Source organism: Salarchaeum japonicum (genome assembly GCF_049705945.1).
Classification (GTDB): Archaea; Halobacteriota; Halobacteria; order Halobacteriales; family Halobacteriaceae; genus Salarchaeum; species Salarchaeum japonicum_A.
In genome coordinates this window covers 1,834,230-1,886,403 of sequence record NZ_JBNAMV010000004.1, presented here as the reverse complement: position 1 = coordinate 1,886,403, position 52,174 = coordinate 1,834,230, and the positions used below count along the sequence as shown (strand labels likewise).

Annotated in this window: 58 protein-coding genes and 1 tRNA gene (2 of these 59 only partly in view); 22 read left to right on the top strand and 37 right to left on the bottom strand. The window is 67.7% G+C overall.

The window, feature by feature from the left end; genetic code table 11:
• Positions 1-717: the 3' portion of a DUF63 family protein gene (locus ACOZ4O_RS12000; RefSeq protein WP_424525544.1), read on the top strand. 405 nt of this gene lie to the left of the window's left edge; only the last 717 of its 1,122 coding nucleotides appear in the window; the start codon falls outside the window, past its left edge; its stop codon occupies positions 715-717.
• Here the strand turns inward: ACOZ4O_RS12000 and ACOZ4O_RS11995 are convergent.
• The 3 genes from ACOZ4O_RS11995 to purD all read right to left on the bottom strand — a co-directional run bounded on the left by ACOZ4O_RS11995 (position 714) and on the right by purD (position 2,752).
• Complete coding sequence (locus ACOZ4O_RS11995) at positions 714-908, bottom strand: XapX domain-containing protein (protein WP_424525543.1); 195 nt, start codon at positions 906-908, stop codon at positions 714-716. The genes ACOZ4O_RS12000 and ACOZ4O_RS11995 overlap by 4 nt on opposite strands.
• A gap of 25 nt (positions 909-933) precedes the next feature.
• Positions 934-1,389: a ferritin-like domain-containing protein gene (locus tag ACOZ4O_RS11990; RefSeq protein WP_424525542.1), complete on the bottom strand. Its 456-nt coding sequence runs from the start codon at positions 1,387-1,389 to the stop codon at positions 934-936.
• A 76-nt stretch (positions 1,390-1,465) separates the two neighbouring features.
• Positions 1,466-2,752: a phosphoribosylamine--glycine ligase gene (purD, locus tag ACOZ4O_RS11985; RefSeq protein ID WP_424525541.1), complete on the bottom strand. Its 1,287-nt coding sequence runs from the start codon at positions 2,750-2,752 to the stop codon at positions 1,466-1,468.
• Positions 2,753-2,868: 116 nt separating this feature from the next.
• Here purD and ACOZ4O_RS11980 point away from each other — a divergent pair, with 116 nt between their 5' ends.
• Complete coding sequence (locus tag ACOZ4O_RS11980) at positions 2,869-4,956, top strand: thioredoxin domain-containing protein (protein WP_424525540.1); 2,088 nt, start codon at positions 2,869-2,871, stop codon at positions 4,954-4,956.
• Here ACOZ4O_RS11980 and ACOZ4O_RS11975 read toward each other — a convergent pair.
• Positions 4,946-5,329: a thioredoxin family protein gene (locus ACOZ4O_RS11975; protein WP_424525539.1), complete on the bottom strand. Its 384-nt coding sequence runs from the start codon at positions 5,327-5,329 to the stop codon at positions 4,946-4,948. The genes ACOZ4O_RS11980 and ACOZ4O_RS11975 overlap by 11 nt on opposite strands.
• A 97-nt stretch (positions 5,330-5,426) precedes the next feature.
• Between ACOZ4O_RS11975 and ACOZ4O_RS11970 the strand changes: the two genes are divergently transcribed.
• On the top strand, positions 5,427-6,416 hold the full coding sequence (locus ACOZ4O_RS11970; RefSeq protein WP_424525538.1) for a PLP-dependent cysteine synthase family protein: 990 nt from the start codon (positions 5,427-5,429) through the stop codon (positions 6,414-6,416).
• 334 nt (positions 6,417-6,750) lie between these two features.
• Here the strand turns inward: ACOZ4O_RS11970 and ACOZ4O_RS11965 are convergent, their stop codons facing one another.
• The 5 genes from ACOZ4O_RS11965 to panB form a co-directional block, all read right to left on the bottom strand.
• Entirely contained in the window at positions 6,751-7,200 is a 450-nt protein-coding gene (locus ACOZ4O_RS11965) for a DUF5804 family protein (RefSeq protein ID WP_424525537.1), read from the bottom strand.
• Positions 7,197-8,369, bottom strand: a complete 1,173-nt coding sequence (locus tag ACOZ4O_RS11960) for a tRNA sulfurtransferase (protein WP_424525536.1) — start codon at positions 8,367-8,369, stop codon at positions 7,197-7,199. The genes ACOZ4O_RS11965 and ACOZ4O_RS11960 overlap by 4 nt, the downstream gene beginning before the upstream one ends.
• A 54-nt stretch (positions 8,370-8,423) precedes the next feature.
• Complete coding sequence (locus ACOZ4O_RS11955; protein WP_424525535.1) at positions 8,424-10,694, bottom strand: CDC48 family AAA ATPase; 2,271 nt, start codon at positions 10,692-10,694, stop codon at positions 8,424-8,426.
• Positions 10,691-10,936: a DUF7127 family protein gene (locus ACOZ4O_RS11950; protein ID WP_424525534.1), complete on the bottom strand. Its 246-nt coding sequence runs from the start codon at positions 10,934-10,936 to the stop codon at positions 10,691-10,693. The genes ACOZ4O_RS11955 and ACOZ4O_RS11950 overlap by 4 nt, the downstream gene beginning before the upstream one ends.
• Before the next feature lie 482 nt (positions 10,937-11,418).
• Positions 11,419-12,231 (bottom strand): 3-methyl-2-oxobutanoate hydroxymethyltransferase, encoded by an 813-nt coding sequence (gene panB / locus ACOZ4O_RS11945; protein WP_424525533.1) that lies wholly within the window; start codon positions 12,229-12,231, stop codon positions 11,419-11,421.
• A gap of 83 nt (positions 12,232-12,314) precedes the next feature.
• Here panB and ACOZ4O_RS11940 point away from each other — a divergent pair, with 83 nt between their 5' ends.
• Positions 12,315-12,560, top strand: a complete 246-nt coding sequence (locus ACOZ4O_RS11940) for a DUF5822 domain-containing protein (protein WP_424525532.1) — start codon at positions 12,315-12,317, stop codon at positions 12,558-12,560.
• Here the strand turns inward: ACOZ4O_RS11940 and ACOZ4O_RS11935 are convergent.
• The 4 genes from ACOZ4O_RS11935 to ACOZ4O_RS11920 all read right to left on the bottom strand — a co-directional run bounded on the left by ACOZ4O_RS11935 (position 12,545) and on the right by ACOZ4O_RS11920 (position 15,266).
• Entirely contained in the window at positions 12,545-13,060 is a 516-nt protein-coding gene (locus tag ACOZ4O_RS11935; protein ID WP_424525531.1) for an HAD family hydrolase, read from the bottom strand. The two genes, ACOZ4O_RS11940 and ACOZ4O_RS11935, sit on opposite strands and share 16 nt — an antisense overlap.
• Positions 13,060-14,187, bottom strand: coding sequence for an acyl-CoA dehydrogenase family protein (locus ACOZ4O_RS11930; RefSeq protein ID WP_424525530.1), 1,128 nt, complete (start codon positions 14,185-14,187; stop codon positions 13,060-13,062). Before ACOZ4O_RS11930 ends, ACOZ4O_RS11935 begins: the two co-directional genes overlap by 1 nt.
• Positions 14,188-14,273: 86 nt before the next feature.
• Entirely contained in the window at positions 14,274-14,771 is a 498-nt protein-coding gene (locus ACOZ4O_RS11925) for a helix-turn-helix domain-containing protein (protein ID WP_424525529.1), read from the bottom strand.
• Positions 14,772-15,181: 410 nt separating this feature from the next.
• Positions 15,182-15,266: transfer RNA gene (locus tag ACOZ4O_RS11920), tRNA-Leu, on the bottom strand.
• A gap of 120 nt (positions 15,267-15,386) precedes the next feature.
• Here ACOZ4O_RS11920 and ACOZ4O_RS11915 point away from each other — a divergent pair.
• The gene (locus tag ACOZ4O_RS11915; protein ID WP_424525528.1) at positions 15,387-15,944 is read left to right on the top strand and encodes a DUF420 domain-containing protein; all 558 of its coding nucleotides are present in this window, start codon (positions 15,387-15,389) and stop codon (positions 15,942-15,944) included.
• Here the strand turns inward: ACOZ4O_RS11915 and ACOZ4O_RS11910 are convergent.
• The 5 genes from ACOZ4O_RS11910 to ACOZ4O_RS11890 form a co-directional block, all read right to left on the bottom strand.
• Positions 15,938-16,813: a hypothetical protein gene (locus ACOZ4O_RS11910; protein ID WP_424525527.1), complete on the bottom strand. Its 876-nt coding sequence runs from the start codon at positions 16,811-16,813 to the stop codon at positions 15,938-15,940. The genes ACOZ4O_RS11915 and ACOZ4O_RS11910 overlap by 7 nt on opposite strands.
• Before the next feature lie 45 nt (positions 16,814-16,858).
• A complete protein-coding gene (gene purF / locus ACOZ4O_RS11905) occupies positions 16,859-18,328 on the bottom strand; it encodes an amidophosphoribosyltransferase (RefSeq protein ID WP_424525526.1) in 1,470 nt (489 codons plus the stop codon).
• A 334-nt stretch (positions 18,329-18,662) separates the two neighbouring features.
• A complete protein-coding gene (locus ACOZ4O_RS11900; protein ID WP_424525525.1) occupies positions 18,663-18,839 on the bottom strand; it encodes a 50S ribosomal protein L37e in 177 nt (58 codons plus the stop codon).
• Positions 18,836-19,021: an LSM domain-containing protein gene (locus ACOZ4O_RS11895; protein WP_145848348.1), complete on the bottom strand. Its 186-nt coding sequence runs from the start codon at positions 19,019-19,021 to the stop codon at positions 18,836-18,838. Before ACOZ4O_RS11895 ends, ACOZ4O_RS11900 begins: the two co-directional genes overlap by 4 nt.
• A 40-nt stretch (positions 19,022-19,061) precedes the next feature.
• Positions 19,062-20,123: a M20/M25/M40 family metallo-hydrolase gene (locus ACOZ4O_RS11890; protein WP_424525524.1), complete on the bottom strand. Its 1,062-nt coding sequence runs from the start codon at positions 20,121-20,123 to the stop codon at positions 19,062-19,064.
• 98 nt (positions 20,124-20,221) lie between these two features.
• Between ACOZ4O_RS11890 and ACOZ4O_RS11885 the strand changes: the two genes are divergently transcribed.
• Genes ACOZ4O_RS11885 through ACOZ4O_RS11875 form a run of 3 tightly spaced genes read left to right on the top strand, consistent with a single transcriptional unit; the run spans position 20,222 to position 21,867 of the window.
• Positions 20,222-20,446 (top strand): hypothetical protein, encoded by a 225-nt coding sequence (locus ACOZ4O_RS11885; protein WP_424525523.1) that lies wholly within the window; start codon positions 20,222-20,224, stop codon positions 20,444-20,446.
• 53 nt (positions 20,447-20,499) lie between these two features.
• Positions 20,500-21,450 carry a zinc-dependent metalloprotease gene (locus ACOZ4O_RS11880; protein WP_424525522.1) on the top strand — a complete coding sequence of 317 codons (951 nt, stop codon included), beginning with the start codon at positions 20,500-20,502 and terminating at the stop codon, positions 21,448-21,450.
• Positions 21,451-21,489: 39 nt separating this feature from the next.
• A complete protein-coding gene (locus ACOZ4O_RS11875; protein WP_424525521.1) occupies positions 21,490-21,867 on the top strand; it encodes a hypothetical protein in 378 nt (125 codons plus the stop codon).
• Here the strand turns inward: ACOZ4O_RS11875 and ACOZ4O_RS11870 are convergent, their stop codons facing one another.
• Entirely contained in the window at positions 21,868-22,416 is a 549-nt protein-coding gene (locus ACOZ4O_RS11870; protein ID WP_424525520.1) for a hypothetical protein, read from the bottom strand.
• Between the two features lie 286 nt (positions 22,417-22,702).
• On the opposite strand from ACOZ4O_RS11870, the gene ACOZ4O_RS11865 reads away from it, so the two are divergent.
• From ACOZ4O_RS11865 to ACOZ4O_RS11855, 3 genes are read left to right on the top strand one after another with little or no spacing between them, the layout of a single operon-like run.
• Complete coding sequence (locus ACOZ4O_RS11865; protein WP_424525519.1) at positions 22,703-25,333, top strand: AAA domain-containing protein; 2,631 nt, start codon at positions 22,703-22,705, stop codon at positions 25,331-25,333.
• Between the two features lie 39 nt (positions 25,334-25,372).
• Positions 25,373-25,768 carry a DUF6789 family protein gene (locus tag ACOZ4O_RS11860; RefSeq protein ID WP_424525518.1) on the top strand — a complete coding sequence of 132 codons (396 nt, stop codon included), beginning with the start codon at positions 25,373-25,375 and terminating at the stop codon, positions 25,766-25,768.
• 33 nt (positions 25,769-25,801) lie between these two features.
• Positions 25,802-26,527, top strand: a complete 726-nt coding sequence (locus tag ACOZ4O_RS11855) for an MBL fold metallo-hydrolase (protein ID WP_424525517.1) — start codon at positions 25,802-25,804, stop codon at positions 26,525-26,527.
• On the opposite strand, the gene ACOZ4O_RS11850 is transcribed toward ACOZ4O_RS11855, so the two are convergent.
• The 4 genes from ACOZ4O_RS11850 to rqcH are packed head-to-tail and all read right to left on the bottom strand — an operon-like array spanning position 26,524 to position 30,354.
• Complete coding sequence (locus ACOZ4O_RS11850) at positions 26,524-26,721, bottom strand: hypothetical protein (RefSeq protein ID WP_424525516.1); 198 nt, start codon at positions 26,719-26,721, stop codon at positions 26,524-26,526. The genes ACOZ4O_RS11855 and ACOZ4O_RS11850 overlap by 4 nt on opposite strands.
• A gap of 55 nt (positions 26,722-26,776) precedes the next feature.
• A complete protein-coding gene (locus tag ACOZ4O_RS11845) occupies positions 26,777-27,844 on the bottom strand; it encodes an mRNA surveillance protein pelota (protein ID WP_424525515.1) in 1,068 nt (355 codons plus the stop codon).
• Positions 27,845-27,879: 35 nt separating this feature from the next.
• Positions 27,880-28,266, bottom strand: a complete 387-nt coding sequence (locus tag ACOZ4O_RS11840; RefSeq protein WP_424525514.1) for a hypothetical protein — start codon at positions 28,264-28,266, stop codon at positions 27,880-27,882.
• Positions 28,267-30,354 (bottom strand): ribosome rescue protein RqcH, encoded by a 2,088-nt coding sequence (rqcH, locus tag ACOZ4O_RS11835; RefSeq protein WP_424525513.1) that lies wholly within the window; start codon positions 30,352-30,354, stop codon positions 28,267-28,269.
• A gap of 109 nt (positions 30,355-30,463) precedes the next feature.
• Here rqcH and ACOZ4O_RS11830 point away from each other — a divergent pair, with 109 nt between their 5' ends.
• Positions 30,464-31,279, top strand: coding sequence for a ZIP family metal transporter (locus ACOZ4O_RS11830; protein WP_424525512.1), 816 nt, complete (start codon positions 30,464-30,466; stop codon positions 31,277-31,279).
• A gap of 39 nt (positions 31,280-31,318) precedes the next feature.
• Complete coding sequence (gene surE / locus ACOZ4O_RS11825) at positions 31,319-32,098, top strand: 5'/3'-nucleotidase SurE (protein WP_424525511.1); 780 nt, start codon at positions 31,319-31,321, stop codon at positions 32,096-32,098.
• On the opposite strand, the gene ACOZ4O_RS11820 is transcribed toward surE, so the two are convergent.
• From ACOZ4O_RS11820 to ACOZ4O_RS11800, 5 genes are read right to left on the bottom strand one after another with little or no spacing between them, the layout of a single operon-like run.
• On the bottom strand, positions 32,093-32,647 hold the full coding sequence (locus ACOZ4O_RS11820; protein ID WP_424525510.1) for a carboxymuconolactone decarboxylase family protein: 555 nt from the start codon (positions 32,645-32,647) through the stop codon (positions 32,093-32,095). The two genes, surE and ACOZ4O_RS11820, sit on opposite strands and share 6 nt — an antisense overlap.
• A 50-nt stretch (positions 32,648-32,697) precedes the next feature.
• Positions 32,698-34,344, bottom strand: a complete 1,647-nt coding sequence (locus ACOZ4O_RS11815; protein ID WP_424525509.1) for a tRNA uridine(34) 5-carboxymethylaminomethyl modification radical SAM/GNAT enzyme Elp3 — start codon at positions 34,342-34,344, stop codon at positions 32,698-32,700.
• A gap of 38 nt (positions 34,345-34,382) precedes the next feature.
• On the bottom strand, positions 34,383-36,485 hold the full coding sequence (locus ACOZ4O_RS11810) for an OB-fold nucleic acid binding domain-containing protein (RefSeq protein WP_424525508.1): 2,103 nt from the start codon (positions 36,483-36,485) through the stop codon (positions 34,383-34,385).
• 44 nt (positions 36,486-36,529) lie between these two features.
• Positions 36,530-36,793, bottom strand: coding sequence for a hypothetical protein (locus ACOZ4O_RS11805; RefSeq protein ID WP_424525507.1), 264 nt, complete (start codon positions 36,791-36,793; stop codon positions 36,530-36,532).
• Between the two features lie 24 nt (positions 36,794-36,817).
• On the bottom strand, positions 36,818-37,405 hold the full coding sequence (locus tag ACOZ4O_RS11800) for a thymidine kinase (protein WP_424525506.1): 588 nt from the start codon (positions 37,403-37,405) through the stop codon (positions 36,818-36,820).
• A gap of 103 nt (positions 37,406-37,508) precedes the next feature.
• On the opposite strand from ACOZ4O_RS11800, the gene ACOZ4O_RS11795 reads away from it, so the two are divergent.
• Complete coding sequence (locus ACOZ4O_RS11795; protein WP_424525505.1) at positions 37,509-37,919, top strand: hypothetical protein; 411 nt, start codon at positions 37,509-37,511, stop codon at positions 37,917-37,919.
• Here ACOZ4O_RS11795 and ACOZ4O_RS11790 read toward each other — a convergent pair.
• Positions 37,910-38,827, bottom strand: coding sequence for an A/G-specific adenine glycosylase (locus ACOZ4O_RS11790; protein ID WP_424525504.1), 918 nt, complete (start codon positions 38,825-38,827; stop codon positions 37,910-37,912). The genes ACOZ4O_RS11795 and ACOZ4O_RS11790 overlap by 10 nt on opposite strands.
• A 107-nt stretch (positions 38,828-38,934) precedes the next feature.
• On the opposite strand from ACOZ4O_RS11790, the gene ACOZ4O_RS11785 reads away from it, so the two are divergent.
• Together ACOZ4O_RS11785 and ACOZ4O_RS11780 are read left to right on the top strand one after the other, a co-directional pair.
• Positions 38,935-39,258, top strand: coding sequence for a hypothetical protein (locus tag ACOZ4O_RS11785; protein ID WP_424525503.1), 324 nt, complete (start codon positions 38,935-38,937; stop codon positions 39,256-39,258).
• Between the two features lie 39 nt (positions 39,259-39,297).
• Positions 39,298-39,687: a CBS domain-containing protein gene (locus tag ACOZ4O_RS11780; RefSeq protein WP_424525502.1), complete on the top strand. Its 390-nt coding sequence runs from the start codon at positions 39,298-39,300 to the stop codon at positions 39,685-39,687.
• Between the two features lie 27 nt (positions 39,688-39,714).
• On the opposite strand, the gene ACOZ4O_RS11775 is transcribed toward ACOZ4O_RS11780, so the two are convergent.
• Positions 39,715-41,091 (bottom strand): aspartate aminotransferase family protein, encoded by a 1,377-nt coding sequence (locus ACOZ4O_RS11775; RefSeq protein ID WP_424525501.1) that lies wholly within the window; start codon positions 41,089-41,091, stop codon positions 39,715-39,717.
• Between the two features lie 56 nt (positions 41,092-41,147).
• Positions 41,148-42,476 carry an MgtC/SapB family protein gene (locus ACOZ4O_RS11770; RefSeq protein ID WP_424525500.1) on the bottom strand — a complete coding sequence of 443 codons (1,329 nt, stop codon included), beginning with the start codon at positions 42,474-42,476 and terminating at the stop codon, positions 41,148-41,150.
• Positions 42,477-42,527: 51 nt separating this feature from the next.
• Here ACOZ4O_RS11770 and ACOZ4O_RS11765 point away from each other — a divergent pair, with 51 nt between their 5' ends.
• Positions 42,528-43,778, top strand: coding sequence for an AI-2E family transporter (locus tag ACOZ4O_RS11765; RefSeq protein ID WP_424525499.1), 1,251 nt, complete (start codon positions 42,528-42,530; stop codon positions 43,776-43,778).
• On the opposite strand, the gene ACOZ4O_RS11760 is transcribed toward ACOZ4O_RS11765, so the two are convergent.
• Positions 43,779-44,018, bottom strand: a complete 240-nt coding sequence (locus ACOZ4O_RS11760) for a hypothetical protein (protein ID WP_424525498.1) — start codon at positions 44,016-44,018, stop codon at positions 43,779-43,781.
• Between the two features lie 76 nt (positions 44,019-44,094).
• Here ACOZ4O_RS11760 and ACOZ4O_RS11755 point away from each other — a divergent pair, with 76 nt between their 5' ends.
• Genes ACOZ4O_RS11755 through ACOZ4O_RS11745 form a run of 3 tightly spaced genes read left to right on the top strand, consistent with a single transcriptional unit; the run spans position 44,095 to position 46,289 of the window.
• On the top strand, positions 44,095-44,355 hold the full coding sequence (locus tag ACOZ4O_RS11755; protein WP_424525497.1) for an amphi-Trp domain-containing protein: 261 nt from the start codon (positions 44,095-44,097) through the stop codon (positions 44,353-44,355).
• Between the two features lie 57 nt (positions 44,356-44,412).
• Positions 44,413-44,649, top strand: coding sequence for a hypothetical protein (locus ACOZ4O_RS11750; protein ID WP_424525496.1), 237 nt, complete (start codon positions 44,413-44,415; stop codon positions 44,647-44,649).
• Positions 44,650-44,699: 50 nt separating this feature from the next.
• Positions 44,700-46,289, top strand: a complete 1,590-nt coding sequence (locus ACOZ4O_RS11745) for an SLC13 family permease (protein ID WP_424525495.1) — start codon at positions 44,700-44,702, stop codon at positions 46,287-46,289.
• Between the two features lie 223 nt (positions 46,290-46,512).
• On the opposite strand, the gene ACOZ4O_RS11740 is transcribed toward ACOZ4O_RS11745, so the two are convergent.
• Positions 46,513-46,659, bottom strand: a complete 147-nt coding sequence (locus ACOZ4O_RS11740; protein WP_424525494.1) for a hypothetical protein — start codon at positions 46,657-46,659, stop codon at positions 46,513-46,515.
• A gap of 96 nt (positions 46,660-46,755) precedes the next feature.
• Positions 46,756-47,199, bottom strand: coding sequence for a DUF7528 family protein (locus ACOZ4O_RS11735; protein WP_424526174.1), 444 nt, complete (start codon positions 47,197-47,199; stop codon positions 46,756-46,758).
• Between the two features lie 262 nt (positions 47,200-47,461).
• Between ACOZ4O_RS11735 and ACOZ4O_RS11730 the strand changes: the two genes are divergently transcribed.
• Entirely contained in the window at positions 47,462-48,178 is a 717-nt protein-coding gene (locus ACOZ4O_RS11730; protein WP_424525493.1) for a DUF7117 family protein, read from the top strand.
• On the opposite strand, the gene ACOZ4O_RS11725 is transcribed toward ACOZ4O_RS11730, so the two are convergent.
• The 3 genes from ACOZ4O_RS11725 to glyA all read right to left on the bottom strand — a co-directional run bounded on the left by ACOZ4O_RS11725 (position 48,173) and on the right by glyA (position 51,420).
• Positions 48,173-49,150, bottom strand: a complete 978-nt coding sequence (locus tag ACOZ4O_RS11725; RefSeq protein WP_424525492.1) for an alpha/beta hydrolase — start codon at positions 49,148-49,150, stop codon at positions 48,173-48,175. The genes ACOZ4O_RS11730 and ACOZ4O_RS11725 overlap by 6 nt on opposite strands.
• A 41-nt stretch (positions 49,151-49,191) precedes the next feature.
• Positions 49,192-50,085 carry a tetrahydrofolate dehydrogenase/cyclohydrolase catalytic domain-containing protein gene (locus tag ACOZ4O_RS11720; protein WP_424525491.1) on the bottom strand — a complete coding sequence of 298 codons (894 nt, stop codon included), beginning with the start codon at positions 50,083-50,085 and terminating at the stop codon, positions 49,192-49,194.
• An 87-nt stretch (positions 50,086-50,172) separates the two neighbouring features.
• The gene (glyA, locus tag ACOZ4O_RS11715; RefSeq protein WP_424525490.1) at positions 50,173-51,420 is read right to left on the bottom strand and encodes a serine hydroxymethyltransferase; all 1,248 of its coding nucleotides are present in this window, start codon (positions 51,418-51,420) and stop codon (positions 50,173-50,175) included.
• Positions 51,421-51,531: 111 nt separating this feature from the next.
• On the opposite strand from glyA, the gene ACOZ4O_RS11710 reads away from it, so the two are divergent.
• On the top strand, positions 51,532-52,174 hold the start of the coding sequence (locus ACOZ4O_RS11710) for a hypothetical protein (protein ID WP_424525489.1). The gene runs 1,319 nt beyond the window's last position; 643 of the gene's 1,962 nt are visible here — the first part of the coding sequence; the start codon lies at positions 51,532-51,534; the stop codon falls past the right edge of the window.

The window sequence follows — 52,174 nt, the reverse complement described above, 5'->3', positions numbered from 1 at the left end:
GTCGAGGACGCGAACGACGCGCTCGGCGGCAGCGCCATCCCCTACCCCTGGAACTCGTTCATCATCAGCCCGCTCATCTACTTCACCGTCTTCTTCCTCGCGGTCGGCGCGCTCGTCCTCGCCGTCTGGCTCTCTCGTCGGGACTACACCGACGACTACTATCGGCCGCTCGCCGGCATCGGAACCGCCGTCCTCGCGGCGTCGCTCGCCTACCTCTGCTACCTCGCCGCCACCACGGACCGCGTCCACTTCCTCCCCGTGTTCACGGTTCTCACCATCGGCATCGCCACCGTGCTCGCGGCAGCCATCTACTGGGGTGCGACCCGGTACATGCCCGAAATCAACCGCGGCACCGGACTCGCGGGCGCCGTCGTCATCTGGGGGCACGCCGTCGACGGCGTGTCGAACGTCCTCGGCCTCGACTGGGGCGCGGAACTCGGCTACCCGAACGGCGACCTCGTCCCGAAACACCCCGTGAACAGCGCCGTCGTCGACCTCACCCAGCAGTACATTCCGCAGAGCATCACCGCCGTCATCGGCGACGCCTGGGGCTTCCTCCTCCTGAAACTGGTCGCGGCGACCCTCGTGGTCTGGCTGTTCAACGACGACCTCTACGAGGAGAACCCGCGGTTCGCCGTTCTCCTTCTCGTCGCGGTGCTCGCGGTCGGGCTCGGCCCCGGGACCCGCGACATGCTCCGCGCGACCTTCGGCATCTAGAGACCGAGCGCCTCCACGATATCGTACTCTACGCCCGCGTACTCCACGAGTTTGTATCCAAGGTAGATGCCGACGATACCGACGACGCCGGCGAGGCTCGGCGGCGCCGGAATCGGCACGTCGAGAAATCGGAACAGTGCGCCCGTCAGCGCGCCCGTGAGGAGCGCGAGGACGACGTAGGTGGTGTTCATATCGCCACCTGGGACGTTCTGCGTGTTAGTCGTTCTTGTACTCCTTCCGGTAGCCGCGGAACTCCGTGCGGTGGGCTTCCTCGTCCGCGAGCAACGTCACGGCGAGGTCTTCCGTCACGGGGTCGTTCGCGTCCTCCGCGGCGTCGATGAGGTCGCGGTAGGTGGAGATGGCGTCCTCCTCGGCCTCGATGACGCCCTCGATGACGGAGAGCACGTCCGTGGTGTCCGCGGGCGGCTGGAGGCTGTGCTGGTGCGCCTCGAACTCGCCGGAGCCGGGCGGTGACTCGTCGAGCTGTTTGAGGCGCTCGCCGAGCTGTTCGGCGTGCCCGAGCTCCTCCTGAATGTCCGTCTGGAGGGACTCCTTGATTTCCTCGGCGCGCACGCCGTCCAGCACGATGGAGTTCGACATGTAGTTCATCACGGTCTCGATCTCGTCCTGGTACGCCTGCTTCAGCAATCGGGTGACTTCGGTGCTCGCCATACAAGAAAAAGGACGCGCGCGACACACTTAGGGTTACTCGCTACCCCGCTCGGATGGCCGCGACGCCTGCTCGCGGTTAGTCGCGGAGGCTGTCGACGTGGTCGATGCGGCGCTGCACGAGGGCGGCGGTTCCAATGTCCTCGCGGATGCGGAAGCCGTCTCCCACGTCCGCGAGCGCGGCGCTCGCGCGGGCTTCCGCGTCGGCGATGGTGTCGCCCAGTCCGACGACGGCGAAACTCCGGGAGGTGGTCGTGTAGACGCCGTCGTCACGGGCGTCGACGCTCGCGTAGAAGAGGATTGCGTCCTCGCCGACGGAGTCATCGGTGACGGTGACGCGCGCGCCGGCCTCGGGGTCGGTCGGGTAGCCCGCGGGGACGGCGTACTTGCAGACGGTGGCGGTCGGCGCGAACGCGAGGTCGGGGAGGGGTTCGCCGTCTCGCGCGGCCGTGAGCACGTCGAGGAACGGCGTCTCCATCACCGGGAGCGTGTTCATCGCCTCGGGGTCGCCGAAGCGCGCGTTGAACTCCACGACCTTCACGCCCTCGGCGGTGAGCATGAACTGGCCGTAGAGCACGCCGCGGTACGTCGGGAGCGCGTCCACGACGGCCTCCAGAACCGCCACGGCGTCGTCGTAGTCCGCGGCGGTCATGAACGGGAGCGTCCGCCCGGCGTCCGAATAGCTCCCCATCCCGCCCGTGTTCGGACCCTCGTCGCCCTCGAACGCCCGCTTGTGGTCTTGGACGGCGGGCGTGGGGCGCACGTCGCCGTGCGCGACGAACGCCTGCACCGTGAACTCCTCGCCGACGAACCGCTCCTCGAGGACGACTTGCTCGTAGTCCTCCGCGCGCAGGTACTCCTTCGCTTCCGCCTTGGTGACCTGGTCGCCCGTGACTTTCACGCCCTTCCCGCCGGTGAGCCCCGCGGGCTTGACGGCGAGGTCGCCGTCGTACGCGTCGATGTAATCGCAGGCCGCCTCCGTGTCGGTGAACGTCTCGAAGTCGGGACAACCCGGGATGTCGTGGTCGCGCATGAACTCGCGCTGGAACGCCTTGTCCGTCTCGATGCGGGCGTCCGCCTCGCGGGGGCCGAACGCGTACACGTCCGCGGCTTCGAGCGCGTCCACGACGCCGGCGGCGAGCGGTGTCTCCGGCCCGACGACCGCGAGGTCGGCCTCCACGGACTCGGCGCGTGCGACGACCGCGTCCGGGTCGGTTTCGTCCAGCGTCTCGAACGACTCGGCGAGCGCGTCGATGCCGGGGTTGCGGTTGCTCGCGCACGCGTGGAGGTCGCAGTCCGGGGCGAGCGAGCGAGCGACGGCGTGTTCGCGGCCGCCGCCGCCGACGAGGAGTACGGTCTCAGTCATACCCGACGAGAGCCAACAAAGGAGTGTAAAGGTTGCTCTTAGTGAGAGCGAGAGTATGCGCGTTCGTGCCTATCCCCGAACTCCGAGTTTTTCCGGGCGGACGCGCAAGGAGTGGTATGAGCGACCCGCTCGCGCGGAACCGACTGGACGGCGAGGGGAGTCCGTACCTCCGCCAGCACGCGGACAACCCGGTGCACTGGCAGCCGTGGGACGACGCGGCCATCGAGGCCGCCCGAGAACGCGACCGCCCGCTGTTCGTCTCCATCGGCTACTCGGCCTGCCACTGGTGTCACGTGATGGAGGAGGAGTCCTTCTCGAACCCCGACATCGCCGCGACGCTGAACGAGGAGTTCGTGCCCGTGAAAGTCGACCGGGAGGAGCGCCCCGACCTGGACGACGTGTTCATGACGGTCTGCCAGCTCGTCCGGGGCGGCGGAGGCTGGCCGCTCTCCGTCTGGCTCACGCCGGACCTGCAGCCGTTCTACGTCGGGACGTACTTCCCGCCGGACGCGAGCCGGAACCAGCCCGGATTCCGCCAGCTTCTGGACGACATCGCGGAGTCGTGGCGGACGGAGCGCGAGGAGGTCGAGGCGCGCGCCGACCAGTGGACGGCGGCTGTGCGCGGCGAACTCGAAGACGTCCCCGACCCGCTCGAGTCCGCGCCCGGGAGCGACGCGCTCACCGCGGTGGCGGACGCGGCCCGCGAGCGCACGGACGACGACCACGGCGGCTGGGGCGGGAGTCAGAAGTTCCCCCAGCCGGGCCGGATTCACGCGCTCCTCCGCGCCGCCGACCGCACCGACGACCAGACCTATCTCGACACGGCGACGCACGCGCTCGACGCGATGGCGGACGGCGGCCTCCGCGACCACGTCGGCGGCGGGTTCCACCGGTACTGCGTCGACCGTGACTGGACGGTGCCGCACTTCGAGAAGATGCTGTACGACAACGCCGAACTCGCGCGCGCCTACACGGCCGCCCACCAAGTCACGGGCGACGACCGGTACGCGGACGTGGCGCGCGAGACGCTCGCGTTCGTCGACCGCGAACTGAGCGACGGACGAGGATTCTACGCGACCCTCGACGCGCGGAGCGGGGACGAGGAAGGGTCGTTCTACGTCTGGACGCCCGCCGAGGTGGACGCCGCGGTCGCGGACGACCGGGACGCAGCGCTGTTCCGGGAGCGCTACGGCGTCACCGAGACCGGGAACTTCGAAGGCGACACGGTTCTCACCGGCACCGCATCGCTTGGGGAACTCGCGGACGACCACGACCTCTCGGAGTCCGAGGTCGAGGAACGCCTCGAACGCGCCCGCGAACAGGCGTTCGAGGCGCGCGAGGAGCGGACGCGACCCGCGCGCGACGGGAAGGTGATCGCGGCGTGGAACGGTCTCGCGATACGCGCGTTCGCGGAGGCCGGTCTGGTGCTGGACGACTCGTACGGTGAGCGCGCGGCCGCGGCGCTCGACTTCGCGCGAGAGGAACTCTGGGACGCGGAAGATGGAGTGCTCGCGCGACGATGGCTCGACGGCGAACGCGCGGGGTCGGGCTACCTCGACGACTACGCGTTCCTCGCGCGCGGCGCGCTCACGACGTACGAGGCAACGGGCGACCACCGCCACCTCGCGTTCGCGCTGTCACTCGCCCGCGCGCTCGTCGAGCGGTTCTTCGACGCGGACTCCGGCGCGCTCTACTTCAGCACCCCGGACACGCCGCTCGCGCGCCCGCAGGAGACCGAGGACCGCTCCACGCCGTCGCCCGTCGGCGTCGCCTGCGAGACCCTGCTCGCGCTGGACGCGTTCGCCCCCGACGAAGAGTTCGGCGAGGTAGCGGAGCGCGCGCTGGAAACCCAGGGCGCGAAAATCCAGGAGTCGCCGCTCTCTCACGCGTCGCTCGCGCTCGCCGCGGACACCCACGAGACCGGGCACCTCGAACTCACCGTCGCCGCCGACCAGATACCCGAAGAGTGGCGTCAGGTGGTCGCGGACACCTACCTCCCGGACCGACTGCTCTCCCGGCGACCCCCAACGGACGACGCGCTCGGAGACTGGCTGGAGGACATCGGTGTCGCAGACGCGCCGTCGATTTGGGCGGGCCGGGCCGCCGCGGACGGACCGACGGCGTACGTGTGTCGGCGCGCGTGCTCGCCGCCGCTCACGACCGCGGGAGAAATCGGGGAGTGGATCGGGGAGTTCAGGCCGTAATCGCGCGGAGTTCGCTCGCGAGGAACTCGGCGATGGGCTGGTCTTCGTCCTCGACGAACCGCGCGAGTTCGTCGCCGTCCGCGTCCTCCACCAGCACGGTAGGGATGAGGGAGACTTCGTACTCGGTCATCTTCTCGCCGGTCTTCACGCCGTTCTCGCGCTCCACGGGATACGCGGAGACGCGGTCGTCGGACACGTCGGCGGCGGCGAGCGCCGCCGCGAAGTCGGGGAGTTGGCCGGTGCAGTCCGGACACCAGTCCGCGCCCCACACGCGAAAGTGCGTGGAGTCGTCGAGCGACGCGAGCGTCTTCACGGCGTCCTCGTGGGCGTCCTCGTCCCACTCGGGGTTCGGCGTCATGCAGTCGAGCGTCATGCCCCGATGTACGCGCTCGGGACGCTTAACGGGTGCGTCCCGGCACTCCCTGCCGGCGTCCAGTACGTGTTTAGGAATGGGCGCGTTAGAGAAGGTAGTGAAAGACAGCATCCTCGACACCATCGGCACGCCGCTGGTTCGCCTGTCGTCGCCCGAGGGTGCGACCGTCGCCGCGAAGGTCGAATCCTTCAACCCCGGCGGGTCCGCGAAGGACCGGCCCGCGCGCGAGATGGTTCGCGCCGCCGAGGAAACCGGCGACATCCGCCCGGGCGACCGCCTCGTCGAGGCGACCAGTGGGAACACCGGCATCGGCCTCGCAGTGGTGTGCGCCGCACGCGGCTACGACCTCACCATCGTCATGCCCGACTCGAAGTCCGAGGAACGCCGCCGACTCCTCCGCGCGTACGGCGTGGACCTCGAACTCGTCGCGGGCGAGATGACGGACGCGAACGACCGCGCCGCCGAGATGGCGCGCGAGAACCCCGACACCTACCTCGTCAGTCAGTTCGAGAACGAAGCCAACCCCCGCGCGCACTACCGCACCACCGCCGAGGAAATCATCGAGCAGGTCGACGGCCGCGAGGTCGACGCGCTCGTCGCCGCCATCGGCACCGGCGGGACGATAACCGGTACCGCCACGCGACTCCTCGAAGCGTACCCCGACATGGAGGTCGTCGGCGTCGAACCCGCGGAGAACCCCGTGCTCACCACGGGCGAACCCGGCCCCGACGACTACCAGGGCATGGGCCCGGGATTCGTCAGCGACCTTCTCGACACCGACCTTCTCGACACCGTCGAAACCGTCGCGTTGGAGGACGCCGAAGCCGAATGCCGCAGGCTCGCCCGCGAGGAAGGCATCCTCGTCGGACAGTCCAGCGGCGCGGCGTCCATCGCCGCCACCCGCGTCGCCGAACGCCTCGCCCAACCCGAACTCGACTGCCCCGAACCACCCGCCGCGCTCGCCGACGACACCCAAACACACCAAGCGGTGTCCGACGGCGGCCAGGACTACGACGACTGCCCGCTCGTCGTCACCATCCTCCCCGACTCCGGCGAACGCTACCTCTCGGCGGGAACCTTTGATTGAGGTTTTTTGCTCTACGGGTCGCCTTCGGCGACCGCTTGAGTAAAAACCTTCACTACTCGCGAGAAGCGTTGCTGCTCGCTATATAGCCAGAAACCAGTGGTTTCTGGTTGGTGAACGAGACGCTTTGCGTCTCGTTAACGCTCGGTTGCCGAACGCTTGTAGAGAACTGAGAAAACATAGTTAGAGCATTCTCAAGCGAGCGGCTCGGAGAGCCCGAGCGCAGAGATTCGCCGCGCGAAGCGCGGGCCGAGGAACCCCCGGAGGGGGTGACGACGGCTTTTGGTCCAGCTTTTGCCGAGCGCCGGCGATGCCGGCGCGCAGCGTAAAAGGTGGGTCAGAAGAACTCGTCCTGTGTCACGCGGACGACGACGGTGTCGTCGTATTCGCTTCGTTCGTAGTCGCCGTCGCCGCCGCTGCCGCGGAGGACGTAGGTGGGGTCGGTGAGGCGGCCGTTGTCGACGCCGTAGACGCGGAGGCGGTTGATGGGGTCGTCGGGGTCGTGGTTGCCGTCCCGGATTTCGCGGGCGAGGGGGCGGGAGAGCCATTCGTGGCGGCTGACGCTGGGGTCTTGGATGAAGGCGTCGCTGGTGAGGCGGGCGAGGTACCAGTTGAGGTCGTTGAGGAGGCTGACGGCCGCGCCGAGGCTGACGGTGTCGAGGACGATGGTGTTGTCCCAAGGTTCGGTGAGGTCGTAGGTTGCGAGCGCGCGGCGGGCGGTGTCGTAGCCGTAGAGGTCGAGGGGGAGGCTGGAGTCATCGTCTTCGACGAGGCAGACCCTGGTCATGCTACCTCCACGCGGTCGCGGTCGGCGACTGCTTCTTCGATGAGTTCGGTGAGGTCGTCGGGGACGGCGGCGCGCACGGCCGCGGGGTCGGCGTTCGTCTCGGGGTAGTCGGGGGCGATGCGGTTACAGCCGGTGTCGACGGTGGCGGTGTCGAACGTCCCGACCTTCCGGGCTTGCGAGACGATGTCCTGTTTGTCCCGCGTGAACAGCGGTCGGTGAATCGGGAGCGTGGTGGCGTCGTCCACGGCGGCGAAGTTCGCGGCGGTCTGACTCGACTTCTGGCCGAGCGCTTCCCCGGTGACGATGCCGACCGCGCTCTCTTCGTCCGCGACCGCTTCGGCGATGCGGTACATCAGTCGGCGGTAGACGAGCATTCGCTCCGCGCCCGTCGCGTCCACGACGCGCTTGACGGCGGGACCGGCGGGGACCTTGTGGACGGTGAGGTCGCGGCCGGACGCGTACGTGGCGAGCCGTCGAACGGTCTCGACGGCGCGCGCCTCGTGGTCGGGGCCGCCGTACGGGCCGAGGTCGAGATATAGCGGAACGATGGGCGACCCACGTTTCATCACTTCGTACGCCGCGACCGGCGAGTCGATGCCGCCCGATACCAACGCAACGAGCGGGCGTTGCGTCCCCAGTGGAAGTCCGCCCGGTCCCGGGCGTTTTTCCAGGAAGACGTAGGCCGCGTCGTTCCGGCACTCGACGAAGAACGTCACGTCGGGGTCGTCCAAGTCGACTTCCGGCTGGAAGTCGCCCTCCACGGCCTCCCAGACGGCTTCCCCGCCGTCCCGGCCGATGTCCTGGCTCGTGAAGTCGTGGCTGCCCGCGCGACGCGCCTCGACCGCGAACGCGCCGCCGTCGTAGTGTTCCCGGGCGGTGTTCGCGAGCGCGCGCCGGATGCCACGCATCGTCGGGTCGACCACGAGACATGGGCTGGCGGAGACGACGCCGAACACGTCCGTGGCGGCGTCCGCTATCGCGTCCACGTCGTCGCCGCGCGCGAAAATCCGCGCCCACCGCACGTCCACGGACGCGTCGATGTCGCGGGCGTCGAGCGTGCGTTCGAGGTTCTCCCGGAGCACGCGCTCCATGTCGGACTGCACCTTCGCGGACTTCGAGCCGACGTCCCCGTGTCGCACGAGCACGGTGTCCGCACCGGGAGGAATCATACCACGCCCTAGTCAGGGAGACGCCTTACGGCCTTCGAAAAATCGAGAACGCGCTTATTGGAAGGCGTGCCCGCTCGCGAACGCCTCCTCTTCGGGGCTCTCGGCCTTCTCGAAGCGCTGTTCGATTTCGTCGTACTGCTCGCGGACGTCCTCGTCCACGCTCGGGCCGACCTCGTCGAGCGCGTCGTCGAAGTGCTGCATCGTGACGCGGACGTTCCCGACGCTCTCAACGGCCTCCTCGGGGCTGACGGAGTTCACGAACTCGCGGGTGGCGTTCATCGTCGCCTCCCGGGCGAGCGCTTCGAGGTCAGCGCCGACGAAGCCGTCGGTGCGCGCGGCGACCTCGTCGAGGTCCACGTCGTCCGCGAGCGGCTTGTCGCGCGTGTGCACCGAGAGGATGGCGCGGCGCGCGTCCTCGTCCGGCACGGGAACGTGGACGTGACGGTCGAGCCGGCCGGGGCGCAGGAGCGCGGAGTCGATGAGGTCGGGGCGGTTCGTCGTCGCGACCACAATCACATCCTCCAGTTCCTCGATACCATCGAGTTCGGTGAGGAGTTGGCTGACGACGCGTTCGCCGACGCCGGAGTCGCTCATGTTCCCGCCGCGCTGGCCCGCGATGGAGTCGATTTCGTCGAAGAACACCACGGTCGGTGCGTTCGACCGCGCCTTCTCGAACACCTCGCGCACGCCCTTCTCGGACTCCCCGACGTACTTGTTGAGGAGTTCGGGGCCCTTCACGGAGATGAAGTTCGAGTTCGCCTCGTTCGCCACCGCTTTCGCGAGCAGCGTCTTCCCCGTGCCAGGCGGCCCGTAGAGCAGGACGCCCTTCGCGGAGTCGAGGTCCATCGACTCGAACACCTCGGGGTAGTCGAGCGGCCACTGGATGGTCTCGCGCAGGCGTTCCTTGGTGTCTTCGAGGCCGCCGACGCTCTCCCAGGTCACGTCCGGCACCTCGACGAAGACCTCGCGGAGCGCGGACGGTTCGATGCCCTTCAGGGCGTCCTTCATGTCGGACTCGGTGACCTGGATGGATTCGAGAACTTCCGCGTCGATTTCCTCGGATTCGAGGTCGATCTGGGGGCGCACGCGGCGGAGCGCGTTCATCGCGGACTCCTTCGCGAGTGATTCGATGTCCGCGCCGACGAACCCGTGCGTGTTGTCCGCGTACTCGTCGAGGTCGATACCCTCGGCGAGCGGCATGCCGCGCGTGTGCACCTGCAGAATCTCTTTCCGGCCGTCCTTGTCCGGGACGCCGATTTCGATTTCGCGGTCGAACCGGCCGCCGCGGCGGAGCGCGGGGTCGATGGCGTCCACGCGGTTGGTCGCCGCGATGACCGTCACGTCGCCGCGTTCCTCCAGGCCGTCCATCAGGCTGAGGAGCTGGGCGACGACGCGGCGCTCCACGTCCCCGCTCGTCTCACCGCGCTTCGGCGCGATGCTGTCTATCTCGTCGATGAAGATGATGGCGGGCGTGTTCTCCTCCGCCTCGTCGAACACTTCGCGCAGTTGTTCCTCGGACTCCCCGTAGTACTTCGACATGATTTCGGGGCCCGAGATGGTCTCGAAGTGCGCGTCGATTTCGTTCGCGACGGCTTTCGCGATGAGTGTCTTCCCGGTGCCGGGCGGGCCGTGCAGGAGCACGCCCTTCGGCGGGTCGATGCCGAGCTGCTGGAAGAGCTCGGGGTGACGCATCGGGAGTTCGATCATCTCCCGAACCTGTTCGAGTTCGTTGTCCAGGCCGCCGATGTCCTCGTACGCGACGTTCGGCGTGGCGTCACCGGACTCCTCGCCGCCGGTCTGAATCTCCTCGGCGGGCCGCTCGGAGAGCTGAATCTCGCTCGAATCCGTGACGACGACGGTTCCCTCCGGCTCCGTCTCCGCGATTTTCACGGGAATCTTCTGGCCGCTCGACGACCCGAGGCCGCCGAACCCGAAGCTGATGTGGACGGTCTGCCCGGCGGTGACGGGGCGGCCGCTCAGGCGGTCGCGGACCATCGGGGAGATGTCGCCGCGAACGCGGAGGTTCTGCGGGAGTGCGACCGTGATGGCGCCGGCGGGCTTGATGTCCGCCTTCTCCACGGAGACCTTGTCGTCGATGCCCACGTCGGCCTCCTGCCGGAGGCGGCCGTCGATGCGCGCGACGCCCTGTCCGTCGTCCTCGGGGTAGCCGGGCCAGACGCGCGCGACGGCGCGCCCGGAGTCCTTCCCGCTGATGACGATGTAGTCGCCGTTTTCGAGGCCGAGTTCCTGCATCGACTGTCGGTCGATGGCGGCCAGTCCACGGCCGGCGTCCTTCTGCTTGAGGGGTTTGACCGTGAGTTTCATCGTTTCACCTCGACAGTGACGATGCCGTTGGTAATAGTTGCTTTCGCCACGTCGCCCGCGGGGACGTCGAACTCGCGCTGGCGGCCTTCGCCGTCGTCGACGAGGATAGCGGTGCCGTCGACGACGTCAACCGTGACGTCGTCGGCGCTCGTACCGAGGTCGGCGACGACGATGGTCCGGTCGTCGTAGTCGTAGCGCCGGACCATTCCACCGCTTTCGCTGACGGAGGTTCGTTCGTTCATGCTAACCCACAGTTAGTCCGCTAAGTATTTAAAGTTTTCTTCGGAGGTGGTCCCACGGGTGCCGGTTTCAGAATAGTAGTAGAAATGCGGTTCACACCCACCACGGGCAACTTCCTATCTCAATGTAGACGCGCCGCATCCTAAACGCCATCGCCCCCAGCACTCACCGCGGACACACGAACGGAACATCCGAAACGAGCGAGAACTCAGCACGCGGGCGGTCACCGCGAGTAGTTCGACTACGAGCGCAATCACACATAGGACAATCACATCGAGTCGTGTTGAAAGACGAATAGAGCGGATCGTCTGTCGGCGCATCTTCGATGCGCCGTTCACCGGTTGCCTCCGGCAACCGGCTTTTTCCCTCCAACGTCAGAGCGGAACTCTGACTGGCTCCCCCTCGCTCGCTATCGCTCGCTCGCGGGAACAGGTTTTTACTCAAGCGGTCGCGCTTCGCGCGACCCGCAGAGTAAAAATGTGGGTTAGTAGAGCTCGTCGAGGTCGTCGTCGGTGTGGCTGTGCTCGTTCGCGGGGAACTCACCGTTCTCGACGTCTTCTTTGTACTCGGTGATGGCGGACTCCATCTCCGCTTTGAGGTTTCCGTACTGTTTCGCGAACGGCGGACTCCAGTCCGTCATCCCGAGCACGTCGGTGACGACGAGGACCTGGCCGTCGGTGTCGGGACCGGCGCCGATGCCGATGGTGGGGATGTCGATGGCGTCCGTAATCTGGGCGGCGACGTTCGCGGGGACGTGTTCGAGCACGAGGCTGAACGCGCCGGCGTCAGCGTGCGCTTGCGCGAGACGGAGGATTTCGGTGGCGGTCTCCTCGGTGGTTCCCTGGCGGGTGTAGCCGCCGAGTTGGTTGACGTGCTGGGGTGTGAGACCGAGGTGAGCCATCACGGGAATCCCGAGCGAGGTGAGGGTGTCGGTGAGGTCGACGGTGTGCTCGCCGCATTCGAGTTTCACCGCTTGCGCGCCCGCTTCCTTCAGGAAGCGCCCGGCGTTCTCGACGCTCTCGGATTCGTTCGCGCCGAAACTGAGGAAGGGCATGTCGGCGACGACGAGCGTGTCGTCCGTCGCGCGCGCGACCGCGCCGGTGCGGCTGACCACGTCGTCCATCGTCACGGGAATCGTGGAGTCGTAGCCCATCACGGCGTTCCCCATGCTGTCCCCGACGAGCACCATGTCGAGGCCGGCTTCCTCGACGGCGGCCGCGGTGGGCGCGTCGTACGCCGTGAGCATGGTTATCGGCTCGTCGCCCGCCTTCCGACGGATGTCCTGAACGGTCGGCATACGTCGAGATGCGCGAGGAACCCGGTAAGCGTTTCCGAACCGGAAGAGCGGGGTTTATGCGGACACGCGCCGTCGGTTCGAACGTGCCAGAGCGCGTCGAGACGCACGAGTCGGAGGGCGTGGACTACGCGTGGGTGATGCAGACGACGTTCGTCCTCACCATCGTCGTCGGCGCGCCCATCGTCGCGCTGCTCTCCGTGTTCACCGACCTCAGAACGTGGACGGGGATGGCGATGTTCGCCGTGCGCGTCGGCGCGGTCGTCTGGATTCTCACCGCCGTCCCCGTCTTCCTCTACGCCCGGAAGCGAGCGCGTCAGTCCTCGACGTAACGGAACTCGGTGCCCGCGCGCACCGCCGTCTTCTCGTCGCGCTCCGCATCGCCAACGAACACCGCGCGCTCGGGCAGAATGTCGAGCGCGCGCACCGCCGCGCGCAACGGCTCCGGATGCGGTTTGCGCTCCGCGACCGAGTCCCGACCGACGACCGTCTCGACGGCGTCGAGCAGGTCGTGACGGGCGAGGGCGATGCGGCAGGCGGCCTCGCAGTTCAGCGAGCAGACCGCCACCGGGACTTCGCTCGCGACGAGTTCGTCCGCCAGCGGGAGACGCCTCGCCTGCGCCGCGCCCTCGCGTTCGTGGTCGCTGATGATGCGCTCAGCAGCCTCGCCGACACCCGCCGATTCGGCGGCCTCCAGCAGTTCCCAGGTCGCGTGCTCCTCGGCGTTCACGCCCTCGGCGTCGAGGAGCGCGCGGAGGTCGGTCGTCACCGCTCGCCAATCCACTGGGAGGTCGACGAGCGTCCCGTCCAAGTCGTAGACGACGCCGTCCATCAGTCGAGGAGGCCGCGAGCGATGACCTCCTTCTGAATCTCGGAGGTGCCCTCGTAGATGGTCGTTATCTTCGCGTCCCGGTAGTAGCGCTCCACGTCGAAGTCGGTCGTGTAGCCGTAGCCGCCGTGAATCTGTACGGCCTCGTTCGTGATGTCGACCGCGGCCTCGCTCGCGTGGTACTTCGCCATCGCCGCCGCCTCCTGGTAGGATTCGCCGCGGTCCGCCTTCGCCGCCGCGTCACGGCAGAGGAGGCGAGACGCCTGGAGTTCGGTCCGCATCTCAGCCACCTTCTCCCGGATGCTCCCGAACTGACCGATGGGCTGGTCGAACTGCTCGCGCTCCTGCGCGTACTCGACTGCGTCGTCCAGCGCGGCCTGTGCCAGCCCCACGGCCTGCGACGCGATGCCGACGCGGCCGCCCGTGAGAATGTGGAGCGCCGCCGACAATCCCTCGCCCTCCGGCGTCAGCCGGTAGTCGGCGGGGATGCGCGCGTCGTCGAACGTCAACGTCGTCGTGTCGCTCGCGCGCAGGCCGAGTTTGTCCTCGCGCGAACCGACCGAGAGGCCGTCCGTGTCCTTCGGCACGACGAACTGCGTGACGCTCCCCGGGTCGTCCCGGTCGGTCTTCGCGAACAGGATGACGACGCCCGAGCGCTCGCCGTTCGTGATCCACTGCTTCGTGCCGTTGATGACGTACTCCTCGCCCTCGCGGCGCGCCTCCGTCTCCATCCCCGCCGGGTTCGACCCCGCTTGCGGTTCGGAGAGCGCGAACGCACCGACCGGCCGCCCCGCCGCCATCTCCGGCAGCCAGCGCTCCTTCTGCGCGTCGCTCCCGAACTCCGCCAGACACGACGTGGCGAGACAGTGCACCGAGAGCGCCGTCGCCACCGACAACATCCCGTACGCCAGTTCCTCGTTCACCACGCTGTACGTGAGTTTCTGCACGTCCAGCCCGCCGTACTCCTCGGGCACCGTCATCGCCGTCAAATCGAGGTCGCCGAGCGTGTCCCACACGTCTTCGGGGAACGACTCCGTCCGGTCGGCCTCCGCGGCCACGGGCGCGAGTTCCTCCACCGCAACCTCGTGTGCGACCTCCCGAATCGCCTCCTGCTCCGCAGAGAGCTCCATACGCAATACTCGCCGGAAGAGGAGAAAAAACGCCGGGTTCCACACCCACGACTAGCCAGCACGCGCCACCGTACGCGCCGCGAGAACTACTCTTGGGTCACGTCAACGTCGAGTCGGTCCTCCAGCTTCGCGATGAGCGACCCGCCCACGCCCGCGCGGTTCGCCCGCCCCTGCTCGACCGCCAGCAGGTCGTTCTCGTCGATACCCAGTTCGTCCGCCAACTCCTCCAGCTGGAGACCCTCCGACTGCCGCGCCTTCTGAATCTGTCGCCCGTAATCCGAGGAGAGATACGGGAGCTGGTCGCCCTCGTAGTTCGTTCCCTCCTCCTCCCAGCGCTTCGAATCGCCCGACACCGCGTCGAACTGTTGCGCCGTGTTCTGCGCCGCCTGCTTCCGACGCTGCTGTTCCTCCGACACCTCGCGCTCGGTCTTCGACGACTCGTCGAGGTTCGCGCAATTCGAACACACCTGCAACTCCGCGCCCGCAACGCTCGCCGTCGTCAACGACTCCGACGAGGTCCCGCAGAGCTCACAGGACCCACTGGACCCCCCACCGGAGGACCCACCGGTCGAATACTTGGCCATACACACCCCTATGATGCACTACCCATTTTAACACCTCGCTTACCGGCACGAGCGCGGACAAAAACTGAGGGCGGAACACGCCACGGCTGGTCGGTGCTCGGGAGTGTTCAGGAAAGCTATCGCCGTTGCTGGTCGGTGTTGGTTCGTCAGTAATGGTTGTGCGTGGGTGAGCGGGCCGGACCGCTTCGCGGCCCGGCTGCCACCCGAACCCTCCGGGTTCGGGATGCTAAACTGGACGGTCACACCGTCCAGTTGCCGACTCAACTCTACAGAGTCGAGCAGTGTCCCGGTAGGGGATAGCACCGTTGCTGTTGGGTGTTGTTTCGTCAGTAAGGTTGTGCGTGGGTGATGTCCCGGTAGGGGAAATCACCGTGCATCGCAGCGTTGGACGGTGAGTCCGTCCGGTGCGATGCGTGGGACAGGATTTGAACCTGCGAACCTCTACAGGACAGCGCCCTCAACGCTGCGCCTTTGGCCTAGCTTGGCTACCCACGCTCGCGCGTGTTTCGCTGCACTCCATCGTAGCCGCGGCCATAATAAAACCCCTACGATTCGCGGGCCGAGTGGGGAGTGGCCGCACGGTAGTGTTTTGGCGCGGGCGGCGCAAGCAGGGGTATGCAGTCGTTCGTTCGGCGGCACACGGTCGGGGTCTCGGGAGTGGTGAGCGCGCTCGCACTCGCGGTGGTCGTCGCGGCGGTGCGCGGCGTGATTCCCGCCTCGGCTCTCCCGACCTACGACCCACTGGTCTCCGTCATCCCGTCGCTGAACGCGCTCATCAGCGCGACCGCCATCGTCACCATCGCGCTCGGCTGGCGGGCCGCCCGGAACCGAGACTTCACTCGGCACCGCGCGTTGATGGGGACAAGCACGCTGTTGTTCGCGGGGTTCCTCGCCTTCTACCTCTACCGGCTCACCGTCCACGGCACCACCGAGTTTGGCGGCCCCGACGCCGTCTATCAGTTCCTCTACCTCCCGATTCTGACAGTTCACATGGCGCTCGCGATGGTGTGCATCCCGCTCGTGGTGTACGCGCTCGTTCTCGCCAGTACGCACGCAGTCACAGAACTCCCGGGCACGCCGCACGCGCGCGTCGGCCGGGTCGCGGCGTCCCTCTGGATGGTCTCTTTCTTCCTCGGAATCGTCGTCTACCTCCTGCTGTACGTCGTCTACTGACGCCACGGCGTCCACGCGGGCGGTGACACCGGGAGCACGACCGGCCGCCACGTCACCGTCGTCCGGTGGTGCTCGGTCGACAGGTCGGTTCTGAGCGTGCGCGTCCGCGTGAACGACAGCACGCGCCCCGACTCGGAGAGTTCGAGCGTCGCGGAGAACGCGGTCACCGGTCGGTCCGCGTCGTACGTGCCGTTCTCCGCGACGAGCGTCGTCACGGTCGTTCCGTTCCGCTCCTCGACGCCCGCCACGGCGAACTCGGCGCTCGTGAGAGTCGACTGGAGCACGCGCTGCTGGGTCGCCGCGTTCCGGAGTACGCGGTCGTAGAGGTCGCTGCGGTTGCGCTCGTTGACGCTCACGTTCGCGTCCTGAACCGCCCGAGTTGCGACTGCCGTGCGGTTCGCGTAGTACCGCGCGTCCTGCACAGTCGTCTCGTTTCCGATGGTGTTCGCGCCCGTGTTCGTCCAGCGGACGCGACTCCCGTTCGGCGCGAACTGCACGACGGACTGCGACACGATGCCGAACGGTTCGCCCCTGACGACGCCGTCGATAGTCGTCTGCGAGACCGTGTACGCGCCGCGCTCGACGATGGTCGTCTGGTGCGCGGCGAGGAGACGGCTAGCGTTCTCGACGCCCGCAGCGGTGACGCCGGGTGGGTAGTCGCCGTCAGCCGGCGCAGTCACCGACTGAGTCGTCGTTTCCGCTGGCGTTTCGGGAGTCGTTGCCGCTGTCGTCGCCGAGTGCGTGGACTGAGTCGGATTGTCGGTTGTCGGCGATGTCGGCGCGGGCGTCGACGTGTCGGCGACGGGTGCGCCACAGCCGGCGAGGAGGAGCGCGATACAGACGGCGGCGAGCGGGAGGACGCGAGTCACGCCTGGCCGTAGCGCGAGCGGACTGAAAAAACCGGCCGACTCCGGTCAGTCGTCGGCGGACGCGACGCCGGGACGTTCGACCTCGCGGTCGGTCGTCTCCCCGTCGATGTCGTAGGGGTACTCGCCGGTGACGCAGCCGAGGCAGAGGTCGTCGCGGGACTTCCCGATAGCGGACGCGACCGCGTCCACCGAGAGGTAAGAGAGGCTGTCCGCACCGATCTCCTCCCGGATTTCCTCGGTCGATTTGTCGGCGGCGATGAGTTCCTCGCGGGTGGCCATGTTGATGCCCATGTAGCAGGGCGCGAGGATGGCGGGCGCGCCGATGCGGACGTGGACTTCCGCCGCGCCCGCGTCCCGGACGAGTTCGACGAGCTGGTTCGAGGTCGTGCCGCGGACGATGCTGTCGTCGATGATGGTGACTGATTTCCCCTCCACGGTCGAGCGAATGGGGTTGAGTTTCAGGCGGACGGCGCGCTCGCGGGCCTCCTGTGTCGGCATGATGAACGTCCGGCCGACGTACCGGTTCTTCATCAGTCCCTCCGCGAACTCGACGCTCGCGCCGTCCTCGTTGGCGGCGTCAGAGTAGCCGGACGCGAACGCGCGCCCCGAGTCCGGGACGGGCATCACCACGTCGGTGTCCACGCCGGACTCCGCCCAGAGCTCCCGGCCGAGGTCGCGGCGGACCTCGTAGACGAGTTCGTCGTCGATGACGGAGTCCGGGCGCGCGAAGTAGACGTACTCGAAGAAGCAGTGCGCGTGCCGGTCGCGCTCGAACAACTGGTAGGAGTCGAATCCCGACCCGTCCTCGTGGAGCACGACGAGTTCGCCGGGCTTCACGTCACGCACGAGGTCGCCGCCGAGCGTGTCGATGGCGGCGGATTCCGAGGTGATAACGTAGCCGTCGTCGAGTTCGCCGATGCAGAGCGGGCGGTTCCCTTCCGGGTCGCGGACGCCCATCACGGTGTCGTCGTGCATGATGGTGAGCGCGTAGGAGCCGTGAATGCGCTCCATCGTTCGCTTGACGGCGCGGACGAGGTCGGCTTCGAGGAGGTTTCGCGCGATGTCGTGCGCGATAACTTCGGTGTCGCCGTCGCTCGTGAACGCGTGCCCGGTCGCTTCGAGTTCGTCCCGGACCTCGTCGGCGTTCACGAGGTTGCCGTTGTGGCTCAGGCCGAGCGCGCCGCCGCGGAAGGACACGGAGAACGGCTGCGCGCAGGACTTATCGAGGCTTCCCTCGGTGGGATACCGGACGTGCCCGAGCCCCGTGCGTCCGGTGAGGGCGTCGATGTCGGACTCGTCGAACGCGTCGCCCACGAGCCCCATCTCGACGTGCTGGTGTTGCTGGAAGCCGTCGTGGGTGACGATGCCCGCCGACTCCTGGCCGCGGTGCTGGAGCGCGTACAGCGCATAGTACGTCGGGAGCGCCGCGTCCCGCTCCGCGAGGCTGATGCCGACGACGCCGCACTTCTCGGTCATTCCGGTCGCGGGGCGGCTCGCGCCAGCGCCATCTTCCATGGATAGCTCTTGAACTGTCCACGAATAAAAACACCCGTGATTGTGCCTCGGATGCCGCTATCACCACCAAATAGTATCCAGTATCGTGCATACTATCGCGGAACGGGCGAAGGGGAGACCACCGAATAGTCGAGTCGTACGGTAGCATATGTCACTCTGCGGAGGTGGTGATAGCGGGCGGAAACGTCGCCGAGAGGATAATCGTACTGACGACGGTAACGGTCGAATCGCGGACGCCGTCACCGTCGCAGGTGCGAGAGCAACGGCTGGAGCGCAAGGAGAGAATCGAAACGGATGTCCGGCGAACGCGCGCCGTCGCGGAAAAGAACGTGCGTTAGTTGTCGCCGGACTTGCCCTGCCACGCGTAGTCGCGACGCTTGGCGGACTTGCCGAAGCCACACGAAGCGCATTCGCCCTTCTTGACGTGGTAGGATTTCTCGCCGCAGCGCCGACATTTGACGTGCGTGGTGGTGTTCTTCTTACCCTGGCTGGGAGTTCCGGAACCGGTCATGGTTTGATGGTAACGACGTTGTCGCCCCGGATAACGGTTGTGTCTTCGCCGTCTTCGAGGACGAGGTTCATGTGCTGGTCGTAGCCGGTGAGGACGCCCTCGAAGATTTCGCCGTCCTTGAGGTGGACGGAGACGGGTTCGTCGAGGGAGTCCTCCAGGATGTCGAGGGGTCGGCCGCTCATACCCACACTCCGGCCCGTCGCACGCTTAAATATATCGGACCTAGATGTCGACCGTAAAGCCGTCGCGGCCGGCTTCGTGGTCGGCGACGGCCGCGAGGAGTTCGGCGGCCGTGTCGAGGTCGCGCTGGTCGACGACCTCGGCTGGCGTGTGCATGTAGCGATTCGGAAGGCCGATGTTGAGGGAGGGGACGCCGCCGCGACTGGTGTAGAACGCGTCCGCGTCGGTGCCGGTGCGGACGCCGGCGGCCTGGAGTTGCACGTCGATGTCCTCGGCGGCGGCGGTGTCGCGGACTGCCGCGACGAACTCGCGGTGGTTCGTGGACCCGCGTGCGACGACCGGGCCGTCGCCGAGGCTGATTTCGTTGTGCTTGTCCCCGGGGAACTCGGGGCTGTCTGAGGCGTGCGTGACGTCCACGGCGACGGCGGCGTCCGGGTTCACGTCGTACCCGACCATCTTCGCGCCCTGCAGGCCGACCTCCTCCTGCACGGTGGAGACGGCGTACACGGTCGAGTCGACGCCGCGGTCGGCGGCGCGGCGGAGGGCTTCGGCGGCGACCCAGATGCCGACGCGGTTGTCGAGGCCGCGCGCCGCGACCTTGTGCCCGGCGAGGTCGTGGACGCCCTCGGCGACCGTGATGGGGTCGCCGACGGAGACGAGTTCGCGCGCCTCCTCCGCGTCGTCCGCGCCGATGTCGACGGTCATCTCGCCGATGTCGTCGTACTCCGAGTCGGTGGGGTCGCGGAGGTGGATGGCGGTCTGGCCGATGACGCCGTTCACGGGGCCGTCGTCCGTGTGCACGACGACGTGGCGGCCCTTTGACACCGACTTGTCGGAGCCGCCGACGGGCGTGAGGTGGAGGAAGCCGTCGTCGTTGACTTTCGCGACCATGTACCCGATTTCGTCGGCGTGCCCGCCGAACAGGAACTCGGGGCCGTCGCCGCCCTCGTAGACGGCGACCGCGTTCCCGTACGCGTCCGTTTGTACGTCGTCCGCGAACGCGGAGACGTAGTCCACCCAGACGCGCTGGGCGGGCGCTTCGAACCCGGACGGGCTCGCAGTTTCGAGGAGTGCGTCGAGGAACTCGCGTCGGTCTCGGTCCATACCCGACATCGTTGCGTCGCGACCATCAACGCCACGGAACCCCGACGGCGCGGCCGGTTCCCACAACGGCTAACACGGGTCCCGCCGAACAATCGGGCATGGGAATCTTCGAAATTCACTTCCACGATAGCGAGTTCAAGCCCACGGCGAACTTCGGCCCCGAGAACGACGAGGGCGGGAGCGTGTTCGACGAGGAACCGTCCATCGAGGGCGACGAAACGGACGCGAGCGAGCCGACGACCGGGTCCGCGCTCGTGCCGGCGCTCGTCGCGCTCGCGGTGTTCGCAGGCGTCGCCGTCGCCGCGAAGAAACTCCTGAACTAACGCAGGGGAAATCGACGCACAAGACCTATTTTGTCGGGTGACCGAGGACACGCATGACTCTGTTCGAGGGCGTTCGCGCGGTCGCGTCCGCGTCCGGCGACTCACTGGTCGACTGGAACGCGGTCCGCGACGCCGCGACCGCCGGGACGCCGCCCGGCGACCTCACCCTCACCGCGGCCGAACGCGAGGCGTACGCGGGGGACGTCCGGGACGCCCGCGAACGCATCCGCGAGGTCTCCACGCTCGACTTCGACGTGCCCGACACGGTGTCGGTGATGAACCGTCACCACTGGATCGACGCGAACGTCGACACGTTCGAACGCGTGTTCCGCCCGCTGAACGACCCGACCGTCGCGCTCCCCGGCGTCTCCCGCACGCTGAACACGGGCGGCGCGGCGGCCGCGCTCTCGTTTCTCGCGCGGAACGTCCTCGGCCAGTACGACCCCCTCCTGCTCGGCGGTGATGACGCGCACGAACTCTACTTCGTCCACCCGAACATCGTCGACGCCGCCGCGTCCCTCGACGTGCCGCTCGCGCGCTTCCGCCGCTGGATCGCCTTCCACGAGGTCACGCACGCCGCGGAGTTCGGCGCCGCGCCCTGGCTCACCGACTACCTCGAAGACCGCCTGCGCGCGGGCGTCATCGAACTCGAAGACGAGTACCGCCTCGACACCGACGAGTTCGAGGACGTGATGCTCGCGATGACCGCCGTCGAGGGGTACGCGGAACTCCTGATGGACCGCGCGTTCGACCGCAAGTACGACGACCTGCGGCGGAAACTCGACGCGCGCCGACGCGGCGGCGGCCCCGTCACGAAGCTCTTCCGTCGCCTGCTCGGCCTCGGCCTGAAGCGCCAGCAGTACGAGCAGGGCCGCGAGTTCTTCGACGCCATCGTGGACGCGCGCGACATGGAGACCGCGAGTCTCGTCTGGGCGGCCCCGGAGAACCTCCCGCGAAGCGACGAACTCGAAACGCCGGGCCGGTGGCTCGCCCGGGTCGCGTAAGCCCTGAAGGTTTTCACGGCCGAGCGCGTACGTGAACGTATGACGGAGCGGTACAAGCGCCTCCTCACGCGAGTGAAGGAGCGCGCGGGCGACGCCTTCCGCGTCGCGATACGGTACACCGCGGACGACTGGACGATACTCTACATCCGCGACGACCTCAGGACCGAGGAGTTCCAGCGGACCGTCGGTCGAACCGTGGAGCACGCCCGCGACTACACGCCAATCAGCGACCCGGCGTGGTACGAGGCGCTCGGCAACAGTCAGGCGAACGTCGAACTGTACGAGGCCGCCGCTATCATTCACTTGCGCGACCCCGACAACGGCGGTGGCGTGCTCGTCTCGCTCGACCGCGACGTGGCGCAGGGACTCGGCGCGTTCGTCGACGAGTGCACCTCGCTTCTCTACGGCCCGGACTGACTACTGGAACCCCTTTCCCACGTCCGCGGAGTCGATGAGGTCGTCGAGTTCCTCGGTCAAGAGTTCTTCCGCCTCCTCGAAGGTGTTCGAGAGGTCGTCAAGTTCGTCGGGGCGGCCGTACTGGTCGTACTGCATCGGGCCGAACGCGGGGCTGTCGATGGCGTCCATCACGTCCTCGAACAGCGCGTCGGAGGTCGTCGGCGCGTCCGCGTGCGTCTTCACCACCTCTTCGAGCCGCCGCGCCTTCTCCTCCGCGTCGTCCTCGTCCTCCGGCGGGGACTGCACCGCGAACCCGCCGCCGGTCTTCTCCGGGAAGAACGAGTCGAGTTCGTCGTCCAGCCGCCGCGCGACTCGCGCTCCCGCACCCTGCACCTCGTAGGGGTTCTTCGCGTACGTCTTCAGCTGGTAGACGCCCGCGCTCGGGTGGCCGAGGTAGAGGTCCTCGCCGACGCCGCCCGCGCGGTCCCCGGCGACGGCCCGCCAGCCGTTCGGGTCCGCGCCGCTGTCCACGACGTCCTCCACGATGTCCTTCCAGTCACGGACTCGCATACCCTCGCGTTACAGCGTGACGACGGTAAGCGTATCGCCATCCAACCCTTGCGCGACTCGGCCATCCGATTCGCCCGCGGTCCAGTTCACGCACACCAATCTGACACGTCACGTTTCACAGACCGGCACCCCACGCGTTTCACCCTGCGAGCCAACCAACGGGCGGGAATTCGAAAGGGGGCGAGCGGGCTTTCGCGGACGTGGTAGCGGGCGATTTGGCGACAGCATCCGAACAGACGACTCGTAGGAGCGACAGCGTTTTTCTCGCGCCGCCGTTATCGTGCGTGTGAACGTTCGGGGCGAGGTCGCGGAGGTCGGGGATGTCCGGTCGGTGAGCACGCAGTACGGCGAGCGTGACGTGTTGGACGTGACGCTCCGCGAGGAGTCGTCGTTCCGCGAGGTGTCGCTGTGGGGGAAGTGGACGGAGACGGCGGAGTACCTCGCGCCCGGCATGGAGTTGGTGGTGACGGACGCGGAGGAGCGCGAGTACGCAGGCGAGACGGAGTACGCGACCGGGAAGGAGTCGTACGTGGTCGTCGAACCCGAGTTCCTGGTGAACGTCACCGACATCCGGGAGTTCGTACAGTGTCCGCGCCAGTACTACCTCTCGAAGTTACAGGCGCTCCCGTTGAAGTACGCGGTGACGAAGGGAACCATCGTCCACGAGGTGTTCGGCGACCTCCTTCGAGGTCGTGACCTCGACGACGCCATCGACGAGCGCGTCCGCGAGGCCGGTCTGGAACTTGGTCTGCTGGACAAGGAGTTCGACGAGGTGCGGGAGGACGTGCGACAGAACGCTGCGGCTATCGAGGGCTGGCTGAACCAGGGCTTGCTCACGGAGGAGGACGAGTGGCGCTCGGAGTACACGCTGGTGTCGGACACGTTCGGCATCAAGGGCCGCTGTGACGCCATCCGCCGCGGGATGCCCGTGGAACTGAAGACGGGGAAGAACACGAACCGCGACCCGCGATTCCACGACAAAATTCAGGCCGCGTGCTACGCGCTCCTGCTCTCGGAACGCGGCGTGCCCGCGGACACGGGGACGCTCCTCTACACGAAGAACGCCGCGATGGCGCGCAACGAGGCGAGCGGCGACCTGAGCCCCGCGAAGGAGTTCAGCATCGGGAAGGGACTGCTGGAGTTCGTGGTGCGCACCCGCAACCACCTCGCCGCGCTCGAAGCCGCGGAGACGACGCCGACCGGCTACGAGGGGAACGCGAAGTGCGAGTACTGCTTCGAGCAGGACGCCTGCATGGTAGTTTCCGGGAGGTTAGGCCAGGAGTCGAAAGCCGGCCAGATAGGGAGAAAACTCCCCAAGGCGGAGCGCGAGTACTTCGACGACCTCTACGACGCCATCGAGGCCGAGCGCCGCGAGGTCCATCGGGAGTACGCGAAACTCTGGAAGCAGAGTCCTGAAGAACGCGCGGACGACGACCGCGCCATCGTCGGCCTCGAACCTGAGGGTCGAGAAGAGCTCCCGGACGGGCGGTGGCGGCTCACGGCGAACCGGCCGTCCGCGGCGACTTCGAAGATTCGGGAGGGCGACCGCGTGCTCGCGAACGACGGCGACCCCGTGCACGGGACGGCGGAGATGGCGCGCGTCGAACGACTCGACGCGGATGAGGTGGTGGTGTCGACGGACGAGCCGGTCGAACTCCGCCGCCTCGACGTGTACCCGAGCGACCTGAACGTGAGCCGGATGCTGTCCGCGCTCCACGACTTCGTCCTGAAGTCCGACGAGCGCCGCCGCGACGTGCTGTTCGGCCGCGAGGCCCCTGCGTTCGAGTCGGGGACGGAGACGTTCATCGACAACAACGACGCGCAGAACGCCGCGGTGAACAGGGCGCTGAACGCGGAGGACTTCGCGCTCGTGCACGGGCCGCCGGGGACGGGGAAGACGTACACCATCGCGCGCATCGTCCGCGAACTCGTCGAGCGCGGCGAGCGCGTGCTGCTGTCGGCGTTCACGAACCGCGCGGTCGACAACGCGCTCGAAGCCATCGAGGACCAGGGGTTCGAGGATGTCGTACGGGTCGGCACGCAATCGGGCGTGCGCGAGGATATGCAGACCTACCGCTTGTCGAAGTCGGGCGACCCTCGCGAGCAGGCGGAGAAACTGGAGTCCGCGGACGTGGTTGCGGCGACGACGGCGACGTGTGGGTCGCGCATCCTGCGCTCGCAGGACTTCGACGTGGCGCTCGTGGACGAGGCGTCACAGCTCACGGAGCCGGACACGCTCGCGGCCGCGAACCGCGCGGACCGCTTCGTGCTGGTCGGCGACCACCAGCAGTTGCCGCCGGTCGTGCGCTCGGGCGGCCGGCTCTCCGAGTCCCTGTTCGAGCGGCTCATCGAGCAACACCCAGAAGCGGGTGTGATGCTCGACCAGCAGTACCGGATGACGCAGCGGATTCAGGCGTTCAGTTCGACGGAGTTCTACGACGGTCAGTTGCGGCCCGCGACGGCCGAGGTGGCGGGACAGTCGCTCGCGGACATCGGCGTCACCGGCGTCCCGGAGGGCGTGCGGTTCGAGCACGTCGAAGGAACGGACGCCGCGCACACCGACGCCGTCGAAGCCGAACGCATCACCGAACTCGTCCAGTCCTACCTCGACGCCGGCGTCGACCCCGCTGACATCGGCGTCATCGCGCCGTTCCGCGCGCAGGTCACGGAAATCGGGCGGCGCGTCCCCGAGGGAGTCGCCGTGGACACCGTCGACCGTTTCCAGGGGTCGTCGAAGGAAGTGATTCTCGTGTCGTTCGTCGCGTCAGACGACATGGAGAGCCCGATTTTCGAGGACTATCGGCGGCTGAACGTCGCGCTCTCCCGCGCGAAGAAGGCGATGGTGCTCGTCGGGGACGCGGACGCGCTCCGAACCGACGACACCTACCGGCGGATGGTCGAGTGGGCGAGCCTCTAACCCGATACGTTCTTGGTTCGCCGCCGTGACGGCACGGGTATGCGAGGCGAAGCCAGCGCGGTGTTCGGTGGGCTCATCGGAGTCATCGCGCACTTCTTGGTTCTCTACGGTGTGGCACCGGCTATCGGGTACGAAGCGGACCCGTTCGTGAACATCGCGGGCATCACGGGAGCGCTCGCCGCGTTCTCCATCTACCTCCTCGTTCTCGGGTGTCTGTACCCGCTCGCGTACTACTACTCGCTCCAGTTCCTCCCGGAGGGTGGCGTGCTCGCCGGCGGGTTCGTGAACGCCGTGCCCGTCTGGCTCGGGTTCGTCGTGCTCGACTGCCTGAACACCGACCAGGTGGCGATGTGCGCGGCTGTCGCGGGCGTCGCGGCGCTCGCGTACGGCTACCTCCTGACGTACAGTCACGTCGAGTTCGCGAGCGACTTCTAGAGGGCTTTTCTCTCTCCCCGCACGAGACGCGGTATGCGCGTCACCTTCCTCGGAACCGGGAGCGCGATGCCGACCGGCAAGCGCGTCCAGTCCGGACTCCTCCTCGAAGACGACGGGAAGACACTCCTAGTGGACTGCGGGAGCGGCGTCCTCCACCGACTCGCCGCCACCCCGACGGGCTACGAGGGCGTCGACACTGTCCTCCTCACGCACCACCACACCGACCACGTGAGCGACCTCGTGCCGCTCCTGAAGGCGCGGTGGCTCGCGGGCGAGGAATCGCTCACCGTCGCCGGCCCGCCCGGAACCACCGAGCTCGTCGAGGGCTTGCTCGACGTACACGACTACCTCAAGGGCCGCGTGGACCTCACCACACGGGACATCGAGGGCGAGTTCTCCGTCGCGGGGTTCGACGTGGCGTCGATGGAGACCAGACACTCCATGCGGTGCTTCGCGTACCGCATCGACGACTTCGCGTACAGCGGCGATTCGGAGGCGTTCGACGACCTCGCGGCGTTCGCGGACGGCACTGAGGTGTTCGTCCACGACTGCTCGTTCCCGGACGAGGTCGATGTCTCGAACCACCCGACGCCGCGCGCGCTCGGCGCGGCGCTCGCCGGGAACGACTACGGCACCGTCTACCTCACCCACCGCTACCCGCACACCGACGGCAGAGAAGACGAGATGCTCGCGTCGATTCGCGAGCACTACGACGGCGCGGTCGAACTCGCGCGCGAGGGCGACACGGTCGAGTTCTAGTCTTCGAGTTCCTCGACGCGCGCTTCGAGTTCCGCGATGCGCTCGTCCGTCTCGGGGAGATTAGCGAGAACGACGAGCGGGAGCATGAGACCGACCACGAAGCCGAGCGGGCCGAACGCCGCGAACCCGAGCGCCGCGCAGGCAGCGGGGAGGACGACGACCGCAAACAGGGAGTTCGGGTCTCGAAGCGACATACAGAAAATATATTCACATCCTCACAAAAGTCCTGGGTCGCCACCGGAGCAGCGGTTAATCGAGTCGGTAGCGGAGGACGGCGGCGATACCCCCCAAATTCTTCAGTTGGTCGCCGGGCGCGTACTCGTGGCTGAACACGGTGACGCTCCCGCCCTGGCGTTCGACGGACTGGATGAGGTCGTTCACGTCCACGGCCCAGTCGCCCTCGCCGGCGCGCTCTCGTCGGAGGCGGTCGTCCAGCACAAGGAGGTGTTCGACCGCGCCGAAGTCCACGGCTTTCCCCACCTCCTCGATGCCGTAGGCGGCCTTCCCCTCGGTCGCTATCTGCTCGGTGAGTTCGTCGATCAACTCCGACTCCTCGGCGATGCGGGTCTCGGCCTGGACTTCCTCGACCGCGCCGCGCTTGAGGACTTCGTGGACGCCGCGGCCGCCGACGCCGCTCGTGTCCACGGTCGTGATTTTCTCGGGGAGGTCGGGATAGTTCTCCGCCACGAAGTCGAGGAGGTCCTGCTTCGTGAACCCGGGGCCGGCGAGGATGATGGCGTCCGCGTCCATCCGGTTCAGGGCGGCGGCGACCTCCCCGAACAGTTCCTCGCGGCCGCGAGCATACTCGCCCTTCCCGGTCGTTCCCGTGAACGTCCCGCGCTCCTCGACGCCGTACTGCGCGACCGTGTGGATGTGCGCCTCTCCCTCCTCGATGGTCGCGATGGCGACGTCCGGCTGGTCGGTCGCCTCGCTCGCCTCCTCGACGCGCTCGCGCTGGTCTGGCTTCCAGTGCTTCTCTATCGTGAGTTCGTCGTACTCCTCGACGTTGATGGTGTGGTGCATGTCGAGCTGGTCTTCCCGACTGCATCGCTCGATAACGCCCGAGATGCGGAGGCGGTTCGAGAACTTGTGGAACTCAACGCCCTCCACGTCGAGCGTGACGTGCATGTGCTCGCGCTCCCCGCCCGTGTCCCGCATGTCGTCTTCCTTCCGCTGGATGCGGCGGTGGGTGTCGCCGCCCACGAGGTCGCCCGGCTCGACGACGTACGTGAGATGCCAGAGGTCGTCGAGGGACTCCGGGACGAGCGTGACCCGCTCGCGGCCACCCTCGACCGACGTCCAGTCCTTCACTTGCATACCCCGAACTACCAGTCCTCGGGGTAAGTGTCCTGTTATGTGAAGAGGTCGACGCCGACGGCGACGACGAGGAGGTTGTTCGCCGCGACCAGCAGGCCGGCGGCGACGAGCAACCCCACCCAGACCTCGTACGCGAGCGCGACCACGTCACGATAGGGGCCGTCGGTGCGCGTGGTGAGCGCGATGACCGCCCCGAACAGACCCGAAAGAACGACGAGCGCCGCGAGGTTCAATGCGGCGAGCGTCCACACGCCCTGCGCGAGCGCCCACCGCATATAGGGGTTCGCCTCCCCGGCGACGCCCGCGACCTCCGCGGCCGCCAGCGTCGTCAGCATGTCGACCGTGAGCAGGACGTAGAGCGCGACCGCCGCCCACGCCCAGTACTCGCGGCGACGGCGGGCCTCCGGGACGGGCGAGACCATCTACTCGACGAGGCGACTCCCGCCAGGCGGCATGAACTTCTGAATCTCGTCCGGGCTCGCGACCTTCCGCACGAACGACGTGTCCGCGAAGCGCTCCCGGAACTCGCGATAGATTCGTTTCGCGGCGTCGCCCTGCGCGAACTCGCCGGGTTCGAGCGACATCGTCGTTTCCGCGCGCGGTTCGATGGCGGACGGCGGCCCGCCGATGACGCGCGTCTCGCCCTCGCACTGGATGCCGACGGAACAGCCGACGGCGACGTCCCGGAAGTACGTGCGGTCGCCGCGAACCGCGAACCCGCCCTTCGAGAGGTATTCGCCCGATTCGGCAGTCTTCGACACCTGGTCGGGCATCACCATGTAGGCGTCGCCCGCGCCCCGGCCGTCCTTCCAGACCGACGAGTACGTCACCGCGAACCGCGCGGCCTCCTCCAGGGATTGCTCGGGCACGTCGAGGTCCTTCGACGGCTCGCTCGGCTCCGTCGTCTTCAGGACCGTGACCGGGCCGCCGTGCGCCTGCGTGTGGAAGAACCGGTCGTAGCCGTCCATGTACTTCGAGACGAGTTCCTCGTTCTGTTCGGCGTTCCGCCCGCCCAGCACGAGGAAGCCGTCGCTCGTGCGGAACCACCGGAAGCGGTCGTACCACGTCTCGGGCTTCCGAACCGGAATCGAGCTCCGGGAGAGCCAGTCGACCTCCTCGGGTTCCGTGGGTTCCTCCGGCTCCTCCCAGTTCTCCTTGCGCTCGCGGACGGCTTCGAGTTCCGCCCGCGTGTTCTCGATTGCTTCGAGCGCGCCCTCCTTCTTCTCCTGAATGCGCTTCGCTTCCGTGTAGAGGGCGTCCGCGTTCTTCTCCACGCCCGACTCGGGGTCGAGGCTGATGGTGTGGCCGTCCAGTCGCACCCGCACCGTCCCCTGCTGTTCGTTCACGCCCTGCACGTGCTCAGCGGCCTCGATACCTCGCTCCTCGCCCTCATCGAAGCGCTCCTCGATGTCGCTCCACGAGTGCCCAGCAGCGCGCGCCTCGCGAACCGTGGAGAGGATGTCGTCCACGAGGTCGTAGTTCCCGTAGAGGAGTTCCGCCTTCTCGCGCTCCCGCTCGGCCTCCTCCTCGAAGTCCTCGATAGCGGCCTCCTGCTGGGCGATGATTCGTTCTTGTTTCTCTATCTCCGACTGGAAATCCGGCTTCGTGGCACCGCCGCCGCCCTCCTCTTCCTCGGTGCCGCCAAGGTTCGTGAAGTAGTCGTCGAGCGCCGCGTTGAACGAATCGAACGCTTCGGACTCCCGGCCCGCGTACTCCTCCAGCGGCACCGGCGTCACGTCCACCCGGGAGTCGCCCTCCTCTTCGTCGTAGTACACGCGAGGGTCGAGGTCGCCGGACTGAATCGGGTCGAACAGGCGCTCCATCGCGTCGTAGAGCGCGCGGAACTGGTCCTCGCTGGCGTCCGCGATGTCCATCGTCTTCTCGACGCCGGCGCGCGTGCAGAGTTCCTCGCCGTACAGGCCGCCGAAGTTGAGTTGGGTGGCGACCGTGCGCACGAGGTCGGTGTCGGAATCCCGCATCTGCGCCGCGAACCCCTCGTAGTCGAGGTCGAGAGGGTTCACGCGCTGCGAGGGGAAGCCGTACTTCGCGCCGGGCGCGACCGTCCGCGAGGACAGCCGGACGGTTTCGAGGGAATCCACGACCTCGTCGTTCTCGTCCAGAACGGCGACGTTCCCGTCCCCGAACAATTCTGCGACGATTTTCGTGTCCGCGTCCTCGCGACGGAACTCGAACTCCAGGATGCGGTCGAAGCCGTGCTGGCGGACCGCGTGGAAGTCCGCGCCGGACAGGCGGTTTCGCAGCATCTTCGCGAAGTCCGGCGGCCGCCCCGGCGCGTCCGGGACGTGTTCGGCCGCGGCGACGTGCGCGCGCTTCGTCTCCCCCGTTCCCACGAGGAGTTCGACGCGCCCGCGGTCGAAGTCCCGCATCTTCAGTCGGACGAGGTCGTCCCCGTAGAGATAGGCCTTGTCGACTTTCGCCCCCGCGTACGTGTTGAGTTCCGCGGTGAGGGCGACGAGGTCGACGCTCGTCATCTCGCGTTTCTCGCTCATACCCCGCCTAGCGGGGGCGACAGGAAAGACGTAACGACCCGGCGGCGTGAACGCTTAACTGACCCCGACCCCACCACCCAACGATGACACCGGACCGGAGGGCTGGCTAATGCTCGAAGACGTCTTCCTCGACATCGCCGGAACCGACCCCGTGATGCAGGCGCTCCTCGGCGGCGTCGTCATCGCCGGGATGAACATGCTCGGCGCGACGTTGGTACTCGTCTGGCGCGACCCCTCGGAGCGGTCGCTCGACGCCCTGCTCGGGTTCGCCGCGGGCGTGATGCTGTCCGCGAGCTTCACGAGCCTCATTCTCCCCGGTATCGACGCCGCCGGCGGCGGAAGCACGGGCGCGCTCCAAGTCATCGCCGGCATCCTCCTCGGCGTCCTCGTCCTCGACCAGGCCGACCGCTGGGTGCCCCACGTCCACGTCCTCATCACTGGACGCAAACGCGCCGACCAAGCCACCCAGAACGCCCGGTACGCCTCGGTCGTCCTGTTCATCGTCGCCATCACCATCCACAACATGCCCGAAGGCCTCGCGGTCGGCGTCGGGTTCGGCTCCGGGAACACCGGCGAAGCGCTCGCCCTGATGCTCGCCATCGGCCTCCAGAACATCCCCGAAGGCCTCGCGGTCTCCGTCGCCGCCATCAACGCCGGGTTCGACCGGGGCGCGTACGCCGCGCTCACCGGCATCCGTGCCGGACTCGTCGAGATACCCATCGCCGTCCTCGGCGCGTACGCCATCCAGTTCTCCACCGGCCTGCTCCCGTACGCGATGGGGTTCGCCGCCGGCGGGATGCTGTTCGTCATCAGCGACGAAATCGTCCCCGAAACCCACGCACGCGGCCACGAACGCGTCGCCACCCTCGGCACCATGCTCGGCGTCGTCCTCATGCTCTACCTCGACGTCTCGCTCGCCGCGTAACCGCAACCACTTACCGGGGTCGCTCGCTACCCACTCCCGATGACCGACTCGCTCTCCGTCCTGCTCACGAACGACGACGGCATCGACGCGCCCGGCCTCGAAGCCGTCTACGACCGCCTCTCCGAGACCCACGACGTGACGGTCGTCGCACCCGAGGAGAACCAGTCCGGCACCGGCCAGACCCGGAGCTGGGGCGAAGTCGAGTACGACGAACGCCACCACGGCTACGCCGTCAAGGGCACGCCCGCGGACTGCGTCGCCATCGGCGTCGCCGCCCTCGACCTCGACCCCGACGTGGTCGTCTCCGGCTGTAACGACGGCCCGAACATCGGCGCGCACATCCTCGCGCGCTCCGGCACTATCGGCGCCGCCATGGAGGCCTCCTTCCTCAACTATCCCGCCATCGCCGTCTCCATGTACGACTGGGAGTACACGCCCGGCAGCCGCTACGACCCCCAGTACGAGACGTTCACGACCGCCGCGGACGCCGTCCACGACCTCCTCCCCGGGTTCGTGAACGACGACTTCCTCACGACCGCGGACTACCTCACCGTCAACGCCCCCGCCGCCGGGCAGACCGAGAACGACATCTTCCGCGTCACCCGCCCCACCCAGGAGTACGAACTCGAAGCCGAGTTCACCGAACGCGGCGTGAACGTCAACGACAAGTTCTGGAACGAACTCTTCGAGCGCGACGTCCCCGACCCCGAGGGCACCGACCGTCGCGCCGTCGTGGACGACGAAATCAGCGTCAGCCCCCTCACCGCCCCGCACGACGTCGCGCCCGGCGTGACCGCCGGCGGACTCGTCGACCTATAGCGGCGTCTCCGCCGCCGGCAGCACCTCGAACGCGTTCAGCACGCACGCCACGAGTCCGTAGTACCCGAGGAGCGCCGTGAGGTCCACGACGCCCTGCACGCCGAACGCGTCCTCTGCGGCCCGATACGTCTCCTCGGAGACCGCGTGGTCGCGCCAGAGTTCGCGACCGTACCGAACCACCACGCCCTCCGTGGCGGGCAAATCGTTCACAGGCGCGTCGTCCAGCACCGCGTCGAGCGCGGCCCCGCTCACGCCCGCCTCGCGCGCGAGCGGCGCGTGCACCGCCCACTCGAACGCCGCGTCGAACTCCCGGCCCGACACCACGATAGCCAACTCCCGCAAGCCCTCCGGAAGCGCGCTCTCGAAGCGCAGATAGCTTCCTAAGTCGGCCACGCGACCCGCCAGCACGGGACTGTGGAGGAGCACGCCGAACGGCCCGATAATTCGGTCTCGACTCGCCGTGATGCGGTCGTAGTACTCCCGCTGGGACTCCGGCAGGTCCTCGCGCGACTCCACGTACGGCACCCGCGGCTCACCACGAACATCCATACCCGGAACAGAACGCGCGACGGCATAACTCTACGCCGAACGCGGCGAACTCAGAGGCTCTTGGAGACGTACGGGCCGTCCTGGACGTAGCCGAGTTGCTGCTTGTAGTACTGGCGCGCGCCGATGCCGGAGATGACGCTGAGTTTGTCGTAGCCGGCGTCGGCGGCCATGTCCTCGGCGCGTTCCATGAGGCGGCGGCCGTAACCCCGGTGCTGATGCTGGTCGTCCCGGCTCTCCTCACCGATGCCGGCTTCGCTGCCGTAGACGTGGAGTTCGCGGAGCAACGCGGCGTTGTCGAGTTCGCGGCGCACCGGCTCGTTCGGGAATCGGAGGCGGGCGAACCCGACGAGGAGGTCCTTCTCGAAGTCCTCGAAGCTGATGAAGTGCTCCGTGCCGCCGCCCGCCTCGTACGTCATGACATCGAGTTCGACGTTCTCGGGGTCTTCGTCGTTCATCCCGACCTCCCGACACCGGATGCAGTTACAGGTCCATCCGTGTTCGTCCAGCTTCTTCCAAGCGAGCTGGCGAAGGTTCGACTTCCAGACGCCCGCGTCGATGAAGTCCGCGGGGATGTCGCGCTGCACGCGCTGCAAGCGGACGTACCGCGGAATGTCCTTCATCACACGCGCGACCAGTTCGGCGGCCTGCTCGTTTCCGAGCGGTTCGAATTCGTCGCGCCGCCACTGGTCGTAGATGCGGGTGCCGCGCACGACGAGCGTCGGATAAATCTTCAGGTAGTCCGGCCGCCACTCCGGCTCCTCGAAGATGCGCCGGAAGTCCTCCAGAATCATTTCCTCCGTCATCCCCGGCTGGCCCGGCATCATGTGGAACCCGACCTTGAACGCCGCGTCCCGAAGCCGACGGTTCGCGTCCATCGACGCCTGCATCCCGTGCCCGCGATGCATCTCGCGGTTGATGCGCTCGTACGTCGTCTGCACGCCGACCTCGACCTTCGTCCCCCCCAGGTCAAGCATGCGATCTATCTGCTCGGGGTCACACCAGTCCGGCTTCGTCTCGAACGTCGTCCCGATGTTCCGGATGTTCCCGAACTCGTTCTCCGTCTTCACGTCCTCCAGATACTCGAAGTCGTACTCCTCGGGGTCCTGCGCGAACGACACGCCCTCCGCCGGCTCCGGGGGCTGCTCGGGGTCGAAATCGTTCAGCGCTTCGAGCGCGCGCTTCACGAACCACTCCTGGTAGTCGTGACTGCGCGCGGTCATCGTTCCGCCCATCAGAATCAGTTCGACCTTGTCCACCGGGTGGCCGATTTCGCGGAGCTGGTGGAGGCGGAGCGTCACCTGGCCGTAGGGGTCGTAGTCGTTCTGCTCCCCGCGGGCAGCCGCGGGCTCGTGGCCCGTGTAGGACTGACTCGAATCGAACTCGGACGCGGGGCCGCCGGGACAGTACAGGCACTTCCCGTGCGGACACATGTGCGGGCTCGTCATCACCGCGACCGGCGTCACGCCGGATGCGGTGCGCACGGGCTTTCGCTGCAGGAGGTCTTCGAGCTCCCCGCGGCGACTCTGCGGCGCGTGGTCGAGCAGTTCGGAGTGCGTCGGGACTTTCGGCGCGGAGAACTCGCCACAGACGTCCATCTTCGCCTGCTCGAGGTCGTCCTGCTCGATATCGCCCGCGAGCAGTCGGTCGACGAGTTCGTCGCACGCGGCCTCGAACGCGCTCTCCGACCCTGAACTCATTAGGGAACGAAAGCGGACACGCGAGGAAAAGGATGTCGTTAGTCGAGTTGGGCGGCGACGGCGTCGACGACGGCGTCGATGACGTCCTCGCGCTCGCCACGGAGGAACTCGATGTGTCCGTCGTCAGCGCCGCGCGGCGTCACGCCCGCCTCGGGGAGTTCCTCGGCGACGGCTTCGCCCACAGCGCGGGCGTCCACGTGGCGCGTGCTGCGGAGGCGGATTTCGTCCTCGTTCGCGCCCACCAGCACGTCGACCTCGTCCGTCCGGTCGCGGAAGAGCGCGTCGAGCAGGAGGTCCTGCGGCGGGAAGTCGTACTTGTGGGTGAACGCGCCCACGTCGAGCACGTCGAACGTCACGCCGTCCTCTCCGCGCGCGGAGAGGTGGCGGCGCGCGGTCTCCAGTTCGGTGTCGAGTTTCGATCGGAACTGGCCGGCGACGTGCGCGGCGAGCGAGTCGTTCTCCTCCCAGAGGAGGTCCGCGATGAGTTCGCGCTTGTCCTCGTAGGACTGATAGAACGCTTCGAGGGCGATTGCGTCACGGATGTCCGCGAGTTCGTCGGCGTCGTAGCCGGCGTCAGCGGCGGCGTCCGCGTACGCGTCGGGCGTGTCCGTCCAGAACGCGGCGGCGGGGAGGTGTGCGATGTCGTCGCGGGCGTCGTCGTTCACGAGCGCCGCGAGGTGCGTGCCGAGCACGCCTGTCCGAACGGCGTCGCCGCCGTCCTGGGTCGGGCTGACGAGCACGGTCGCGGCGTCCGCGGCCTCGCCGTCCGCGTACCCGCCGTCGATGGCGACGGAGCGCGCGTCGTACGCGTCGAGCAGGCCGAGTCCGTCGAGGGACTCCCGGGTGCTGCCCGTGCCGACGAGCACGAACAGCGGGTGTTTCTCGTCGTGGCGCTGCTCGGCTTCGAGCATCGAGGTCACGTCGTTCGTCGCGGCTTCCATGCCGTAGAAGTCGCCGTCGAGCGGCCGGCGGTCGATGTAGTGGTACTCGGCGTTGCTGACCGCGTGCTCCTCGCGCACGAGCGGGAGGACGGCGCGCTCGATGGCAGCGCCAGCGACGTAGCCGTCCACGTCCGCGGTGTGGCGGACGATGACCGGACGACCCTCCGCGACGGCGCGGCGAACCGCGGTCGCGGCGTTCACGAGGCCGTCCTGCACGACCGCGATGTCGTCGTCATCGACGAGCAGGCTCGTGTCGTCGGGGCGTGCGCGCTCGTCCAGCGCGTCGTTCAGCCGCGCGAGCACCGTCTCTCGGGCGTCGCCGGAGAGTTCGTCCAGTTCCTCGGTCTCCACCTGGAGTTCGCCGTGGTGACGCTCGACCTCGCCGACCAGTCGAACCACGTCCCCCGTCTCGATTTCGGGGTACGCGCGAACGCCAGCTTCGACGAACGCCGCGCACTCAACGACGCCCGTCTCGTCCGTCAGTTCGAACACGGTCGGCCCGCTCGTCTGCCGGGTCGACGTGAGTTCGCCCTCGAGCGACACCAGGTCGCCGACGAACCCCTCCAGCTCACCCGCCGACACGTGCACAGGCTCCCGAGATTCGGATTCGGATTCGGATTCGGACTCCGCCTCGGCCTCGACCGCCTCGGAGTCGTCCGCCTCGACCGCCTCATCGACGACTTCGGGCTCCGGCTCGGACTCCGGTTCCGGCTCGGAGTCTGGCTCCGGCTCGGATTCCGGCTCGGATTCCGGCTCGGACTCGGTTTCGCTCTCGGTCTGTTCGACCGCGCCGGCGGGCGCGGCGGACTCGTCTTCGGGGAGTTCGGCGGTCGTCTCCGCGTCCGGGTCCTGGATGAGCTTCCCGCGGAAGTCGCGTTCGCTCTGTCGGATGGACCACGAGAGGTCGACGTTGCCGTTCCCGTGAACCTCGTCCACCTGAACGTAGACGGCGTCACCCTCGTCCCAGTCGAGGGACTCGATGCGGCCGGGAATCTCGCTCCGGTGCAGGAGGCCCGTGACGGACGGCGCGAGGTCGACGAACACGCCGAACTCGGCGAACCCGTCGACGGAGCCGACGTAGTATCGGCCGGGGATGAGCTGGTTCGCGTCGTCGCCGCGGAACTCGAAGACGACGTCCTCTTCGTGGGTCTGACAGATACGACCGTCGACAGACGAGCCGCAGATAATACACGTACCCATTTAGTGAGTTGAAGTAATCCCTCCCCTAAACGATTGTCGAAAGCCTATTCCAGAACGCGGCTCTCCGCTTCCAAGTCAGCGATGTCGTCCGCCAGCGCCCGCACCTGTTCGGGGAACAACGCCACCTGTACCTCGTTTCCCTCGCCGTCCTCGGCGACGACCTTCACGCGCTTATCCCCGAACTCGCGCGCCTCCACCTCCTCGGCGTCGAACAGTTTCGCGGACCCCGACTTGTTCGACGGGCCGACGTTCTTCAACGCGCCGTCCTTCAGTTCCACCATGAAGTCGTCCAGCTGGAGCGCGAGCATACGCCGAGCACGCCCGGCGACGCCTTAGTCCTCGCGGAGTTCGTGGCAGTTCCGACACCGCGCCTCGTAGGACTCCTCCGCACCCACCAGAATCGTGGGGTCGTCTGCGTGCGCGGGTTCGCCGTCGATGAGGCGCTGGTTCCGGGTCGCCGGTTCGCCGCAGACGGTGCAGATGGCCTGGAGTTTCTCGACGTACTCCGCCGTCGCCATCAGCGCGGGGAGCGGGTGGAAGGGGTCGCCGCGGAACGTCTGGTCCGTCCCCGACACCACGACCCGCCGCCCGTCCGCCGCCAATTGTTCGCAGACGCCGAGCAGTTCCGCGGGGAAGAAGTTCGCCTCGTCGATGGCGACGACCTGCTCGCCGTTCAGCCGCTCCGGAATCCCCCGGACTGCCTCGGGGTCGTTGTCGACCACGGTCGCCGTCCACTCGTTGCCCGCGTGCGACCCGAGCGACTCCTCGCCGTACCGGTCGTCGATGGCCGGCGTGAACGCCGCGACCTCCTGCCCCGCTATCTCCGCGCGTCGGAGGCGACGGAGGAGTTCCTCCGTCTTCCCCGAGAACATACAGCCGGTGATGACCTCCACCCACCCGCTGTTCGTGATGGCGTGCATGCGAGAATCCGGGGGTGGCGAGGAGAAAAACGGTTGCGTTCTGCAGTTCCGCCCTGGTGCGTCTGGCGAAGCGTTAAGTATGCGGCAGGCCAGTACCGCGACAATGCCGCACGTAGCGGAGGCGCGCGTCGTCGACTTCGACGCCGACGAAGCAGTCGACAGCCTGCGTACAGCGGTCGGCGACTACCTCGGTGCCGTCGCAGAGTACGACCGAGAAACCCCCCACCTCCTCTACGCGTCCGATGTCGTTCTGGAGTTATTCGACGGTATCGACAGCCTCGAAGCGTTCACCGCCGACTTCCACGGGCACGTCGCCCACGATTTCTACGAGCGCGAGCTGTTCCGTGACTTCGTCCCGATGTCGAACGACGTGAACGGCTTCGTCACCCGGATGGACAACGCAGTCATCGTCCGCTATCTCGTCGGCGACCAAGGGTTGTTCGTCTCGACCGAGCCGACCGCCTCCATCGACGCCATCTTCGACGTTCTCGACCGCACCGCCGGTCAGGACTGAAGGCGCGCGACCGTCTCGCCGTCCCGTTCTTCGACCGCGACGAGTCCGTCGTCTTCGAGGTCGCCGAGCAGGTCGCGCAGCCACTCCGCGCCGGTGTCGCCGCCGTAGTCCACGCGGACCTTCGGCCCCAGCTGGGAGAGCGATAATTCGTCGTGCTCGGAGAGCGCCGCGATGACGCGGCCGCGCTTCTGCCGCCTGCTCCCCTCGAAACTCGGCTGGGTCGGAACGTCGGGCGCGGTGAAATCCCCGGACTCGTAGGCGTCACACCACTCGCGCCACGGACACCCGGCCTCGTCGCACGACGGCACCTTCTCGCAGGCGACGCCGCCGAGTTCCATGATGGCGTTGTTCCAGACGCGGGACTCGCCGTCGGGCATCAGGAAGCCCGCCACGTCCTCGAACGCCGCGTCGTCGTCCGGCACGGAAAAGGCCCGGTAGAGGACGCGCTTGACGTTCGTGTCCACGACGGCGTTCCCGTTGTTGAACGCGAAGGACGCGACGGCGTTGGCGGTGTAGGGACCGACGCCCATCAGCTCCTGGAGTTCCTCGGGCGACTCGGGGAACGCGCCGTCGTACTCCTCGACCACCTGTTCTGCGGCCTCGTGGAGATAGCGCGCGCGGTTGTTGTACCCGAGCGAGTGCCCCGTCCAGAACGCCACCACGTCGCCGCGGCTGGCGGCGGCGAGGTCGTGGACGGTCGGCCACTTGTTCAAGAATCCGTCGAAGGCCTCGCGGACGCGTTCGAGCTGGGTCTGCTGACTCATCACTTCGGACACCAGTATCTCGTAGGCGTTGTCGGTGTTCCGCCACGGGAAGTCGCGGTGGTCGGCCTCGTACCAGGAGACGAGCGCGTCCCGGACGGCGTCCGTGTCCTCGGGCAGGCAGTCCGCGGCCTCGGCCTCACTCATCACGCGAACGGTGGGTCGCGCGGGGTAACTCGGTTGTGGTTCCCGGCGGCGCGGGGACGGCCCCCGGAGGCGAAAGGCGTTTTCCGCGTCCGCGAGAACGCGAGGGTATGAGTTTGGACGACCTGCAGGACGCTGTCGAGGCGGAGAACGCGGAACTAGCCGACCACGCGGTGTCGCTCGACCGCGAGACCCGGACGGAGTTGGCGATGCTGTCGGCGGCGCTCGACCCCGACGACGTGGACGACCTCGTGGGGCGCGCCGTCCACCAGTTCTTCGACACGCTCGTTCAGTCCGGAAAGCTCGATTTCCACCTGCGCAGCGAGTACGACGCGACCTACGACGAATACCTGTCGGGGATGAGCTTCGAGGAGATGACGGGCGGACAACAGTTCCCGCAGACGGAGGAGGACGGCCGGCGCTACCAGTACTAAGCGAAAGCCCCTTTGTGGGTGGTGGCACAACCGAGAGGTATGGACGATATTTTCGTCGGCAGACTCATGTCCGCGCCGATTCAGAGCGTCAGCCCCGACACGCCCGTCGAGGAGGCCGCGTCCGTGATGCGGGACCACGAGATCAGCTCCGTCGTCGTCGTGAACGAGGAGAACGAACTCGTCGGCATCCTCACCGCGACGGACTTCGTCGCCATCGCCGCCGACGGCACCATCACGCGCGACGACCCCGTCTCGAAGTACATGAGCACCGACCTCGTCACCGTCACCGCGGACGAACCCATCGTGGAGGTCGCGGAGACCCTCATCGACCACGGCATCCACCACGTCCCCGTCGTCGACGACACCGCGGGCGTCATCGGCATGATATCCACCACGGACATCACCGCCTACCTCTCCACGGCCGCCTGAGGCGGCGAGCAAAAAGCGAGTCGCCCGCTAGACCGCGTCTTCCGAGTGTTCGAGGCTCGGGCTCGCCTGTTTCACGCGCGGGCTTTCGAGCGCGTCGAAGAGGATGCTCGTGCCGAGTTCGATTTCGCGAGCGGTCACGTCCATCGGCGGGAGGAGGCGCAGCGCCTTGTACCCGCAGCCGAGCGTGAGGAGGCCGCGTTCGAGGGCGGCCTTCACGAGCGCTTCCCGGCGGTCCTTGGTGTCGAGTTCGATGGCGAACATCAGGCCGCGGCCGCGCACGTCCACGACGTACTCGGAGTCGAAGTCCGCGACGAGTTCGGTGAGCTGACGGCCGCGCTTTCGCGCGTTGTCGACCAGGTCGTGTTCCTGGATGGCGTCGAGCGTGGCGACGCCCTGGGCGGACGCGAGGATGTCGCCCGCGCCCCACGTGGAGGACAGCCGACCCTTCTCCTCGGGGAAGAGGTCGCCGTTGGCGACGGTCGCGCCGACGCGAAGCCCCTTGGCGGACGTGATAACGTCGGGGTCGAACGGCAGGTGGTCGATACCCCACATCTCGCCGGTGCGGCCGAGGCCGGCCTGAATCTCGTCGGAGATTATCTTGAAGCCGTGTTCGGCCTTGAGGTCGGCGATGTCCTGCGCGAACTCGTCGCTGGGGACACGGTAGCCGCCCTCGCCCTGCTGGGGTTCGATGATGAGGAAGGAGACCTCCTCCGGGGGGATGTTGCCGCGCGTCGGGTGGAGGCGGTCTGCGAGAGCGTTCCCGCCGGGACCGTCGGTCTTCCAGCCACACGTACACTCACCGGTGCACGAGCAGTAGGGGACGCTGACGACGCCCGGAATCTCGGGATAGCCGCGGCGCTGCACGGACTTCGAGCGGTTGAGGCTGAGCGCGCCCAGGGTGCGGCCGTGGAACGCGCCCTCGGTCGTAATCGCGCGGTGGCCGCCGTCGGCGTAACAGATTTTGATGGCGTTCTCGACGGCTTCCGCGCCCGAGTTCGAGAGGAAGGCGGTGTCGAGGTCGTAGTGGCTCGTCGTCTCCGTCAGCCGGTCGAGAAGCTGGGTGGGGCCCGGAATATCGGGGTCGTCAGGCGTGCCGCCGTTCGAGACGTAGAAGTCCTGTCCCGCGATTTTCAGGGGGTCGACGAGTCCGAACTCGTCGAGCGTGTCCATGATTTTCGGATTGTTGTAGCCGAGCGGGGCGGACGCGACGTGGCTCGTGAAGTCGAGGAGGACGTTGCCGTCCACGTCGGTGCAGAAGGGGCCTTCGGCCCACTCGGAGGTGTCCCAGACGAAGTCGTAGACGTACGTGCTCGGAGCGGCGTGCTGCCCGTGGTGGTCGGCCCACTGCTTCGCGCGTTCGCCGGGCATCTCGGTGACGCTCGGCTCTGCTGTCTCCCGGTTCATGAGGGAAGAACGCACGCCCCCGAGGTAAAAGGTGTCCGTTTCGTCTCCGGCAAGTATTACACGACCGAAATGGCCGCGACGAGGCCGCCGGCGACGAGGAGTGCGGTACTCCACGCGGCGACCCGGCGGGCGAACGCGCGGTTCGTGCTCGTCGCCGCGAGCGCGACCTTCACGCCGATGCTGGACGCGGTCGCGAGGAACACCGCCACCACCGCCGTGTGCGACTCCAGGCCGCCGGTTCGGTAGAGGACGACCGCTGACGTGGTCGCGCCCGCGCTCGACACGAGGCCGGAGAAGACGGCGGTCGCGTAGAACCCGAGCGCGCCGAACTCCGCCTCCGCAAGTCCGCCCGCGGCGAGCACGACCGCGAACATCGCGCCGAACGAGAGCGCGTTCCGCGTCGAGAACGGACTGTCGAGTTCCATCGGCACGCTCTCGCTCCAGTCGGCGGTGAGCGCGGCGACGGCGACGCTCCCGAGGACGACGACGGCGAGCGCCGGGACGACCGGCCAGAGGGGGCGGCTGCCGAGCGTGAACACGAGGACGATGAGGAGGTTGCGGAGCGCCATCGCCGCGTTCGCGAGGAGAACGCCCGCGACGGCGTACGTCGCGGCCTCCGCGCGCTCCCCGACGTGGTCGAGCATCGTCCCGACGACGGCGGTCGAGGACGCGAGTCCGCCGAAGAAGCCCGTGACGGCGATGCCCTTCGAGCCGTAGGTCTTCACGACGACGTAGTTCGTGATGCCGATACCCGCGACGAACACCACCATCAGCCAGACGACGCGCGGTTCGATGTCCACCGTCGCGGGGCCGAGCGCGACCGGCACCGTCCCGGCGGGGAGGAGCGGGTAGACGACGAAGGAGAGGATGGCGAACTCCGTCACCGACCGCATCTCCTCTCGGTTCAATCCCCACGCGAACCCGTGGAGTTCGCGCTTCAGGACGAGGAGGAGACTACTCGTGACCGCCACCACGGTCGCGGGCAGGAGTTCTCCGAGTCCCGCGAGCACGCCGACGCCGTACGCGACGACGAGGCTCACCGCGGTCGTCAGGTGGAGGCCCTCGTCGGCCTCCATCCCGTTGTACATCAGGACGCCCGCGAGCACCGTCACGAACAGCCCGCCGACCGGGACGAGCACGGGCACGCAGAGGCCGTCGCCCGCGCAGCGCGCGGAGTCGTGGAGCGTGAAGATAGCGCCGAGCACGCTGCACAGCGCGAACGTCCGGATGCCCGCGGCTTTCTGCGACCACTCGCGTTCGAGGCCGAGGAACAGCCCGAGCGCGACCGCGATGGCGATACGGGCGACGCTGGTGTCGAGGGGCGGCGACGCGACGAGGTTTTCGGCTCCGAACGGCACTCTCCCGTCTTGCCGAGCGGGCGGCATAAGCGATGCGGCGGAGTGAAGGTTTTTGTCGCCGCCCGAACACCCGGGCGTATGGAGTTCGACTACGACCGGGCGCGCGCCGGCTGGTGGGCCGCCGGCTCCCTCCTCGCCCTCGCGCTCGCCTTCGTCGTCTACCACTTCCTCGGGACGTTCGTCTTCGGCGTCTTCCTCTACTACGCCACCCGCCCCGTCTACCGCCGACTGAAGAAGCGCGTCCGGCCGCCGAGCCTCGCCGCCGCCATCAGCCTGCTCGCGCTCGCGCTCCCCGCGCTCCTCCTGCTCGCGTACACGCTCGCCGTCGGCCTCCAAGAGCTCGATAAGTTCCTCGCCGCGCGCGACATCCAACTCACCCAGCTAGAGGCCATCCTCCAGCCCTACATCGACGTGTCCAGCATCGTCCAAGACCCCCAGTCCCTGCTGGACGACCCGAACTTCGTCAGCGCTGCGCAGGCGTTCATCGAGAACGCATCGGGCTACCTCGGGTTCATCGGGAACGCCGCCCTCCACCTGTTCATCATGATCACGATAGCGTTCTACCTGCTGCGGGACGACCACCGACTCGCCCGGTGGTTCCGCCGGCGGTTCTCCGACGCGGACGGCGTCGTCGAGACGTACTTCGCGCGCGTCGACCACGACTTCTCCAACATCTTCTTCGGGAACATCCTCAACGCCGTTTTCACCGGCATCATCGGCGGTATCTCGTACACCGCGCTCGACTACGTCGCGCCCACCGGCCTCGGCATCCCCTACCCCGTCCTCCTCGGCGTGCTCACCGGCGTCGCCAGCCTCATCCCCGTCGTCGGCATCAAACTCATCTACGTCCCCCTGCTCGCGTACCTCGCCGGGATGGCCGTCTCCACCAGCACCGCCCTCCTCTGGTTCCCGCTCCTCGTCTTCGTCGTCTCCTTCCTCATCGTGGACGTCATCCCCGACCTCGTCCTCCGCCCGTACGTCTCCGGGCGCGGCCTCCACCTCGGCATGGTGATGCTCGCGTACATCTTCGGCCCGCTCATCTGGGGCTGGTACGGCCTCTTCCTCGGCCCGATGCTCCTCGTGCTCATCGTCCACTTCGTGAAGCTCGTCCTCCCGGAGCTCATCGCCGGCCGGCCCATCGAACCCGACGCCATCGGCAACCGCGTCGCCGACGGCACGACACCGAACCCAGACGCGGACACGAACGAATCCGCGGATATCGACGCTGATGAGCCCGCGGACGGCGATGCGAACGAACCCGTCGAGGACGAGACGCACGATGACGACGGTGGCTCTGCGGGAGCGCGCGGCGGGGACGCCGGCGAGTAGTCAGCGCTCGACGAGGCGCGCGCCGTCCCGCGGACAGTAGTCGTAATCGGAGTTGCGGGTCGAAAAGCCGCAGTCGGGGCACTCGCGAACCGCGGGTTCCGTTTCGTCGTCGCGAAAGAGGAGCGGGACGAAGGGGAGCGCGATGAAGAAGACGAACCAGTCGGTGTAGTGGTAGACGAGCGCGCTGACCGCGAGGCTGGCGACGAGGCCGGCGAGCGCGGTGCGGGTTCGCGAACCCATCACGCGGCCGGAGGCGGGGCCGCGGGGTAAGCGTGTCGTCACCACGGTTATGCGTTCGCGGCGCGTTCTCCCGAGCATGGAAGAAGTCCTGTTCGAGAGCGAGACGATGGAATCGCGCGCGGCGGTCGCGGACTACCTGCGGTCGGTCGCGGACCGCCTCGACGAGGGCGAGGTGACGCTCCGCGGTGGCGGCGAGGAGTTCACCGTCGACCCGTCGGAGACTGTGGAGTTCGAGGTGAAGGTCGAACGCGAGGGAGACGAGACCAGCCTCGAACTCGAACTCGAATGGGCGGAGGGCGCGAGCGAGGAGTCGGGCGGCGGGTTCGAGGTCGCGTGACGGCGGACGACCGCAGGGCGACAGGAATTTAGCGGACGTGCGCGACGCTCGACACGAATGGACGACGTAGACCTCTCGGCGGTGTCGCCGCTCGCGTGGCGGCTGCTCCGGGTGGCCGCGGGGTACGAACAGCGCGGCGTCGAGCGCGAGATAGACGGCATCCTGCAGGCGCACGTCTCGATGCTGGAGTCGGGGAGCCGTGGGCTCACGGGTGACCGACGGCGGCGGCTTTTCGACCTGTACGCGGCGGAACTCAGCGACGAACAACTGCGCGTGCTGGTACGGCACTTCTAACCCGTATCGAAAATCATTACGTACAGGGGACGGTAGCGAGGGCTGTATCAATGATACAGACGGACATCCGGAGTCCACGCGGCCGTTTCGCCACGTTCCTCGTCGCCGCACTACTCGCCGTCGTCGTCGGGTTCGGCCCCGACCTCGCCGGACTCTCCCTGAAAGGACAGTACGCGCTCGCCACCCTCGTCTTCGCCGCCGTGCTCTGGGTGACCGGCGCGATACCGCTCGCCGTCACCGCGCTCTCGATACCCGTCCTGCTCACCGCGTTCGGCGTCTACCCCGACATCGACGCCGCGCTCTCCGGGTTCGCGGACCACCTCATCTTCCTCTTCATCGCGGGGTTCATGCTCGCGAACGCGCTCCAGAAGTACGACATCGACCGCCGCATCGCGCTCTACATCATGGCGCGCATGGGCTCCACGCCCCGGCGACTCATCGGCGCGATAATGATCGCCACCGCGCTGCTCTCGATGTGGGTGTCGAACACCGCCACCACCGCGATGATGACGCCCATCGCGCTCGGCGTGCTCGCACAAGTCGTCGGCCGCGACGAAGTCCAGGAACAGGGCGACGACGCCGAGTCCTTCTCGAACATCCAGATATCGACCCTGCTCGGCACCGCGTACGCCGCGTCCGTCGGCGGCGTCGGCACGCTCATCGGCACGCCGCCGAACGCCGTCGTCGCCGCCGTCCTCGAACAGCAACTCGGCTACAGCATCAGCTTCGCCGAGTGGCTCATCATCGGCCTCCCTATCGTCGTCATCACCCTTCCTATCGTCTGGTACGTCCTCACGTTCCGGCTGTTCCCGCCCGAAATCAGCGACGTGAGCGACGCCCGCGAGCAGGCCCGCGAGTACCTCGACGAGGAAGGCGACCTCGGGCCGCGCGCCCGCCGCGTCGCCTACATCTTCGCCGCGACCGCCGGCCTCTGGGTGCTCGGCGGGCTCAGCGGCCCGCTGCACTGGCTGCTCGAAACCGTGCTCGGCCTCGACCTATCCAACGCGTTCTGGACCACGCTCTACGGCGGGTCCGGCGAAACCCTGCTCGGCGTCGAAGGCCACCAGGGACTGCTCTACTACGTGATGGTCGGGCTGTACGCCATCCCCGCGCTCGTCCTCGCTGACACCGTCGAGTGGGACGACCTCGAAGACATCGACTGGGGAACCATCCTCCTCTTCGGCGGCGGTATCGCGCTCGCCGACGCGTTCGCCGCGACGGGCGCGACCCGCTGGATAGCGTCCGGAATCTTCGAGAACCTCACCGGCGCCCCCGTTCTCGTCATCGTGTTCGCGGTCGTGCTCCTCATCATCTTCCTCACGGAGATGACGTCGAACACCGCGACCGCGACCATCGTCGTACCCGTGCTCGTCAGCCTCGGGAGCGTGCTCGCCGGGACGCTCGGCGTCGTCCCCGAAGCCGCCGCGGTCTTCCTCGCCGTCTCCGGCGCGGTCGCCGCGAGCTTCGCGTTCGCGCTCCCCGTCGCCACCCCGCCGAACGCCATCGTCTTCGGCAGCGGGTACATCCGCCAGAAACACATGATGCGCGCCGGCGTCGTCCTCAACATCCTGATGACGCTCGTGCTGACGGCGCTCATCACCGCGCTCTTCTACTTCGTCTGGCCAGCCATCCTCTGGTAGGCCGGACGGCCCACTCTCTTCGACATTTTTCGAACGAACGCGTAGAACACGGAGCTATCGCTGCGTAGTGTAGTTCAGAAGGGGAAAGGCATGACCCCGGAAAACCCGGGGTCGCTGCCGCCCTGAATTGGTCCCCGCTGACGCTTCGGCCCTCCAAGCGAAGCGTCACCCGAATCAAACGGACGTACAGGTATAAAGGTATCGCCGGTCCTTGTTCCTGCCGCTAAATGTATTCTTCCTCCAACACCCAACCTAGTGCACGCTTGTAGTACGTAAACATCTCGCGTACACCTTTGTGGTTCATCTCCTCTGACTCGAGCTGTTCGACGAGGAACTCGTACTGCTCGCGGATCTCCTCTTCGTCACGCATGACCGCGAGTAGGGCGCGCGCCGGGAAAAGTCCCGGTCACTTCTCCGGACCAACCACGTACGGCTGCGTCAGGACGGCCGCGGGGCGGCTGAGCCGCTACGCGTCACCTCCGTCCTTGGCCGCGGTCAGCGGTTGGCGGCTCGACAGCGAACACGCGAAGTCGGGGTGTTCGACGAGGAACCACAACACCATGTGCCGCCGACCGCCGGTGAGTCCGGTCGCGGACAGGTCGTCCGCCGTGAACTCCCCGGGAAGCCGGTCGAACAACCTGGAGACGGCCTCGAAGGAGTCGAACACCTTCCGGTGGCCCGCCGACTCCGCGCCGCGTCGTTCGACGACGAACGACCCGTCGAGCCGTCGCTCGCAGGCGGTGTTCAGGAACTCCTCGCGCGCGGTGAGCGCGTCTTCGAGTTCGTCGCGCAACGCGTCGGCCTGCTCGCGGCTGAGGCCGTGGACGTGGCCGTCGACTTCGACGTGGACTGTTCCGCCCTCTGCGGTCGCTGTGGGAGAAGGACTACTGGACGAGAATTTCTCGACCAGCCGCCTCGCGGCGGCTTACTCTATCCTCGGACACGGAAACCGTGTGTTGAGACATCACGTGACTGTATCTCACGACCACGGATAAGTGTAGGGGGTCGTGCAGACCGACGGTTCATGTAGGAGGGCGCGGCCAGCGGGCGGCGTGCCCTGAGTCTAGGGGAACGGGCGGGAGCGAAATCCCGCGGCGGACGCCCGTTCCCGCGACCGACGCCGCGTGCACGCACACCACGCCTTCTTTGAGCGCGCAGCACCCAGTGCGCACATGGAGATTCGCGGGGAGCGCGAGTGCACCGAGTGCGGGACGCGCTGGTCCTACTACGAGACCGGGAGCGTGACGTGTCCGAACTGTGGGAGCATACGGAGCGTCGGGACGGACGACGAACGCACATACCACACGGACGTCGCGTCGGCGCTCGACCTCACCGAAGCGCGCCGCCTCGCCGCGAACGCGACGCTCGCGGAAGCCGCGGGGGAGGCGGCGAGCGCCGCGAACGCGTACGCCCGCGAGCGCGGGTTCGTCTCGGGCGGCGACCTCCGGGACCTCGACGACGCGTACCTCGCAGCGCGTGAACTCGGGTACGTCGCGTCCGAACTCGAACGCGCGCTCGACGTCGACGAGGACGAGGAGTACTACTTCCTGACGCTCCTCCGCGGCGCTGACGACGGCTCGCGTCCCGACGAACGAGACGTCCCCGGGCCGCTCACGGCCGTGCGCGGACTCGCGTACGCGACCGCGGTCGGCGAGTACCGCCGCGAAATCCGGTCGTGGCTCGACACCCAAGACGAGGAACCCGACGAGGCCGGGGCGCTCCTCGAATCGCTCGGCGACCACGTGAAGCGCGTGAAAGCGCTCGACGGCGACGTGTCGCTCGACGCGTCCGAGCGGTTAGTCGCGGCGGCGCGCGCGGTCGGCGAGTACGTCCGTGACGGTGGCGACGAGGACGCCGCTCGGGCGCGCTCGCTGCTCGACGACCTATAGGGTCTCGCGGAGGTCCGCGGCGACGTCCGCGAGCACGTCGTGGGCGGCGGGGATGTCCACGAGGCCCGCGTTCATCGTGAGAATACCGTGAATCAGGCTCGGATAGTGGTGACGCTCCACGGGCACGCCGGCGGTTTCGAGGCGGTCGGCGTACGCCCGTCCCTCGTCGCGGAGCGGGTCGAACCCGCACGTGACGACGGTTGCTGGCGGGAGGTTCGCGTGACCGGCGGCCTCCAGCGGCGCGGCGTAGGGGTTCATTCCGTGGAGGTCGCTGTCGAGGTAGTGTCCCTCGAAGTACGCCATGTCGTCGCGGCTGAGGAAGTAGTCGGTAGCGTTCTCCTCGTGACTCGGCCACGCACGAAGTAGGGATACCGTCGGGTAGACCAATACCTGGCGTGCGATTTCGGGCGGTTCAGTCTTTGTGGCGCTCCACGGCGCGGGCGCGTCGTTGTCGGCTTGGTCGCGCGCGAGGAGGCTGACTGCCGCGGCGAGGTTCCCGCCCGCGCTGTCCCCGGCGACGGCGAGCCGGTCGGGGTCGACGCCGAGGTCGGTCGCGTTGTCGGCCACCCACTCGGTCGCGGCGGACGCGTCCTCGACCGCCGCGGGGAACGGGTGTTCGGGCGCGAGACGGTAGTCCACGGAAATGACGACACAGTCGGATTCGGCAGCGAGTTCGCGGCACGCGGCGTCGTGGCTGTCGAGCGACCCGAGGACGAACCCGCCTCCGTGGAAGAACACCACCACAGGCGCGTCCTCCTCGGTTTCGGGGTCGTAGATTCTGAGCGGGATGTCGGTGTCGGGGCCGGGAATGGTGCGGTCGGTGACGGACGCGATTGCGGGGCCGTCGCCGCCCCGATTGAGGCGTTCGAGGAGACCGCGGGCGTCCGCGGGCGGGAGTTCGTGAACATCGGGGCCGCCCATCGCGTCGAGTTGGTCGAGGAACTCGCGGACATCAGGGTCGAGGTCGGTCATACCTCAGTGCGCGCCCGCAGGCGGAAAAACGTCGGGGAGAATCAGGGAAGGTCGACGGCGACGTTTTCGATTTCGCTCGCGGCCTTCACGGTGTTGTAGAGCAACATTGCGCGCGTCATCGGGCCGACGCCGCCGGGAACGGGCGTGATGGCGTCAGCCTTCCGTTTCGCGCTCTCGAAGTCCACGTCGCCGACGAGGTGGTATCCCTTCTCGGAGTCGTCGTCCACGCGGTTGATGCCCACGTCGATGACGGTCGTTCCGTCGGTGAGCATGTCGCTGTCGATGAGTTCGGGGACGCCGGCGGCGGCGACGACGATGTCCGCACGACGGGTGTGGGCGGCGAGGTCGTCCGTCCGGGAGTGACAGACGGTGACGGTGGCGTTTCCGCCGTCGGTTTTCTGGATGAGGAGGTTCGCGAGCGGTTTCCCGACGATTTTCGACCGGCCGACGACGACCACTTCTTTTCCGGCGGGGTCGATGCCTTCGGACGCGAGGAGTTTCTGGACGCCGTGGGGCGTGCAGGGCTTGAATCGGGGGTTGCCGGCGACGAGACGTCCGACGTTCTCGGGGTGGAAACCGTCCACGTCCTTCGCGGGCGAGACTGCGGAGAGGACGCGGTCGTCGGGCACGTGGTCGGGCGTCGGGTCCTGGACGAGGATGCCGTGCACGTCGTCGCGGTCGTTGAGCGACTGCACGGTGTCGAACAGTTCCTCGGCGGGCGCGTCGGAGTCGATGCGCACGTCCTCGGCGGCGATACCGACCTCCTCGCAGTCGCGCTGTTTCATCGAGACGTAGGTGTCGCTCGCCTGGGTGTCGTTCATCAGGACGGTGGCGAGGCGCGGCGTCACGCCGGCGTCGCGCAGGGTGTCGACGACGGCGGAGACGTCTTCGCGCACGTCGGCGGCGACGGCGTTCCCATCGATGACGGTGGTCATGCCAGACGGTGGGCGCGCGCCACCCTTCAAATTGCTGGTTCGTGTATAACAAACGAGTGAGAGAGAACGAGGTGTGCGCGTTCGTGCCTACTCGTAGACGGGGTGGGCGTCGCAGAGTTCCTGTACGTCCGCGGCGACCTCGGCGTAGACCTCGGCGTCGCCGATGTTGTCGACGACGCGCGCGATGCAGTCCGCGACGGTCTCCATGTCGTCGGTGTCGAATCCGCGCGTCGTGAGCGCGGGGGTTCCGGCGCGGATGCCGGAGGGGTCGAACGCGGACCGCGTCTCGCCGGGGACGGTGTTCGCGTTCAGGACGATGCCGACCTCGTCGAGCGCCTCTTCCGCGTCCCCGCCGGACACGTCGGGATGGGACTCGCGGAGGTCGGCGAGCACGAGGTGCGTGTCGGTGCCGCCCGAGACGAGAGAGAAACCGTGTTCCTGGAGGCGGTCGCCGAGAGCCTTCGCGTTCTGTACGACCTCGGCCGCGTACTCCGCGAAATCGGGCTGGAGCGCCTCACCGAACCCGACTGCCTTCCCGGCGATGTTGTGCATCAGGGGGCCGCCCTGCGCGCCCGGGAACACCGCGGAGTCCACGGCGTCCGCGTGCTCGTCGTCGCACATGATGATGCCGCCGCGGCCCGCGCGGATGGTCTTGTGCGTCGACCCGGTGACGAAGTCGGCGATGCCGACCGGGTTCGGGTGTTCGCCCGCCGCGACCAGTCCCGTGATGTGCGCGATGTCCGCCATGTGGTAGGCGTCCGCGGCGTCCGCGGCCGCCTGCACGGCCTCCCAGTCGACGGCGCGCGGGTACGCGGAGAACCCGGAGACCACCATGTCCGGGTCGAACTCCTCGGCCGTCTCCTGCAGGTCGTCGTAGTCGATGCGGCCCGTCTCGGCGTCGACCTCGTAGTGTTCGACCTCGTAGAGCTTCCCCGCGAAGTTCGCGGTGTGGCCGTGGCTGAGGTGGCCGCCGTGCGTCAGGTCGAGGCTGAGAATCTTGTCGCCGGGCGAGAGGACGGCGAAGTAGACGCCCATGTTCGCCGACGACCCCGAGTGCGGCTGGACGTTCACGTGGTCCGCGCCCCAGAGTTCCTTCGCGCGTTCGATGGCGAGTTCCTCCACGTCGTCCGCGTACTCGCAGCCGGCGTAGTATCGGCTCCCGGGATAGCCCTCGGCGTACTTGTTCGTGAGCGCGCTCCCCTGCGCCTGGAGCACCGCCTCGCTCGCGTGGTTCTCGCTCGCGATCATCGCCAGCGTGTCCTCCTGGCGCTCGTTCTCGCCCTCGAGCGCGTCCGCGACGGCGTCGTCGACCTCCCTGACTTTGTCGTAGCGCATGCGTGGATGCGGCGCACGCGACGGCATAAGTGTACCCACCTCCGGCAACCACCACCATAATCCAACCGGGCGCTCGACAGAAATATATGGGCGCAGAGTGTACCGAACGCCGTGTTATCGCGGGAAGTCACGGCGACCGGCCTCCGCGTCGTCGACCAGGCCGGCTACGCCTGCAGTGTCGACGCCGCCGAGTTCTCGCGCACGCAACCCGGCGAGTTCGACGTTCCCGTGGATACCGCGGCCGCCGGTCACACGACGGAGTTCAGCGTTCCGGCGACGACCGTGCTCCGTCGCGACACACGCTCCCGGCTGCTCGCGGACGACGAGCGCGCGGACCTCCATGAGGGCGAGCACCACCTCGTTCTCCTCGGCCCGCTCGAAGTCCGCGCGCGCTTCGACGGGCCCGCCACCGTTTCGCGAGCCGGCGACCGCGTCCGCGTCGCGTTCGACAAGCGGACCCGAGTCACGTTCGGGTTCCTCGGCCGGGCCACCGAACCGACGGGCCGCGTTCGCGTTCCGCCGACTCCCACAGGGGTGGCCGAGGCGGTCACCGCGAGCGCGACCGCCCTCCGAACCACGAGTCCGGCGCGGGCGCGCCCGACGATGCGCCGCCACCCGCCCCGAATCGAAGTCGACGCGGACGCAGAGGCGAACACCCTCCGCGAAACCGCGGACGTACCCGAAACGGGGATTCGGGTCGTCGTGCCGGACTCGCTCGCGGACGTGTTCGCGGTCGCGCCGCTCGCGCACTACC

Bases quoted from the DNA above. Each gene is read 5' to 3' on its own strand.
- ACOZ4O_RS11995 (WP_424525543.1), bottom strand. From the start codon at position 908: ATGAACACCACCTACGTCGTCCTCGCGCTCCTCACGGGCGCGCTGACG.
- ACOZ4O_RS11990 (WP_424525542.1), bottom strand. From the start codon at position 1,389: ATGGCGAGCACCGAAGTCACCCGATTGCTGAAGCAGGCGTACCAGGAC.
- purD (WP_424525541.1), bottom strand. From the start codon at position 2,752: ATGACTGAGACCGTACTCCTCGTCGGCGGCGGCGGCCGCGAACACGCC.
- ACOZ4O_RS11980 (WP_424525540.1), top strand. From the start codon at position 2,869: ATGAGCGACCCGCTCGCGCGGAACCGACTGGACGGCGAGGGGAGTCCG.
- ACOZ4O_RS11975 (WP_424525539.1), bottom strand. From the start codon at position 5,329: ATGACGCTCGACTGCATGACGCCGAACCCCGAGTGGGACGAGGACGCC.
- ACOZ4O_RS11965 (WP_424525537.1), bottom strand. From the start codon at position 7,200: ATGACCAGGGTCTGCCTCGTCGAAGACGATGACTCCAGCCTCCCCCTC.
- ACOZ4O_RS11960 (WP_424525536.1), bottom strand. From the start codon at position 8,369: ATGATTCCTCCCGGTGCGGACACCGTGCTCGTGCGACACGGGGACGTC.
- ACOZ4O_RS11955 (WP_424525535.1), bottom strand. From the start codon at position 10,694: ATGAAACTCACGGTCAAACCCCTCAAGCAGAAGGACGCCGGCCGTGGA.
- ACOZ4O_RS11950 (WP_424525534.1), bottom strand. From the start codon at position 10,936: ATGAACGAACGAACCTCCGTCAGCGAAAGCGGTGGAATGGTCCGGCGC.
- panB (WP_424525533.1), bottom strand. From the start codon at position 12,231: ATGCCGACCGTTCAGGACATCCGTCGGAAGGCGGGCGACGAGCCGATA.
- ACOZ4O_RS11935 (WP_424525531.1), bottom strand. From the start codon at position 13,060: ATGGACGGCGTCGTCTACGACTTGGACGGGACGCTCGTCGACCTCCCA.
- ACOZ4O_RS11930 (WP_424525530.1), bottom strand. From the start codon at position 14,187: ATGGAGCTCTCTGCGGAGCAGGAGGCGATTCGGGAGGTCGCACACGAG.
- ACOZ4O_RS11925 (WP_424525529.1), bottom strand. From the start codon at position 14,771: ATGGCCAAGTATTCGACCGGTGGGTCCTCCGGTGGGGGGTCCAGTGGG.
- ACOZ4O_RS11915 (WP_424525528.1), top strand. From the start codon at position 15,387: ATGCAGTCGTTCGTTCGGCGGCACACGGTCGGGGTCTCGGGAGTGGTG.
- purF (WP_424525526.1), bottom strand. From the start codon at position 18,328: ATGGAAGATGGCGCTGGCGCGAGCCGCCCCGCGACCGGAATGACCGAG.
- ACOZ4O_RS11900 (WP_424525525.1), bottom strand. From the start codon at position 18,839: ATGACCGGTTCCGGAACTCCCAGCCAGGGTAAGAAGAACACCACCACG.
- ACOZ4O_RS11895 (WP_145848348.1), bottom strand. From the start codon at position 19,021: ATGAGCGGCCGACCCCTCGACATCCTGGAGGACTCCCTCGACGAACCC.
- ACOZ4O_RS11890 (WP_424525524.1), bottom strand. From the start codon at position 20,123: ATGGACCGAGACCGACGCGAGTTCCTCGACGCACTCCTCGAAACTGCG.
- ACOZ4O_RS11885 (WP_424525523.1), top strand. From the start codon at position 20,222: ATGGGAATCTTCGAAATTCACTTCCACGATAGCGAGTTCAAGCCCACG.
- ACOZ4O_RS11880 (WP_424525522.1), top strand. From the start codon at position 20,500: ATGACTCTGTTCGAGGGCGTTCGCGCGGTCGCGTCCGCGTCCGGCGAC.
- ACOZ4O_RS11875 (WP_424525521.1), top strand. From the start codon at position 21,490: ATGACGGAGCGGTACAAGCGCCTCCTCACGCGAGTGAAGGAGCGCGCG.
- ACOZ4O_RS11870 (WP_424525520.1), bottom strand. From the start codon at position 22,416: ATGCGAGTCCGTGACTGGAAGGACATCGTGGAGGACGTCGTGGACAGC.
- ACOZ4O_RS11860 (WP_424525518.1), top strand. From the start codon at position 25,373: ATGCGAGGCGAAGCCAGCGCGGTGTTCGGTGGGCTCATCGGAGTCATC.
- ACOZ4O_RS11855 (WP_424525517.1), top strand. From the start codon at position 25,802: ATGCGCGTCACCTTCCTCGGAACCGGGAGCGCGATGCCGACCGGCAAG.
- ACOZ4O_RS11850 (WP_424525516.1), bottom strand. From the start codon at position 26,721: ATGTCGCTTCGAGACCCGAACTCCCTGTTTGCGGTCGTCGTCCTCCCC.
- ACOZ4O_RS11845 (WP_424525515.1), bottom strand. From the start codon at position 27,844: ATGCAAGTGAAGGACTGGACGTCGGTCGAGGGTGGCCGCGAGCGGGTC.
- ACOZ4O_RS11840 (WP_424525514.1), bottom strand. From the start codon at position 28,266: ATGGTCTCGCCCGTCCCGGAGGCCCGCCGTCGCCGCGAGTACTGGGCG.
- rqcH (WP_424525513.1), bottom strand. From the start codon at position 30,354: ATGAGCGAGAAACGCGAGATGACGAGCGTCGACCTCGTCGCCCTCACC.
- ACOZ4O_RS11830 (WP_424525512.1), top strand. From the start codon at position 30,464: ATGCTCGAAGACGTCTTCCTCGACATCGCCGGAACCGACCCCGTGATG.
- surE (WP_424525511.1), top strand. From the start codon at position 31,319: ATGACCGACTCGCTCTCCGTCCTGCTCACGAACGACGACGGCATCGAC.
- ACOZ4O_RS11820 (WP_424525510.1), bottom strand. From the start codon at position 32,647: ATGGATGTTCGTGGTGAGCCGCGGGTGCCGTACGTGGAGTCGCGCGAG.
- ACOZ4O_RS11815 (WP_424525509.1), bottom strand. From the start codon at position 34,344: ATGAGTTCAGGGTCGGAGAGCGCGTTCGAGGCCGCGTGCGACGAACTC.
- ACOZ4O_RS11810 (WP_424525508.1), bottom strand. From the start codon at position 36,485: ATGGGTACGTGTATTATCTGCGGCTCGTCTGTCGACGGTCGTATCTGT.
- ACOZ4O_RS11805 (WP_424525507.1), bottom strand. From the start codon at position 36,793: ATGCTCGCGCTCCAGCTGGACGACTTCATGGTGGAACTGAAGGACGGC.
- ACOZ4O_RS11800 (WP_424525506.1), bottom strand. From the start codon at position 37,405: ATGCACGCCATCACGAACAGCGGGTGGGTGGAGGTCATCACCGGCTGT.
- ACOZ4O_RS11795 (WP_424525505.1), top strand. From the start codon at position 37,509: ATGCCGCACGTAGCGGAGGCGCGCGTCGTCGACTTCGACGCCGACGAA.
- ACOZ4O_RS11790 (WP_424525504.1), bottom strand. From the start codon at position 38,827: ATGAGTGAGGCCGAGGCCGCGGACTGCCTGCCCGAGGACACGGACGCC.
- ACOZ4O_RS11785 (WP_424525503.1), top strand. From the start codon at position 38,935: ATGAGTTTGGACGACCTGCAGGACGCTGTCGAGGCGGAGAACGCGGAA.
- ACOZ4O_RS11780 (WP_424525502.1), top strand. From the start codon at position 39,298: ATGGACGATATTTTCGTCGGCAGACTCATGTCCGCGCCGATTCAGAGC.
- ACOZ4O_RS11775 (WP_424525501.1), bottom strand. From the start codon at position 41,091: ATGAACCGGGAGACAGCAGAGCCGAGCGTCACCGAGATGCCCGGCGAA.
- ACOZ4O_RS11770 (WP_424525500.1), bottom strand. From the start codon at position 42,476: ATGCCGCCCGCTCGGCAAGACGGGAGAGTGCCGTTCGGAGCCGAAAAC.
- ACOZ4O_RS11765 (WP_424525499.1), top strand. From the start codon at position 42,528: ATGGAGTTCGACTACGACCGGGCGCGCGCCGGCTGGTGGGCCGCCGGC.
- ACOZ4O_RS11760 (WP_424525498.1), bottom strand. From the start codon at position 44,018: ATGGGTTCGCGAACCCGCACCGCGCTCGCCGGCCTCGTCGCCAGCCTC.
- ACOZ4O_RS11755 (WP_424525497.1), top strand. From the start codon at position 44,095: ATGGAAGAAGTCCTGTTCGAGAGCGAGACGATGGAATCGCGCGCGGCG.
- ACOZ4O_RS11750 (WP_424525496.1), top strand. From the start codon at position 44,413: ATGGACGACGTAGACCTCTCGGCGGTGTCGCCGCTCGCGTGGCGGCTG.
- ACOZ4O_RS11745 (WP_424525495.1), top strand. From the start codon at position 44,700: ATGATACAGACGGACATCCGGAGTCCACGCGGCCGTTTCGCCACGTTC.
- ACOZ4O_RS11740 (WP_424525494.1), bottom strand. From the start codon at position 46,659: ATGCGTGACGAAGAGGAGATCCGCGAGCAGTACGAGTTCCTCGTCGAA.
- ACOZ4O_RS11730 (WP_424525493.1), top strand. From the start codon at position 47,462: ATGGAGATTCGCGGGGAGCGCGAGTGCACCGAGTGCGGGACGCGCTGG.
- ACOZ4O_RS11725 (WP_424525492.1), bottom strand. From the start codon at position 49,150: ATGACCGACCTCGACCCTGATGTCCGCGAGTTCCTCGACCAACTCGAC.
- ACOZ4O_RS11720 (WP_424525491.1), bottom strand. From the start codon at position 50,085: ATGACCACCGTCATCGATGGGAACGCCGTCGCCGCCGACGTGCGCGAA.
- glyA (WP_424525490.1), bottom strand. From the start codon at position 51,420: ATGCGCTACGACAAAGTCAGGGAGGTCGACGACGCCGTCGCGGACGCG.